This is a genomic window from Streptosporangium sp. G12, from assembly GCF_052983175.1.
Genome location: NZ_JBRIQO010000027.1, coordinates 1 through 57671, shown reverse-complemented (window position 1 = coordinate 57671; position 57671 = coordinate 1). Strand labels below are relative to the sequence as shown.

The 57671-nt window shown below is 72.6% G+C and carries 37 protein-coding genes and 1 pseudogene (1 of these 38 running past the window's edge); 24 read left to right on the top strand and 14 right to left on the bottom strand.

Going from position 1 to position 57671, the window contains the following annotated elements; genetic code table 11:
* The 7 genes from ACVCAG_RS34905 to ACVCAG_RS34875 form a co-directional block, all read left to right on the top strand.
* Window positions 1-3707, top strand: the 3' portion of a protein-coding gene (locus ACVCAG_RS34905; protein ID WP_447191136.1) for a caspase, EACC1-associated type. It extends 739 nt beyond the left edge of the window; the window shows 3707 of its 4446 coding nt (coding positions 740-4446); the start codon falls outside the window, past its left edge; its stop codon occupies window positions 3705-3707.
* A 328-nt stretch (window positions 3708-4035) separates the two neighbouring features.
* Complete coding sequence (locus ACVCAG_RS34900; protein WP_440085801.1) at window positions 4036-4911, top strand: NAD-dependent epimerase/dehydratase family protein; 876 nt, start codon at window positions 4036-4038, stop codon at window positions 4909-4911.
* A gap of 34 nt (window positions 4912-4945) precedes the next feature.
* A complete protein-coding gene (locus ACVCAG_RS34895) occupies window positions 4946-6211 on the top strand; it encodes an enolase C-terminal domain-like protein (protein ID WP_440085803.1) in 1266 nt (421 codons plus the stop codon).
* Between the two features lie 46 nt (window positions 6212-6257).
* Window positions 6258-8201 carry a substrate-binding domain-containing protein gene (locus tag ACVCAG_RS34890; protein ID WP_447191135.1) on the top strand — a complete coding sequence of 648 codons (1944 nt, stop codon included), beginning with the start codon at window positions 6258-6260 and terminating at the stop codon, window positions 8199-8201.
* 274 nt (window positions 8202-8475) lie between these two features.
* Complete coding sequence (locus ACVCAG_RS34885) at window positions 8476-9882, top strand: extracellular solute-binding protein (protein WP_440085806.1); 1407 nt, start codon at window positions 8476-8478, stop codon at window positions 9880-9882.
* A gap of 259 nt (window positions 9883-10141) precedes the next feature.
* The gene (locus tag ACVCAG_RS34880) at window positions 10142-11107 is read left to right on the top strand and encodes an ABC transporter permease subunit (RefSeq protein WP_440085807.1); all 966 of its coding nucleotides are present in this window, start codon (window positions 10142-10144) and stop codon (window positions 11105-11107) included.
* Window positions 11104-11928, top strand: coding sequence for an ABC transporter permease subunit (locus ACVCAG_RS34875; protein ID WP_440085808.1), 825 nt, complete (start codon window positions 11104-11106; stop codon window positions 11926-11928). The genes ACVCAG_RS34880 and ACVCAG_RS34875 overlap by 4 nt, the downstream gene beginning before the upstream one ends.
* Window positions 11929-11937: 9 nt before the next feature.
* Here ACVCAG_RS34875 and ACVCAG_RS34870 read toward each other — a convergent pair whose 3' ends face one another.
* The 7 genes from ACVCAG_RS34870 to ACVCAG_RS34840 all read right to left on the bottom strand — a co-directional run bounded on the left by ACVCAG_RS34870 (window position 11938) and on the right by ACVCAG_RS34840 (window position 21468).
* Entirely contained in the window at window positions 11938-12879 is a 942-nt protein-coding gene (locus ACVCAG_RS34870) for a UbiA prenyltransferase family protein (protein WP_440085810.1), read from the bottom strand.
* Window positions 12876-14240, bottom strand: a complete 1365-nt coding sequence (locus ACVCAG_RS34865) for a cytochrome P450 (RefSeq protein WP_440085811.1) — start codon at window positions 14238-14240, stop codon at window positions 12876-12878. The genes ACVCAG_RS34870 and ACVCAG_RS34865 overlap by 4 nt, the downstream gene beginning before the upstream one ends.
* 151 nt (window positions 14241-14391) lie before the next feature.
* Window positions 14392-16002, bottom strand: a complete 1611-nt coding sequence (locus ACVCAG_RS34860) for a prenyltransferase/squalene oxidase repeat-containing protein (protein WP_447191134.1) — start codon at window positions 16000-16002, stop codon at window positions 14392-14394.
* A complete protein-coding gene (ispG, locus tag ACVCAG_RS34855; protein WP_440085845.1) occupies window positions 15999-17183 on the bottom strand; it encodes a flavodoxin-dependent (E)-4-hydroxy-3-methylbut-2-enyl-diphosphate synthase in 1185 nt (394 codons plus the stop codon). Before ispG ends, ACVCAG_RS34860 begins: the two co-directional genes overlap by 4 nt.
* A gap of 20 nt (window positions 17184-17203) precedes the next feature.
* Complete coding sequence (gene dxs / locus ACVCAG_RS34850) at window positions 17204-19375, bottom strand: 1-deoxy-D-xylulose-5-phosphate synthase (protein WP_447191133.1); 2172 nt, start codon at window positions 19373-19375, stop codon at window positions 17204-17206.
* On the bottom strand, window positions 19372-20373 hold the full coding sequence (ispH, locus tag ACVCAG_RS34845) for a 4-hydroxy-3-methylbut-2-enyl diphosphate reductase (RefSeq protein WP_440085814.1): 1002 nt from the start codon (window positions 20371-20373) through the stop codon (window positions 19372-19374). The genes dxs and ispH overlap by 4 nt, the downstream gene beginning before the upstream one ends.
* 51 nt (window positions 20374-20424) lie before the next feature.
* Window positions 20425-21468: a polyprenyl synthetase family protein gene (locus tag ACVCAG_RS34840; RefSeq protein ID WP_440085815.1), complete on the bottom strand. Its 1044-nt coding sequence runs from the start codon at window positions 21466-21468 to the stop codon at window positions 20425-20427.
* 339 nt (window positions 21469-21807) lie between these two features.
* On the opposite strand from ACVCAG_RS34840, the gene ACVCAG_RS34835 reads away from it, so the two are divergent.
* Both ACVCAG_RS34835 and ACVCAG_RS34830 read left to right on the top strand, forming a co-directional pair.
* Window positions 21808-23145 (top strand): hypothetical protein, encoded by a 1338-nt coding sequence (locus ACVCAG_RS34835; RefSeq protein ID WP_447191132.1) that lies wholly within the window; start codon window positions 21808-21810, stop codon window positions 23143-23145.
* Between the two features lie 242 nt (window positions 23146-23387).
* Window positions 23388-24788, top strand: coding sequence for a hypothetical protein (locus ACVCAG_RS34830; protein ID WP_447191131.1), 1401 nt, complete (start codon window positions 23388-23390; stop codon window positions 24786-24788).
* Window positions 24789-24907: 119 nt separating this feature from the next.
* On the opposite strand, the gene ACVCAG_RS34825 is transcribed toward ACVCAG_RS34830, so the two are convergent.
* Window positions 24908-25852: an ornithine cyclodeaminase family protein gene (locus ACVCAG_RS34825; protein ID WP_440085818.1), complete on the bottom strand. Its 945-nt coding sequence runs from the start codon at window positions 25850-25852 to the stop codon at window positions 24908-24910.
* A 551-nt stretch (window positions 25853-26403) separates the two neighbouring features.
* Here ACVCAG_RS34825 and ACVCAG_RS34820 point away from each other — a divergent pair.
* Window positions 26404-27117, top strand: coding sequence for a LuxR C-terminal-related transcriptional regulator (locus ACVCAG_RS34820; protein ID WP_440085819.1), 714 nt, complete (start codon window positions 26404-26406; stop codon window positions 27115-27117).
* 56 nt (window positions 27118-27173) lie between these two features.
* Here the strand turns inward: ACVCAG_RS34820 and pabB are convergent, their stop codons facing one another.
* The 4 genes from pabB to ACVCAG_RS34800 are packed head-to-tail and all read right to left on the bottom strand — an operon-like array spanning window position 27174 to window position 32213.
* Window positions 27174-29249 carry an aminodeoxychorismate synthase component I gene (pabB, locus tag ACVCAG_RS34815; RefSeq protein ID WP_447191130.1) on the bottom strand — a complete coding sequence of 692 codons (2076 nt, stop codon included), beginning with the start codon at window positions 29247-29249 and terminating at the stop codon, window positions 27174-27176.
* A gap of 6 nt (window positions 29250-29255) precedes the next feature.
* Entirely contained in the window at window positions 29256-30899 is a 1644-nt protein-coding gene (locus tag ACVCAG_RS34810) for an AMP-binding protein (protein ID WP_440085821.1), read from the bottom strand.
* Window positions 30889-31506 carry a hypothetical protein gene (locus ACVCAG_RS34805; RefSeq protein ID WP_440085822.1) on the bottom strand — a complete coding sequence of 206 codons (618 nt, stop codon included), beginning with the start codon at window positions 31504-31506 and terminating at the stop codon, window positions 30889-30891. Before ACVCAG_RS34805 ends, ACVCAG_RS34810 begins: the two co-directional genes overlap by 11 nt.
* Window positions 31485-32213, bottom strand: a complete 729-nt coding sequence (locus ACVCAG_RS34800) for a Phenylacetic acid catabolic protein (protein ID WP_440085823.1) — start codon at window positions 32211-32213, stop codon at window positions 31485-31487. The genes ACVCAG_RS34805 and ACVCAG_RS34800 overlap by 22 nt, the downstream gene beginning before the upstream one ends.
* Window positions 32214-32507: 294 nt before the next feature.
* Between ACVCAG_RS34800 and ACVCAG_RS34795 the strand changes: the two genes are divergently transcribed.
* The 9 genes from ACVCAG_RS34795 (at window position 32508) to ACVCAG_RS34755 (ending at window position 51224) form a co-directional block, all read left to right on the top strand.
* Window positions 32508-39470, top strand: a complete 6963-nt coding sequence (locus ACVCAG_RS34795) for an amino acid adenylation domain-containing protein (RefSeq protein ID WP_447191129.1) — start codon at window positions 32508-32510, stop codon at window positions 39468-39470.
* A complete protein-coding gene (locus ACVCAG_RS34790; protein WP_440085825.1) occupies window positions 39467-45061 on the top strand; it encodes an amino acid adenylation domain-containing protein in 5595 nt (1864 codons plus the stop codon). Before ACVCAG_RS34795 ends, ACVCAG_RS34790 begins: the two co-directional genes overlap by 4 nt.
* A complete protein-coding gene (locus tag ACVCAG_RS34785; RefSeq protein WP_440085826.1) occupies window positions 45058-46170 on the top strand; it encodes a saccharopine dehydrogenase NADP-binding domain-containing protein in 1113 nt (370 codons plus the stop codon). Before ACVCAG_RS34790 ends, ACVCAG_RS34785 begins: the two co-directional genes overlap by 4 nt.
* Complete coding sequence (locus ACVCAG_RS34780; protein ID WP_440085827.1) at window positions 46167-47294, top strand: Gfo/Idh/MocA family oxidoreductase; 1128 nt, start codon at window positions 46167-46169, stop codon at window positions 47292-47294. Before ACVCAG_RS34785 ends, ACVCAG_RS34780 begins: the two co-directional genes overlap by 4 nt.
* Window positions 47291-48070, top strand: coding sequence for an alpha/beta fold hydrolase (locus ACVCAG_RS34775; RefSeq protein ID WP_440085828.1), 780 nt, complete (start codon window positions 47291-47293; stop codon window positions 48068-48070). Before ACVCAG_RS34780 ends, ACVCAG_RS34775 begins: the two co-directional genes overlap by 4 nt.
* A 42-nt stretch (window positions 48071-48112) precedes the next feature.
* Window positions 48113-48511: a nuclear transport factor 2 family protein gene (locus ACVCAG_RS34770; RefSeq protein ID WP_440085829.1), complete on the top strand. Its 399-nt coding sequence runs from the start codon at window positions 48113-48115 to the stop codon at window positions 48509-48511.
* 66 nt (window positions 48512-48577) lie between these two features.
* Window positions 48578-49687, top strand: coding sequence for an ATP-binding cassette domain-containing protein (locus ACVCAG_RS34765; RefSeq protein ID WP_447191128.1), 1110 nt, complete (start codon window positions 48578-48580; stop codon window positions 49685-49687).
* On the top strand, window positions 49684-50472 hold the full coding sequence (locus tag ACVCAG_RS34760; RefSeq protein WP_440085831.1) for an ABC transporter permease: 789 nt from the start codon (window positions 49684-49686) through the stop codon (window positions 50470-50472). Before ACVCAG_RS34765 ends, ACVCAG_RS34760 begins: the two co-directional genes overlap by 4 nt.
* Complete coding sequence (locus ACVCAG_RS34755) at window positions 50469-51224, top strand: ABC transporter permease (protein ID WP_362690915.1); 756 nt, start codon at window positions 50469-50471, stop codon at window positions 51222-51224. The genes ACVCAG_RS34760 and ACVCAG_RS34755 overlap by 4 nt, the downstream gene beginning before the upstream one ends.
* Window positions 51225-51322: 98 nt before the next feature.
* On the opposite strand, the gene ACVCAG_RS34750 is transcribed toward ACVCAG_RS34755, so the two are convergent.
* Entirely contained in the window at window positions 51323-52006 is a 684-nt protein-coding gene (locus tag ACVCAG_RS34750; RefSeq protein ID WP_440085832.1) for a methyltransferase domain-containing protein, read from the bottom strand.
* Window positions 52007-52117: 111 nt separating this feature from the next.
* On the opposite strand from ACVCAG_RS34750, the gene pdxH reads away from it, so the two are divergent.
* The 5 genes and pseudogenes from pdxH to ACVCAG_RS34725 form a co-directional block, all read left to right on the top strand.
* On the top strand, window positions 52118-52762 hold the full coding sequence (gene pdxH, locus ACVCAG_RS34745; protein WP_440085833.1) for a pyridoxamine 5'-phosphate oxidase: 645 nt from the start codon (window positions 52118-52120) through the stop codon (window positions 52760-52762).
* An 89-nt stretch (window positions 52763-52851) separates the two neighbouring features.
* Window positions 52852-54552 (top strand): (2,3-dihydroxybenzoyl)adenylate synthase, encoded by a 1701-nt coding sequence (locus tag ACVCAG_RS34740; RefSeq protein WP_447191127.1) that lies wholly within the window; start codon window positions 52852-52854, stop codon window positions 54550-54552.
* Window positions 54549-55733: a 3-deoxy-7-phosphoheptulonate synthase gene (locus ACVCAG_RS34735; RefSeq protein ID WP_447191126.1), complete on the top strand. Its 1185-nt coding sequence runs from the start codon at window positions 54549-54551 to the stop codon at window positions 55731-55733. The genes ACVCAG_RS34740 and ACVCAG_RS34735 overlap by 4 nt, the downstream gene beginning before the upstream one ends.
* A 35-nt stretch (window positions 55734-55768) precedes the next feature.
* Entirely contained in the window at window positions 55769-56404 is a 636-nt protein-coding gene (locus ACVCAG_RS34730; RefSeq protein WP_447191167.1) for a DUF2461 domain-containing protein, read from the top strand.
* A 270-nt stretch (window positions 56405-56674) separates the two neighbouring features.
* Window positions 56675-56896, top strand: a pseudogene (locus tag ACVCAG_RS34725) (hypothetical protein); the annotation flags it as partial.
* Window positions 56897-56981: 85 nt separating this feature from the next.
* Here ACVCAG_RS34725 and ACVCAG_RS34720 read toward each other — a convergent pair.
* Window positions 56982-57671, bottom strand: a 690-nt coding sequence (locus ACVCAG_RS34720; RefSeq protein ID WP_447191125.1) for an Ig-like domain-containing protein, incomplete at its 5' end; no start/stop codon positions are given.

Sequence of the window (57671 nt, the reverse complement as noted above, 5' to 3'; positions counted from 1 at the left end):
TCGTGGACAACGCCTCCTACGCCTTTCCGCCGCCCCCTGAAGCCCCTCCTTCGATCGACGACGGCCAGCACAGCCCGTACCAGGGCTTGTCCTCCTTCGGGCCTGATGACACGGCGTACTTCTTCGGGCGCGAGCAGCTGACATTCTCACTGGCCCAACGGATAAGAGAACATACGTTCCCCGGTCGGCCATGGCTGGTGACCGGGCCTTCCGGCTCGGGTAAATCGTCCCTCCTGCGCGCCGGGTTGATTCCGGCTCTGTCCTCAGAGCCGGGGCCGTCGGACGGAGAGCGCTGGTCGTGCGTCTACCTGACTCCTGGAAACGACCCCTTCGAGCAGCTCGTACGGAAGATGTCCGCCGCCATGGGAATCGCCGGCGATGTCCTGCGCGCCCGGCTGGAGCACGCGGCCTCGCTCCGTAAAGACCTGGGTCGGCCCGGAGAGGGAGCGGCGGATCCAGCGGCCGCACCATCTCGCGTGGTGCTGGTGGTCGACCAGTTCGAGCAGATATTCACCGAGTGCGATGACATCGCCCAGCGGCTCCTCTTCATCAGGGCGCTGGGAAGCGTGTGCGAGTCCCGGACCATGACGGTGGTGATGGGTCTGCGATCCGACTTCTTCGGTCACTGCGCCGATCACCCGGAGCTGCTGCCTGCTCTCCGGCACGCCGATGTGGTTCCTCCCATGACCGCGGCGGAGCTCCGAGAGGTCATCGAGAAACCGGCCGAACTGGCCGGGCTGACCTTGGAGACGGGCCTGGCCGATCTGCTGCTGGAGGAGTGCGGCAGTGACAGCGAGATAGCGGCCAGGGGACCTGGAGGTGTTCTCCCCCTCTTGTCGCACGCCCTTCTGCAGACCTGGCAGCGCAGGCAGAACGGTGTCCTCACCCTGGCGGGATACCGCGCCACGGGAGGCATCGCGAAATCCCTGTCCCAGACCGCTGATGTCACCCTCGACGGCTTCCCCCCGACGGCCGAGTCGCTCGCCCGGCGCATGTTCATTCGCATGGTGCGTCTGGAGGACGGCCTGGAGGACACCAGGCGCCGCGTACCGCTCACCGACCTGCAAGCGCACCTGGAACGGGAACAGCGGGCCGAGGCGGGCGACCTCCTCGGCAAGTTCGTCGACGCCCGGCTCGTTTCCGTCGACGGGGGCTTCGCCGAGCTCACCCATGAGGCGCTGATCCGGCACTGGCCGAGGTTACGGTCCTGGATCGACGAGGACCGGAGCGGCGTACTGGTGCGCCAGCGCATCGAGGACGCCGCCTTGACATGGGACGCGAACGGAAGACACACGAGCTTCCTTGACCGCGGCCCGCGCCTGAACGAGGCCATGGCGTGGGCAGAGACCCGCACGGAGGAATTGGGCCCGCTCGCGTCGGAGTTCCTGCGGGCCGGTGTTCGCGCCCATTCGCTTGAGAAGGAGGCGGAAAGGCGCCGCGCCAAGCTCCGCCGTCAGGCGATCGTCTCGCTCGTGGCCTTGCTGGTCTTGGCGGTGACCGGCGGGGGGGTCGCCGTCAAGGCACGCTCGGACGCGGACAGGGACCGCGTCTTCGCCCTCTCCAGGCAGGTCGCCGCCCGTGCGGACGCGCTGCGCAGCCTCGACCCGTCCCTGGCCATGGGGCTCAGTCTCGTCGCTTATCACATCTCTCCCACCGAGGAGGCGGGCAACAGCCTGCTGTCCGTTCCAGGAACTCCGGCCGCGACACGACTGCTCGGTCACGACGGACCGGTGAGGAACGTGGCCTTCCGGCCGGATGCCCAGGTTCTCGCAAGCGTCGGAGCCGATGACACCGTCCGCCTGTGGGACGTGTCTTTGCGACGGCAGGTCACCGTGCTGCCGGGGGCGCGGCTCCCGAAGGGGGGGCCGGGCCAGGTCCTCTGGTCGCCCGACGGGGCGATGATGCTCGTGGGATCCATGGGAGAGGCCCCCTGGCAGCTCTGGGACGTCAAGAATCCCGGCGATCCCCGCCTGATCGGCCCGCTGACGCTGACGGCGCGGGCATGGACGGCCGCCGTCAGACCCGACGGAAGGGTGCTCGCGACCTCCGGCACCGAAGGCCCCACCATCTTGTGGACCGACATCTTCAAGGGGCGCCCGGTGGCCGTCCTGAAAGGGAATCTGGGAGGTGCCGCCGATCTGCTCGCTTTCGCACCCAATGGGCGGACCCTGCTGGAGGCGCCGATCATCTCGTACGCGGGACTGTGGGACGTGGCCGACCCTCGGAAGCCGGAGTTGACAGTCATAGTCCCGGACTCCTACGCCGCTCACGCCGCGGCCTTCTCGAGAGACAGCCGCCGGCTGGCGATCTCGGGCTTTCCCCAGCAGCTCAGCGTCTTCGACATCAAGAACACCGAGAAGACGCGGAAGATCGCGAATCTGAAACTCGCCCAGGACACCAACCTCGCCGTGAGCCTCTCCTTCAACGCGGACGGATCCCTTCTCGGGGCCGCCAATCTGTCCGACAACATGGTCAGGATCTGGGACGTGGCCACGAAGCGGGTCGTCTTCTCCCTGCCCCACGTCGGCAATGTCCTGGCCGTTGACTTCGCCCCCGTGGGGAACTCGATCGTCACCGGGGGGAACGATGGGATCGTCAGGATCTGGCCACTCGACGCGTGGCCCATCGGAGTCCACACGAACATGGTGAACGCCGTCTCCTTCTCCCCGGACGGGAAACTTCTGGCGTCCTCGGGCATAGACGCCGTGCGGGTATGGAACGTCCCCGGAGGGACCGCGTTGCGGAAAGCATCAGAGGGTGAGGGGCAGTCGACCAACCCCTGGGCGACGCTCACCTTCGGCCCGGACGGTAGAACGCTGTTCACCTCCGACCAGATGCAGGACGGAACGCCCTACCGCCTCGACCGGCGTCTCGTGCCCGCCGAGGTTCCCCTCGCCAAGGGAAGCCGCGGCTGGGTGGGAGAGTCCACCTCGGGGATGGCGCTTCGCGGCGACGCGCGCCTGCTCGCGGTGACCATAGGGCCGCAGCGCAACACCGGAGAGGCGGTCGTCGATGATCCCCGGATCGAACTGTGGTCGCTTGACGGCCAAGGGCGCCGGAAGGCTGTGATGTCCGCTTGGTCGCTGGCGCGCGGCGACGAGCGTTCGACGCCGCTCTGCCTGGCGTTCGACCCCGCAGGGCAAACCCTGGTCGCGGGGACCAATGATGGGGCGATCCGCGTATGGGACGTGCGGGATCCGGCGCACCCTCGGGACGTCGCGTACGTCAGGACGGGAGAGACACAGATAAACAGCATCGCCTTCGCTCGCGGCGGCGAGGTGCTCGCCACCGCGTCCTCCAACGGGACGGTCCGGCTCTGGGACGTCTCCGGTGGTGTCCGGCTCACGCTGTCGTCCTCGCTGAACGACGCCAACGGGAATGTCTCTCGTCTGGCCTTCGACCGTACCGGTACCACGCTGGCCACTGTCGGTGATGACCGGCTGGTCCGGCTGTACCGGACGACGGATCCGCGCAGCCCCCTGCTTCTCGCCACCCTCCAGGGACACACCGCGGCCATCCGAAGTGTCGCCTTCAACCCGGCTGACGACTCCATCGCGACCGCGGCGGAGGACAACACCGTGCGGCTCTGGGACACGAACAAGGACAGGATCGCCTCCAGGATCTGCGCGACCAGCGGAAGCGGGATCACCCCGGAGGAATGGCGGACGTACGTTCCCGGTGTGCCCTACAGTCCTCCCTGCCCATAAGCCTCACGTGGACGGTGCCGGCATGCGCCGGGCGGCGTCCGTTCGCAGAACGCGCCGCGGGTCAGCCTCGATCTCTCGGGACGGTCCGTTGGTCGATCCGGTTTTCAGCTTGCCGGGCGACGGCGGACAGGTCGGAGCCCGGCTGTCGCACCGGGTGGACGTCGTGACCGACGGACACCAGGAGCGGGTGACGTCGGCCCGGGCGTGCTTCGGACGCGCCCGGGGCGCACCGCTATTGACACGGCAATGGCGGGGTAGCAAGCTGACTCCATATGTACAAATCGATTTGCGAAACCAGCGCGTCTTTCCCGACCGCAGGTGGTGACGCATGAGTGAGGTTCCCGGGCGGGTCCTGGTGACCGGGGCCGCGGGCAGGCTGGGGCGGCTCATGCTCGACCTGCTCGCGCACCGGGGCGTGGCCGTCACCGCCCTCGACCTCCGCGAACCGGGCGGGCCGGTGGCGGGCCGGGTGGTCGTCGGGGACGTGGGAGACCCGGCGACGGTGCGCGACGCGCTCGACGGCGTGGACGCCGTCGCGCACTTCGCCGCGATCCCGGCCCCGGTCCTCGGCACGCCCGAGGAGGTCTTCTGCGGCAACACCCGGGCGACCTTCGTGGTCCTGGAGGAGGCGGGCCGGGCGGGGGTGCGGCGGGCCGCCATCGCGAGCAGTTACTCCGTGCTCGGCCTCCCCTGGGCCTCGCGCCCGCTGCACCCGGCCTACCTTCCGATCGACGAGGCGCTGCCCCTGCAGGTCGAGGACCCGTACGGGCTGTCGAAGCAGGCCGACGAGGCGACCGCGGCGATGATGGCGCGCCGCTACGGCATGACGGTCGTCGCGCTGCGCTTCCCCCTGCTCGGCGGGCCGGGCGACAAGCTCGACAAGCGTGCGCGGGAGTACGCGGAGGACCCCGGCTCCGGCGCCGCCGAGCTGTGGACCTACCTCGACGGCAGGGACGCCGCCCTCGCCACCTGGCAGGCGCTCACCCGGCCGATCGAGGGCTACCGCGCGATCTTCGTGACGGCCGAGGACACGCTGGCCCCGCAGCCCACCGAGGAACTGCTCGACCGCTTTCACCCCGGGGTCGAGCGGCGGGCCCCGCTGCCGGGCAGGGCCGTCCCCGTCGACCTGGGGGAGGCCCGGCGCCTGCTCGGCCTCACCGTCCGGTACCCCTTCCCGGTGCCGGACACGGCGGAGACCGCGTGACCGCCCTTCCCGTACCGAACGCCGCGGAGGCCGCGTGACATCCCTTCCCATGCCCGAGACCCAGGCACCCTGGCCCGCCAGGGACGCCCTCCGCGTCACGGGGGTGCGGCCGATCGTCACCGCCCCCGAGGGCGTGCCCCTCGTGGTGGTCCGGGTCGACACCAGCGACCCCGGCCTGTACGGCCTGGGCTGCGCGACCTTCACCCAGCGCTTCCACGCCGTGGCCGCCGCGGTGGAGCACCACGTCGGCCCCCTTCTGGTCGGCCGCCACCCCGCCGACATCGAGGACATCACCAGGATGGTGCACTTCTCCTCCTACTGGAGGGGCGGCCCGGTCCTGAACAGCGCCCTGTCAGGGGTGGACCAGGCGCTCTGGGACATCGCGGGCAAGCGCGCGGGCATGCCCGTGTACGAGCTCCTCGGCGGCCGGGTGCGCGCCGCGGCCGACACCTACCTGCACGCGGGCGCGGCCACCGTGGAGGAGACGATCGAGGAGGCCCAGGCGATCCTGGCGTCCGGGTACCGCCACGTGCGGCTCCAGGCGGGCGCGCCCGGGCTCGGCCACTACGGCTCGCCGGGCTCGCCGGGCGGCTACCCCGGCTCCCCGTACCCCGACGGGTGGGACGTGCAGCGCTACCTGCGCGACACCCCGAAGCTGTTCGAGCGCGCCCGCCGGGAGCTGGGGGAGGAGCCGGGCCTGATGCACGACGTGCACTCCCGGCTCACTCCCAAGCAGGCGATCGCCCTCGCGCGGGCGCTCGAACCGTACCGGCTCTTCTTCCTGGAGGATCCGATAGCGCCGGAGTTCTACGACCGCCTGCCCGAGGTCCGCGAGGCCGCCCCGATGCCCATCGCGGCGGGCGAGCAGCTCAGCTCCGTCGCCGACGCGGCCAGGATCGTCCGCGAGGGCGGCGTCGACCTGCTGCGGCTGCACGTCTCGTCGGTGGGCGGGCTCACCCCCGCGCGCAAGCTGGTCGCGCTCTGCGAGCTGACCGGCGTGGGCACCGCCTGGCACTCGCCCGCGGACGTCTCGCCGGTGGGCGCCGCCGCCAACGTGGCGCTCGACGTGACCACCCCCGCCTTCCAGATCCAGGAGGGGCACCTCTATCCCGAGGCCGTCCACGAGGTCTTCCCCGGCACGATCGGCCCCGTCAACGGATACCTCTACCCGAACGACGCGCCCGGCTGGGGGATCGACCTGGACGAGGCACTGGCGGCGAAGTATCCGCCGCTGGAGCACCTCCACGAGCGCTGGTCGGCCCGGGTGCGCCGGCCCGACGGCGGCATCGAGCCGCCCTGAGAAACTTATAGTGGGTGTAAGGAGTGTGTCGATGTAAGATCTGCCCATGGTCCCGGCACCCTCCGAGGAGCGACCCCCCACGCGGCGTGAGCGGAGGAAAGGGGAGACGCGGCGCGCCATCGCGGGCACGGCGCGCCGCCTGTTCGCCGAGCGCGGCTTCGAGACCGTGACGGTGGCCGAGATAGCGGCGGTGGCCGACGTCTCGACCAAGACGGTCTTCAACCACTTCCCGGTCAAGGAGCAGATCTTCTTCGAGGCGGATCCGCTCGGGTGGCCCGCTCCCGAGCTGGCCCTGCGGGAGCGCGCGGCGGGGGAGCGGCCCGTCGACGCGATCCGCCGCGTCATGGCCAGGACCTCGGCGGCCGGTGCCGGGGAGGACGCGACCGGCGCGGATGACGCCGGGACGGTCGCCGTCCACGCGCGGATCTACCGGGACAGCCCGGCGCTGCGGTCGTACTCCCGGGAGATGTTCGCGGGACAGGAGCACGCGCTGCGCGAGGCGATCGAGTCCGGCACGGGAGGCCCCGGCGCGGGAGGAGGCCTCGGGGCCGGGGTCGTGGCCGCGCTCGTCCTGGCCGCCGTCCGCGAGGTCTGGGAGTCCACCCTGCTCAGGATCGCCGCCGGTGCCGCCTTCGAGGACGCCGCCGACCTCGGGCGCCGCGAGCTGGACGCGGCACTCGACCTCCTCTCCCGCGACCCGTCCGGCCGCGACCTGCTCGGTCGTGACCTGTCGGGCCGTGACCTGCCGGACCAGGGCCCGCTCGACCCTGACTCGCCGGACCGTGACCCGCGGGACCCCGCGCGTGGCGGCCCGCGGGAGGTCCCGCCCGCCGGGGCCGCGCGGCCCCCGGCGGACGAGCCCGCGCAGGGAGCGCGGCAGGCACGGGAGGCGCGGGAAGGTCAGGGGGCGGAGGGACGTGCTCGGGCCGGAGGCGGGGAGGCCGGCGGGGAGGCCGGCGCCGCGGGCCGGGACGTCCGCGGGCCGGTCCGCGGTGACCGTCCCAGCATCACCAGGGTGGCGCAGCTCGCGGGGGTGAGCGCGACCACGGTGTCGCACGCGCTGAACGGGCGCCGCCCGGTGGCCGACGAGACGCGGCGGCGCGTGCTGGCCGCGATCGACCAGCTGGGATACCGGCCCAACGTCCTCGCCCGCGGGCTGCGCACGAGCAGGAGCCAGACGATCGGGCTGATCATCCCGGACATCACCAACCCCTTCTACCCGGCGCTGGCGCGCGGGCTCCAGGACGTGCTGAGACCGGCGGGCTACGACGAGATCATCAGCAACACCGACGGCGACCGGGAGCTGGAGCGCGCCGCCATCGAGCAGATGATCGCCCGTCAGGTGGACGGCCTCGCCTTCGCTGTCTTCCACACGCACGCCGAGGACCTGCTGCCCGTCATCGGGGCGGGCATCCCCGTCGTGCGGCTCGGGGGCCGCCTGGTCCAGGCCGGTGTCGACGTCGTGCACAGCGACGACGAGGGCGGGGCCGCCGAGGCCACCCGCTACCTGCTGGAACGCGGCTACCGCAGGATCGGCTTCGTCTGCGGCCCGCACGCGGAGGGACCCGCGGCCGAGCGCGTCGCGGGCTACCGTTCCGCGCTGCTGGCCGCCGGCGCGGACGCCGACCCCCGCCTCGTGGCGCACACGCACTTCAGCCGGGCGGGCGGGTCCTCGGGCACCGCCCGCCTGCTCGACCTGCCCGAACCTCCGGACGCCGTGCTGTGCGCCAACGACATCATGGCCATCGGCGCGCTCGACACGGCCGAGGAGCGGGGGCTGCGCGTTCCCGCGGACCTGGCCGTCATGGGGTTCGACGACATCGAGGCGGCGAGCCTCGTCTCGCCGGGACTGACCACCATGGCCAACCCGGCCAGGGAGATCGGCCAGGCGTGTGCCCGCCGCCTGCTGGAACGGCTGCGGGGCGGGACCGCACAGCCCTCCGCCGAGACGGTCATCCCGGCCAGGCTGGTCCGCCGCCGGTCGGCGTGACCCTTGACACGCGCTGTGTTGCGTGTAAGTTTCGGAACCAATCTTAACGATTTGCGCGGATGTCGCCCCGTGATCCGGATCCCCCCGGGGCACGGGCGAGAGCCCGGACTCATCCTCCGCGACCCCCCGAGGAAGTGACGATGCCGATGCCAACCGGCCCACACCGATCACCTGACCGCGCCCGCCGGGTGCCGGAGCCCGCCAGACGCGGGAGCACCGGACCGTCATGTGCGGACCGTGCCGCACGCACCGCAGCAGTGGGGAAGGAAGCGACATGAAGGCAGGCAAGCGGGTTCTCGCCGCCGGTCTGGCGCTCGCGGTGGGTCTCACCGCGGCCGCCTGCGCGGGCGGGGGGCAGAGCGGTGGCCAGAGTGGTGACCAGGGCGGCGGGCAGGCGGCCGCCGGCCAGACGCTGAAGATGTGGACGTTCAAGCGGACCCACGCCGACGCCCTGGCCAAGGCCGCCGAGCAGTTCAAGACCGAGACGGGCATCGCCGTCACCATCGAGGCGATCACCCCCGACGACGTGTTCGTCAGCAAGGTGCAGAGCTCCGCGCAGACCGGCGACCTGCCGGACGTGCTGGAGATGCACGCGGGCGGCGAGGACCTTGAGATGGGCTCCTCGGGCCTCCTGGTCGACCTGACCGCCGACGTCTCCGACACCTGGAAGCAGCGGCTTCTGCCGACCACCCGCGAGGCCGGGCTGATGACCCAGAAGAGGATCGACCTCGCGGCCAACGACTCGCCGTTCAAGCAGGTCAAGGCGGGCACCCTGTTCAGCGTGCCGTTCACGGCCGGCGCGTTCGGCATCGTCTACGCCAACAAGGAGAAGCTGAAGGCCGCCGGACTCGACCCGGACACGCCGCCGAAGACGTGGGAGGACTTCCTCGCCGCGCTCAAGGCGACCACGGACGAGGACCCCAAGCAGGGCGGCCTCTCCCTGGGGCTGAAGGTCACCCAGACCGGCTTCAACTGGGCCTACCAGCCGCTGGCCCACTCCTACCTGGGCAAGGAGAGGTTCCAGGCGCTGTTCGCCAAGGGCACCACGCAGGGCTTCGGCTCGCCCGACGGGATCAAGACGCTGGAGCTGTACGGCAAGCTCACCCCGTACTGGATGCCCGGGACGACGTCGCTCGGCATCGACGAGGCGGACGTCGCCTTCGCGCAGGGCAAGTCCGCCTTCAACATCGGCGGCACCTTCACCCTGGCGTTCCTCGCGCAGAACGGGATGACCCCCGACAAGGTGCTCGCCTTCCCGATCCCGCCGTCCTCGGAAGGGCTCAACAAGGAGATCGTGATGGCGCCCCTGGCGCTCACCTCCCTCGGCGTCACCGCCACCAGCAAGAACCGGGAGGCGGCGGTCAAGTGGCTGGACTTCGTGACCTCGCCCAAGGGAGCGGGCATCGTCGCCAAGACCTCGCTCGACCTGCCGGCGACCGACCTCGGCACGGAGGCCGAGACCCTGCTCGGGCCCGACCTCGCGTCGCTGCAGAAGTACTTCACCGGCGCCCCGGAGGCCACCTACGAGGCCGGCGACACCACCTTCTTCCCCTCCGACTACGACCAGGTCAAGCCCGGGAACCTGATGGTCAGGCTGACGCCGCTCAAGGAGGTCACCCCGCAGCAGGCAGGGCCGGAGATGGACAAGATCATGGGCTCCATGTGGAAGTCCACCAATTGACGTCCTCCCCGGCTCGAAAGCCGAGGATTCCAGCACCCGGTCTTCCAGCCAGGTCTGTCGGTTCGCGGTTCAGCGGCCCGGGCAACCCCGAAGCCTCCCCGCGCAGACACGGCACGCCCTGCCGCGTTTGGAGAAACATGTCCCACTTGGCTATCGCGGAACGTCCCGACCCTACCGAGCCGCGCCCACGCGATGAGAGGAAAAACGGGAAGCTCTCCGTTCCCGCACTGAAGAACAGGGCATTCGCCCTGGATGTCTGGTGAGCACCCTCATTGAGGATCGTGCCGGGCGGCTCCCCGTGGAGTCGCCCGGCCGCGGGCGCGCCCGGAGCCGCTGGGGGCGGTGGCTGACCGGGTGGGCCTTCGTCCTGCCCGCGGTGGCGCTGTTCCTGCTGATGGGCGTCTACACGATCGGCACCGGCTTCGCGCTGAGCTTCGCCAAGTGGAACGGGTTCACCCCCGAGTGGAAGTGGGTCGGCCTCCAGAACTACCTCGACCTGCTGTACGCCGACCCGGCGCTCGCCCCCGAGCTGCGCCGGGCGGCCTGGAACACCTTCCAGGTCATGGTGGCCGTCCCGGCGCTCACGGTGGCCGTCTCGCTCCCGCTCGCGGTCGCGCTGAACTCCGTCCGGCGGCTGCGCGGGGTGCTCCGCTCGGTGTACTTCCTGCCCTACGTCACCACCGGCATCGCGGTCTACTACGCCTGGCGCTACGTGCTGGAGCCCGACGGGGCGATCAACGTGCTCCTGCGGTCGGCCGGCCTGGGCGGCCTGTCGCAGCCGCAGGGCTTCCTCGGCAATCCGGACACCGCGCTTCCCACGCTGATCCTGGTGCTGGTCTGGTCGAGCGTTCCCGTCGCCACCCTGCTCTACCTCAGCGGGCTGCAGGCCATCGACCCCAACGTGATCGAGGCGGCCCAGATCGACGGGGCCGCGCCGCGCCAGGTGATGCGCCGGATCGTCTGGCCGCTGCTGACGCCCCTCACCGCGGCCATCGTGCTGCTCGGCGTGCGGGACGCGCTGCACGGCTTCCAGATCTTCCTGATCGTCACGAACGGCGGGCCCGGCGGGCACACCGACGTGCTCGGCCTGCAGGTCTACCGGCTCTCGTTCATGAAGGGCCTCGCCCAGACCCTGGGGATGGCCAGCGCGCTGGGCTGGCTGCTCTTCGCCGGTGCCCTGCTGCTGACCCTGGTCAACGCGCGGCTGCTCAGGAGGATCCGATGATCGGGTCGCGCATCGTGCGGACCGTCGCCCGCACCGCCCTGGTGGCGTACGCGCTCATCAGTTTGTACCCGTTCCTGTGGATGCTGTCGGGAGCCTTCAAGACCAGGGAGGAGATCCTGCGGGGCGGCAACCTCATCCCCGCGAACCCCACCCTGGACACCCTGGTGGACACGTGGAGCCGCCTGAACTTCTTCGACTACTTCCTCAACAGCCTCCAGGTCACCGCGATGACCGTCGCCGGCGTGCTGGTGGTCTACAGCCTCGCCTCCTACGCCTTCGCGGTGCTGGACTTCCCCGGCAGGAAGGTGCTGTTCTGGTTCTTCGTCTCGCTGCTGTTCGTGCCGGGCATCACGGTGCTGCTCCCCGTGGTGATCCTGGAGAAGAACCTCGGCATCCTGGGCTCGCACCTGGGCCTGGTCCTGCCGTTCGTCAACGGCACCGCCCCGCTGACGGTGCTGCTGCTCACCAACGGCTTCAGCGGGATACCCAAGGAGCTGCGCGAGGCCGCCCGCGCGGACGGGGCGCGGGAGTTCCGGATCTTCTGGTCGGTCTACCTGCCGCTCGCCCGTCCCACCCTCATCACGGTCGCCGTGCTGACCGCGGTGCCGACCTGGAACGAGTACGTCCTCACGCGGGTGTCCCTCAACGACCCCTCCCTCTACACCCTGCCGCTCGGCCTGGAGACCCTGCTGTCGGGCGACGTGCCGCACTACAACGAGGTGATGGCCGCGTCGCTGATCATCGTCATCCCGGTCATCGCGCTCTTCCTCCTTCTGCAGCGCTACTTCGTCAACGGGCTCGTGGGCGCGGTCAAGGGGTGAGGGAGGTGCTCATCGGGCGACGACGAGGATGACGGGGATCACCACCAGCAGCAGGTCGGCCGCGAGGACCAGCGACAGGCTGCGCCTTCGCATCGACGTCTCGTTGGGAAGGTTCTCGTCGGAGATGCCACGCAGCAGGCCCAGCTTGTCGACGAGGAAGGCGCCGCAGGCGGCGACGCCCAGCAGCGCCCAGGCGGGTCCGTAGAGCCAGAGCAGTCCCCAGCCGATCAGTGCCAGCGCCGTCGCCGTACCCGCGCAGGCCACCAGCAGCGCGACGCGGGCGCCGTGCCGCACGGCCGGCGGGCGGTCGCCCGCGATGGCGTCCCCGGTCCGGTCGGGGATCGACCACCACAGCGAGCGCCCGAAGAGCAGCACCGCCAGACCGGCGAACACCAGCCAGACCGGCACCGGGATGTCCGGGCGGATCGCCGAGTACGTCGACACGCAGGGCAGCAGGGCGAAGGTCAGGCCGAAGTAGGCCGGGTTGGCGTAGCCCCTGCTCTTCAACCGGACGGGCTCGAGGTTGTAGAGCAGGTGCAGGACGATCGCCAGCGCCACGCCGATCACCACGGCGGGGCGGGCGAGCCACACCGAGACCGCCGCCGACAGCCCCAGCGCGAGGGCCATCTCCGCGGCGGCCCACCGGAAGGCGGCGCGCGGGCCGAGCAGTCGCGTCGCGTCGGCGATGCCGCCCTTGCCCTCCGTGCTGGTGTCCGCGCGGACGTCCAGCGCCGCGTTCAGCGGGTTCTGCGAGATGATGCCGAGCAGGTTGGCCAGCAGCGTGACCAGCACCGGAACGGCGAGCAGCTGCCCGGGGGAGGTCATCGCGAAGCAGGCGCCCCACAGCACGTGGCAGGCGTACACGGCGGGGAAGGGATATTCGAGCCGGTGGATGCGGAGCGCCGCCCGTCCCCGGGTCATCGGCCGGACCGGCGTGGTCGTCCCGGTCATGCCCGCACCTCGCCCTCACCGGCCGGTGGCGCGGGGCGCGGCCGTCCCGCCCGCATGGGGCAGCCGCCGACCGCCATCCTGAGCGGTCCCGGTCCCATGGCGGGCCCGCGCAGGTGCGGCACGGCGGCTTCGGGATTGAGGCAGCGCAGGTCGTGCCGGCGCAGCACCGCCGCGACGACCATCCGCATCTCCAGCATGGCCAGGTTCGCGCCGAGGCAGCGGCGGGTCCCGCCGCCGAAGGGAAGGTACTCCTGGGCGTGCCGGGGGGCGCCCAGGAACCGCCCGGGGTCGAAGCGCCCCGGATCCGGGTAGATCTCGGGGCTGCGGTGGGCGAGGGCGATGCACGGCGTGAGGCGGGTGCCCGCGGGCTCGGGCCGGTCGAGCAGCCGCCAGTCCGAGGTGAGCATCCGGTTGCCGGCGACCGTGGCGGGAGGGGAGATCCGCAGCGCCTCCTGGCACACCGCGTTCAGCAGGGGCACGGCCTCGGTGGTGGAGCCGTCGTCGGTCGTCGCCTCCAGCTCCGCCAGCACGTCGTGGCGGACGCGCTCGTCGCGGTGCAGCCAGAACAGGGTCCAGGCGATCGCGGACGCGGTCGTCTCGTGGCCCGCGAACAGCAGGGAGATCAGCTGGTCGGAGAGTTCCTCGTCGCCCATCGGGCCGAGGGGTTCCTCCCCCGAGGTCAGCAGGCCGGCGATCGTCGGCGGTTCGCCGGTCCTTTCCGCGGCCTTCCCACCGGGCTCGCGCCCCTGCCGGGATCCCCCGGCCCGCGAGGCCCGCAGGAGGTCGCCGACGATCTCGGCCCTGTCCCGCTGGAAGGTCCGCCACGGCGAGGGCAGGGGGCCGAGGCCGCGCAGGTGCCGGTAGGCCAGGGTGCGGGCCCGTGATCCGAGCGTGTACTCCACCCACTTCGTGAACGGGCCGAGCGTCTCGTCCTCGGCGTGGCCGAGGACGATCCTGCCGATGATCCGGAGGGTCAGCGCGCGGGTCCACTCGGGCAGGGAGAACGTCGTGCCCGGGGCCAGCGAGCCGAGGGCGGCGTCGGTCGCCTCGGCGATGACGCCGCGGTAGGCGGCCAGCCGGCGCCCGCGCAGCGCCGTGCCGACCACCTTGCGGTACGCCGCGTGCCGCTGCCCGTTGGCGAACAGCATGGAGTGCTCCCCGACCAGCGGTCCCAGCGTGTCGCTGCCCTCCAGGACCATCCGCTGCTCGGAGCGGAAGATCTCCCCGACCGCCTCCGGGTTCCATACCAGCAGCTGCCGGTCCGGTGCCGGGCTGAGCTCGACCATGCCGGTGCGGTCCGCGGCGTGGGCGTCCAGGAACGACCGGGTGCGCAGGGCGAAACGGTACTTGTTCAGGCTCACGGCGCCACCTCCGGACCGGCCGGCGAGGTGCCGGGACCGCCGATCCCGGCGGGGCCCGTCGCCGTTCCCCGAAGGGCCGCCGCGGGGCTCACCGCCGTTTTCCGGCAAGTCGTTCTCCGGGAAGCCGTTCTCCGGGAAACGGGCACGGCGCTCATCGCCACTCCCCGGGGAAGCGGGTGCGGGCCAGGGCCCGCGCGGCCATCGCCTCGGCCCGCACGACCGCGACGGGGGCGTAGAGGTCCTTGTCGTGCCACAGGGGCGGGTGCTCCCGGTGGTCGCCGCGCCCGGCCAGAAAGGCGTCGCCGCGCAGCACCGCGCGGCTCACCGCGTCGTCGTGGCGCGAGGCCCTCAGCAGGGTCTGCATGGCGTACGCCGTCTCCTCGCACGTCCCGGACCACAGCCCCCACGACCCGTCGGGCCGCTGGGTGTCGAGCACCCATCCCACGGCCGCGCGCAGCGCCGGGGCGCACATGGCGTCGCCGTGCCGCGCGAGTGCCGAGACGCAGCACACGGTGGCGTAGTAGGGGGAGGCGTGCCACTTGTCGATCCAGCTGCCGTCGGGACGTTGCTCCCCGCACAGCCAGTGGGAGATCTTGGTGATCGCCTGCCGGATGCGGGCCTGTTTCGGTGGGGTGGCGCCGTCGCCGGCCTGGTCTCCGAAGGCCGTCAGGATGTGGGCGTTGGTGCTGGTGGAGGGGGTGCGCTCGCCCGCGAAGCAGCGGAAGTAGGTGTCGCTCTCGTAGGTCCACAGGCATTCGGTGGAGCGCGGGCGGCCGATGAGCCTCAGGGCGTGGAGCACCCCGGCGGTGTCGTCGGAGTCGGGGGGCAGCCCCGCGCCCGCGGGCGCCCCGAGGTCGCCGAGGACGGCCTCCAGGCTGTCGCCCAGCTCGGGCGGCGGCGTCAGGGAGGGGAAGGCCTCGGCCAGCGCCGCGAGCACCCAGGCCCGCTCGAAGACGTCGATCGGCGTCACGCCGGGGACGGGGCCGCCGTGCCTGGCCTGCACGGCGCGCAGGTAGAGGACCGCGGAACGCCGGTCCGAGACCGGCTCGCCGTCGTCCTTGGATCCCAGCCAGGCCGCGGTGGCGGCCGGTGAGCACCCCACGGCCCCGCCGACGACCCGCACCTGCGAGGCCCGGACGGCGGCCGGTCCCAGCGCCTCCAGCGAGTGCCAGACCTTCGCGGGCAGCGCCTCGCCCCGCTCGGCGACATGGCGCAGCAGATCGAGGGGCGCCGAGCTCCACCCGTCGGGCGTGACCAGGCGGCCCGATCCCCGCCAGGCGTCCAGCCCGGTGAGGGGATGTTCCGCCGGCGCGTCCAGATGCCGGTTGACCTCGCCGACCAGCCAGGGGATGAGGAACTCCGCGCCGATGGTGTCGGGCAGGGCGCTCTCCCCGGCCCCGGGGCCGAGCCGGGCGAACAGCGCGTCCAGGCCGCGCCGCGTCGCGGTCACGACGCCGCCGTCGAGCCGGGCGGGCGGCCCGCCGGGCGGATCCGCGCCCATCACGGTGAGCAGGGCCTCCACCGCGCTGAGGGTGGGGACGAGCACGTACGCGCCGGGCCCTCCCCAGGTTCCGTCCGGGTTCTGGCCACGGACGAGGAACTCGATCCGCTGCCGGTGGCCCGCCAGCCACGGCGCCGAGGCCACCAGCCGGGCGGTCTCGTAGACCGACGCGGTGACCTGGCCCATCGGATCCATGGCCGTCTCGGCGAGCAGGGCGCGAGGGGCGGCGTCGACGGTGGGTATCGTGCCGGTGGTGCTCATCCGTTCCTCCCGGGGGTGGTGTGCTCCGGGCCGTCGCCCGTCTCGTCCTGTCCGGCCTCCTCGGCCAGGCGCATCGCCTCCTCCAGGAGGGCCTCCACGATCCGCGACTCGGGGACGGTGGCGACGACGGCGCCGCGTACGAAGATCTGGCCCTTGCCGTTGCCGCTCGCCACGCCGAGGTCGGCCTCACGGGCCTCGCCGGGGCCGTTGACCACGCAGCCCATGACGGCCACCCGCAGGGGGAGGGGGAAGCCGTCGAAGGCGGCGGCGACCCGTTCGGTGAGCCGGTACACGTCGACCTGGGCGCGGCCGCAGGACGGGCAGGAGACGATCTCCAGCCGCCGGGGCCGCAGGCCGAGGGACTGCAGGATCTGGATCCCCGCCTTGACCTCTTCCACCGGAGGGGCCGACAGGGAGACGCGGACGGTGTCCCCGATGCCCTCGGCGAGCAGGACGCCGAAGGCGACGGCGGACTTGACGGTGCCCTGGAGGGCGGGACCCGCCTCGGTGACGCCGAGGTGCAGCGGATAGTCGCAGGAAGCGGCCAGCAGCCGGTACGCGGCGACCATCGTGAGCGGGTCGTGGTGCTTGACAGAGATCTTGATGTCGCCGAAGCCGTGCTCCTCGAACAGCGAGCACTCCCACAGGGCGGACTCGACGAGCGCCTCGGGGGTGGCCCTGCCGTACTTGGCCAGCAGCCGCCCGTCGAGCGACCCGGCGTTCACCCCGATCCTGATCGGGATGCCCGCATCGGAGGCGGCGCGGGCGATCTCACGGACCTTGTCGTCGAACGCCCTGATGTTGCCGGGGTTGACCCGCACCGCGGCGCATCCCGCGTCGATGGCGCTGAAGACGTACTTGGGCTGGAAGTGGATGTCGGCGACCACCGGGATGGTGGACTGCCTGGCGATGGCCGGCAGCGCGTCGGCGTCGTCCTGGGAGGGGACGGCGACGCGGACGATCTGGCAGCCCGCGGCGGTCAGCTCGGCGATCTGCTGGAGCGTCGCGCCGACGTCGGCGGTGACGGTGGTGGTCATCGACTGCACCGACACCGGGGCGTCCCCGCCCACCTCGACGTCGCCCACCCGCAGGCGGCGGGTGGCCCGGCGCGGCGCCAGGACGGCGGGCTCCGCCGGGGCGGGCGCCGGCGGAGCCTCGGCGGGGGCGCCGACGCCGGGCATGCCCACGAGTACGGGAGCGCTCATCGGCGGCCTCCGATCGGCTGTGACCTCCGCTGGGACTTCGGCTTCGACGCAGGCTGTGACGCGGGCTGTGGCATGGCCTGTGGCATGGCCTGTGACCTTGACGGTGACTTCGGCTGGGAGGCCGCGCCGTCACCGCCGCCCACCACGCCCGGCCCGGCGGCGGCGGGGCGGGTGGGGGCGTGGACGGCGCGGAGCACCGAGGCGGTGATGGAGCCGTGGTCCAGGCCGGCGGCGGCCAGCAGGTGGGCGCGGTCGCCGTGCCCGATGAACTCCCTCGGCAGGCCGAGGGCGCGGACCGGCGTGTCCAGGTCGGCGTCGGCGCACGCGGTGGCGACCGCCGCGCCGACGCCGCCGGTGCGCAGGCCGTCCTCGACGGTGACCACGAGGTCGTGCGAGGCGGCCAGCTCCACCAGCGCCGGATGGACCGGGTCCACCCACCGCGGGTCCACGACGGTGGCGCCGACGCCGTGGTGGCGCAGCTGCGCGGCGGCCGCCACGCACGGGCCCGCCAGCGAGCCGACGGCCACGAGCAGCACGCGGTCGCCGTTCTCCGCCAGCACGTCGATCCCGCCGGCCCCGCCGAGCCGCCGCAGCGCCACGATGTCGGGGCCGACACTGGCCTTCGGATAGCGGATCGCGGTCGGCCCGCCGTCGAAGCCGACGGCCTCGTGGAGCGCCTCGCGCAACCGGGTCGCGTCGCGGGGCGCGGCGATCCGCAGCCCCGGGATCATCCCGAGCAGCACCAGGTCCCACATGCCGTGGTGGCTCGGCCCGTCGGGGCCGGTTATCCCCGCCCGGTCCAGGACCAGCGTGACGGGCAGCCGGTGCAGGGCGACGTCCATCAGCGCCTGGTCGAAGGCCCGGTTGCAGAAGGTCGCGTACATCGCCACGACGGGGTGCATGCCGTTCATGGCGAGCCCGGCGGCGCAGGTGACCGCGTGCTGCTCGGCGATGCCGACGTCCACGAAGCGGTCGGGGAACCTGGCCGCGAACGCCGCCAGCCCGGTCGGGCCGGGCATCGCCGCCGTGATCGCGATCACGGCCGGTCGCTCGGCGCCTATCGCGGTGATCTCCTTGGCGAACACCGACGTCCACGAGGGCGGCGTCGCGGCGGCCGTGGCCGGCGGGCGGCCGGTGGCCGGGTCCAGCACCCCGATGCCGTGCATCCGGTCGGCCTCGTCGTCCTCCGCGGGACCGTACCCCTTCCCCTTGACCGTGACCGCGTGCACCACCACGGGACGGCCCAGGGCGCGGGCCCGCAGCAGTGCTCCCTCCAGGGCCTCGATGTCGTGGCCGTCGACGGGGCCGAGGTAGGAGAATCCCAGGGCCTCGAAGACGTTGGTCCCGGCCGGCCGCGGGGCGTCCCGGTCCTCCCCGATGTCCCCGGTCTCCCCGGTGTCCCCGGCCTTCCGGGGGGTACGGCGGGATTCCTCGCCGCCGCGCGACTCCGGGTCCGGGAGGCCGGGGCGGGAGCGGCGCAGGGCGGCGAGGTGGGCGGCGAGCCCGCCGACGGTCCTGGCGTAGGAGCGGCCGTTGTCGTTGATCACGACGATGACCGGCAGCCCCGGCGCGGCGCCCAGGTTGTTGACCGCCTCGAGCGCGAGCCCTCCGGTCAGCGCGCCGTCCCCGATCACCGCCACCACGTGCCGGTCGGCGCGGCCGCTGAGCCGGACGGCCTTCGCCAGCCCGTCGGCGTAGGACAGGGCGGTCGAGGCGTGCGAGTTCTCGACGACGTCGTGGACCGACTCGGCCCGGCTCGGATACCCCGACAGGCCCTCCGGCTGGCGCAGCCCGTCGAAGTCGTCCCGGCGGCCGGTGAGGATCTTGTGAACGTAGGCCTGGTGGCCGGTGTCGAACACGATCGTGTCCTGGGGGGAGGCGAAGACCCGGTGCAGCGCGATGCTCAGCTCCACCGCCCCCAGGTTGGAGCCCAGGTGGCCGCCCGTCGCGCTGACCTTGTCCACCAGGAAACGGCGGATCTCACCGGCCAGCGCGGGCAGCCGGGCGGACGGCAGGCGCCGCAGGTCACCGGGATCCTCGATCCGTTCCAGCAGGCCGTCCACGGCCGCCGTGCCACCGGGAGCGGCACCGGCCCGCGGGGGCACGGGGGGGTCGGGGACGGTGACCGCGGCGGCGTGGAAGCCGGTTGCGGCGGTGTCAGCGCTCATGGCGTGCGTACTTCCTTCGGAGCGGCGAAACGGACGGTCTCGATGGTGTGGCGGTGCTCGGTGACCTGGATCGGCCCCAGCTCGCGCAGGAAGGCGACGACCTCCTCCACCAGGTGGTGCGGGGCCGAGGCGCCCGCGCTCACGCCGATGGCGCGGGCGTCGCGGAGCCATTCGGGCCTGATGTCGCCGACGTCGTCGATCAGGTGCGCCGCGACGCCCCGGCGGCGGGCGAGTTCGACCAGCCGCACCGAGTTCGAGGAGTTGGCGGAGCCGATGACGAGTACCAGGTCGGCGCCGGCGGCGACCTCGGAGACCGCCCGCTGCCTGTTGGTCGTGGCGTAGCAGATGTCGTCGCTGCCCGGTCCGGACAGCGCGGGGAAGCGGGCGCGTAGCGCCTCGACCACCTCGTCGGTCTCGTCGACGGCCAGGGTGGTCTGGGTCAGGTAGGACACCCGGCCGGGGTCCTCGACCTCCAGCGCGGCGGCCTCGGCCGGGGTCTGGACCAGCACGGTCCGCTCCGGCGCCTCGCCCATGGTGCCCTCCACCTCCTCGTGCCCGGCGTGCCCGATCAGCACGACGGTGTCGCCGCGGGCGGCGAAGCGGCGCGCCTCGACGTGCACCTTGGTGACCAGCGGGCAGGTCGCGTCGATCACCCGCAGCCCCCTGGCGGCGGCCTGCTCCCGTACGGCCGGTGAGACGCCGTGGGCGGAGAACACCACCGTCGCCCCCGGCGGGACCTCGTCGAGTTCCTCGACGAAGACCGCGCCGCGCCGCCGCAGGTCGTCGACCACGTGGACGTTGTGCACGATCTGCTTGCGCACGTAGACAGGGGCGCCTCGGTCGGCCAGCACACGTTCCACGGTCTCGATCGCCCGCTCGACACCCGCGCACAGCGACCGGGGGGAGGCCAGCAGCACCTTTCGCGCCTCCTCGCCGCCGGGTTCGCCCGCCGGTGAGGGCGGGCCCGCGGACAGGTCGCCTGTGGTCCGTGTCGTCATCGAATACCTCCAGCGTGGAGAACCCGGGTCCGAGCCCGGGAGATGGGCGCGTCAGTGGTCCCGCTGAGTGATCATGTGGGCCAGGAGGCGAAGGTCCTCGGCCGGGCCGGGGGCGGGGCCGGCCTCGCGCAGGCAGTCCAGCGCGGCACCGAGGTTGGCCTCGGCCTCCCGCCGGGCCCAGGCGCGGGCGCCGGCGGCCTCGACCAGGTCGGCGGCGCGGGCCAGGTCCCGCTCGTCCAGTTCGCTGTCGCGGTGGTAGAGCGAGGCCAGCCGCTCGCCCGCGGCGGTGCCCGACGTGAGGGCGGCGACCACCGGCAGGGACTTCTTGCGGTTGGCCAGGTCGGAGAAGACGGGCTTGCCGGTGACCTCGGGATCTCCCCAGATCCCCAGGAGGTCGTCCGCCAGCTGGAAGGCCAGGCCGAGGTGGCGCCCGAACTGCCCGAACAGCCGGGCGCGGGCGTGATCGGCGCCGCCGGCCAGCGCGCCGAGCTCGCAGGCGCAGCCCAGCAGCGCCCCGGTCTTGCCCATCGCCATCTGAACGCACTGGGAAAGGGTGACGTCGGTCCGCGTCTCGAACGCCAGGTCGGCGCTCTGCCCCGAGCACAGCCGCAGCAGCGAGCCGGTCATCACCCGCAGGCCGGGGCTGGTGGCGAGCAGGTCCAGGGAGAGCGCCAGCAGTACGTCCCCGACCAGGATGGCCTCGCCGGTCCCGAAGACGGTCCACGCGGCCGGCCGGTGCCTTCGGGTGAGGTCGCCGTCCATGATGTCGTCGTGCAGCAGCGAGAAGTCGTGGACCAGCTCCACCGCGACCGCCGCGGGGATCGCCATCTCGGAGACCCGCGGGTTCTCGCCGCCGATGGCCCACGCCGACGCGAGCACCAGCGCCGGCCTGACCGACTTGCCGCCGCTGTCGCAGGGGCGGCCGTCGGCGTCCCACCAGCCCACGTGGTAGCCGGCGACGTGGCGGATCTCCTGCGGCAGCCGGTCCACCGCGGCACGGTGGGCCGGCTCGACCAGCTCCCGTGCGGCGGTCAGGACCCGGCCCGCCGATCGCGCGGTGCCGGCGAGGGAGCCGAGCACCGGTGCTGTCGTCACCACACTTCACCTCTCTTCCGGTTCTCCTTGGTGCCGGGCGGCCGCGAAAGGGGTCGCGCCGCCGTGCGCCGGGAAGAAAGCGGTCCGCTTCCCCCACTTCCAGTACGACCGCCGCCGCCATATCCCGGAACCCCCTGGCGCCGGGCGATCGGTTTCATTTGCGGAAGGTGTTTCATGGAGCCGTCCGTGACACGATCACCGCCTTCGTGATAAAGGCGAGGACCGCCGATAGGTGAAATTTAAATTTGAAAAAACAGGGGAAGGAGGAATATCGCCGACGAGTCCGGTGAGAGAAAACGGATGGGCACAGGACACCGACCCAACGTCCGATTACGGGCGTTGCTGACAGAGGCCCGGTGGACCGGGCAGCAGCTGGCCGACGAGGTCAACGGGCTCGGCGCCGAGGCGGGAGTGGCGCTGCGCTACGGGCGGGCGGCGGTCGCCCACTGGCTGGCGGGCATGCGCCCGCGCCCGCCCGTGCCGCATCTGGTGGCCGAGGCGCTGTCGCGCCGTCTCGGACGCCCGCTGGAGGTCGCCGCGGTCGGCCTGGCGGACCCGGGCCGGGCCCCCCGCGACGCCCCGGGGGCCGCGGGAGAGGACTGGCGGAACGAGGATCCCGTGGCCCGGCTGGTGGAGCTGCACACCGGGTTGTGCCTGGGCAGGCGGCGGATGCTGGAGGACTGCGTCTACAGCCTGGCCGCGCTGTCCGTGCCCGGCTGGGCCGAAGCCGCCGCGGCGGCGGCCACCGCGGGCTCGGGCCGCAGGCGGGCGCCGGAGGTGGGAACACCGCAGGTGGAGGCGGCGGAGGCGATGGCCCAGGTGTTCTCGCAGACGGACACGGCCTTCGGCGGCGGACAGGCGCGGCGGGCGCTGTCGGGATACCTCGCCGTGGACGTCGTGCCGTGGCTGCGGGCCCGGATGAGCCCCGGGACGCGCCGCAGGATGCTGTCGGTCGCCACCGAACTGACGTACCTGTGCGGCTTCATGTGCTTCGATGAACAACTCCACGGGGTCGCCCAGAGCTACTACCGGGCGGCGCTGAAACTCGCCGCCGAGAACGGCGACGCGGCCGGGTACGCGGTCACCCTGCGGGCGCTGTCGGTGCAGGCCCACACCCTGGGACACCACGGCCAGGCTCTCGACCTGGCCGAGGCGGCCCTGACCAGCGCCCCCGCGGCGATCGAGCCGGGCACCCACGCCTTCCTGCGGGGACAGGCCGCCGTCGCCGCGGCGGCGGCGGAGGGCGGCCGGCGCGCCGCCCTCCGCCACCTCCGGGCGGCCGAGCACCACCTCGACCGCGCCGTCGCCACGACGGGCGCCCCCGCCGACACGGTGGGCGCCTACCACCAGGCGTCCCTCGCCCACCAGCACGCCGCGGTGCTGACCGCGCTGGACGACAGGCCCGCCGCCGCCGAGGCCCTGGCCGCCTCCATACGGCACCGGCCGGCCACCGAGCGCCGCGCCCGCGCGCTCACCTCCGCGACCCTGGCCGCGCTGCACCTCGACCAGGGGCACCTGGAACAGGCCGCGCTCACCTGGCACGCCTTCCTCGACGACTATCCCCACCTTCGCAGCGGGCGGACCCGCGCCGCCCTGTCCACGCTCAAGGCGCGGCTGCGCCCCTACCAGCGCAACGCCCTCGCCAGGGCGGTGCTGCAGCGGGCCATGGCCATTTGAGAGAACCATCCGACGGGCCGGGCCCGGCTCGCGGTGACGAAGGGATGTCCGCCGGATCGGCGGCCCTAATCACCTATAAAGTATTGTCATAAAAAAGGTGCGGCCGGCGATTGCCCCGATATTTTCGTGTGCCGGGCCGTGTATCCATTTGCGGGCAGGGAAACGAGATCTGGCGGGTCTCGGAAACCCGCTCCGAATCCGCCGCCGTGGGATCGGTTTCCTTGACGATCGGGGACGAAGATATGAACAGGAGTAAGATCCAGGAGCGTTTCGCCTGCCAGGGCGTCGCCGGCGGGGAAGTGGTCATCGCTCCCGTCTTCGACCATCCCGACAGGGGATCCGTCGAGTGTCCCGCCGCGCCGGTCCTGGGGGCGGCACTCACCCGCAGGGGGCTGCGCGTGCGCTACGCGCCGCTGACCGCCCGTCCGGAGACCCGCCAGGGCGGCCGGCGGGACATCTTTCCGGACATCCTTGCGGGCACTGACCCGGAGCCCCGTTCGGGCACCCGGCGGGACGGCCCGCGGTACGCGCCGGTGACCGGGCGGGCCGACGACACCTTCCCCGGCGGCCACCTGTTCGCCGTCTCCTGTATCGACCGTCACGGCCGCGCCACCGGGCTCGCGGCCGCCGCCCACCCCGATGACCGCGCCGCGGTGGAGGCGGCCGGTCAGGAGATACGGCGATGGGGTGACGTCATGCGCAGCCGCCGCGTGCTGCTGGCCGGCACCCGGCCGGTCTGCCCCGGCGCCCGAGGTGCCCTGGAGACCGCCCTGGGCGTCACCCGGGGCGGGGGCGGGCCCGTGTTCGCCTACGGTCCCGTCACCGACGTCCCCCACCACGCGGGGGAACTGGCCCGCGCGGGCGTCGGTACGGTCACCGGCCTCGACACGCTCCCCGAGCACGCCGTCGTCGTCCTCCCCGCCCACGGTGTGCCGCGGGCCTTGCGGGCCGAGGCCGCGGCCAGGGGGCTGGCCGTCGTCGACGCCACCTGCCCCCTGGTGTCCGCCGCCCACGCCGAGGTGGCGCGGTTCACCGAGCGCGGTGACCTCACCGTCGTGATCGGCAGGCCCGGGGACGCCGTCGTCCCGGGCATCCTCGGCCAGGCCCCGGAGACGACCGTTCTGGTGGAGACGGCGGCCGACGTGGCGCGGCTGCGGCCCGCCGACCCCATGGCGGTCTCCTACCTCATCCAGCCCGGCATCCCCGTCGAGCGCGCCCGCCCCGTCGTCGCGGCCCTGCGCGCCCGTTTCCCCGGCCTGCGCGGCCCCGACCCCGACGACTTCTGCTACCACGCCTCCGACCGGGCGACCGCCGTCGCCGCCGTCGCCGCCGCCGGGGACCTCCTGCTGGTCGCCGCGGGACCCGACTGTCCCGACGCCCGTCACGTCATCGGGCTCGCCGGTGACTCCGGCGTCCTCTCGCGGGTCGTCACCGGCGTCGCCGACCTCTGCCCGAACCTGCTGCGGGAGGCCGGTACCGTCGCCCTCACCGGCGCGAGGTCCGCTCCCCCCGGGCTGGTGGACGAGATCCTCACGGTCCTGTCAGGCCTCGGCCCCCTGAACGTCGTCGACCGCCGGGTCACCAGCGAGGTCGTCACCGGCGAGGTCGTCACCGGCGGGGAGCGGGAGCGCGAGACGGTGTGACCCCGGCGCGGGGCGGGCCGGAGGGCGTGGGGCGGACACGGGAGGGGATCCCCGCCCGGGGCGGGGTGACGCGGGCGCGCGGCCGGACGGCACCTCGGGCGCGCGAGAGGCCGGCGTCCTCAACGCCACAGGTCGATCACCTGCCCCAGCTCGCGCGCCGTGGCCTTCTGGGCGAGGTGGTGGCCGAGCGCGATGTCGGTGACGGCGAGCCCGCTGTTGTACGCGAAGATCCGCTCGCCGGCGTCGAGCCGCGCCCCGGCGGATCCGGCGAGCACCTCGGGTAGTTCGACGTCCACCGGGCGGAGCCTGCCACGCGCGTCGGCGAGGTCGGTGCCGGTGACCGCCATCCGGGCGGCGCTGGTGGCGAGCACCCGGTCGGCCCGGTGCAGGGTCGAGGAGGCCAGCCCGTACCCGACCAGCACGCACAGCGCCCCAGGCCGCAGCCAGCCGGCCTCGATCGCCGCGGGGGTCTTGGGCCCGGCGGCGGCGAGCACCACGTCGGCCTCGCCGGCCGCGGCCCGCAGATCCTCGACGATCTCCACCTCCTCGCCGGGCACGGCCTCCCGCACCGCGCGCAGCCCGTCGGGGTGGGTGCCGTAGACCATGAGCCGTTCCAGGCCGGGCATGGTGGCCATCAGGTAGGGCAGGGCCTGCCGCCCCTGGACGCCCGTACCGATCACCAGGGCGCTGCGGCTGCCGGGGGCGGCGCACTCGCGGGCGATGAGCGCGGACACCGCCGGGGCCCGCATGGTCCCGATCCTGGCGCAGTCCATCAGCGCGACGGGGAGCCCGCTCTCGTCGTCGTACAGCGACAGGGTCGTGTACTGGCGCTCGCGCCGCGGGTAGAACCGGTAGGAGGTCTCGAAGGCGACGACCTCGCGAGTGCCGTCGCGCCCCACGAGGGTGTGGCCCACCGAGTGCCCGTCGGGTGGCCTGGCCGTCAGCCTGCTCGGATTGACCGACAGCCCGGAGGCCAGGGCCCGGTACGACTCCTCCACGACCGAGACCACCTCGGAGGGGACGAGCTCGATTCTGGCCAGGTCGCTCCGGGTCAGGATTCTCACGTGGTTCGCCGCCTCCGCGTCACGGTGATCATCAGGGCTGTGCGGTTCCGGAGTCCGGTTCCGACGGTAGACCAGGAAATCTGATTAGGCAAGGGTAACCTAAGTTGTGAAACATGACGCGCCGAAATGGCCCCGTGATCTGCGAAGACGCACATAAACGGACATTTCCGACGTTGAAGAAATGGGGAAAGCGAGGTAGTCAGGTAATAGGGGATCCGCGCGATCCGAGCGGTCTGAGTAATTTGCGGAGCGGCAGGAAAGCGATAAACGGTCCGGTGGAAGGAGCCGGCGGGGAGCCGGTACGGAGGCGGCCCCCGGGGGCGGCACCGAAGGCGCGGGCACGTTGCCCGCGGGCGATCGCGAGTCACCTGACCGGCCGCGACCGGGAGGGGGTCCGCTCGGCGGCCGGCCGGAAATTCCTCCGTCAGGATGGCTGTGGATCTTCTATAACGAACTTTCTTGAAATACAGGTGGATACCCCGTTTTTCGGGGTATTGGAGCCCTCTTGAAGTAGTGGAACTGTGGTTGTCCGACGCGATGGCGGGATGAACATGAGCTCACAACGACTCGATCCTTTAGGCCGGGCCGTTCTGGTCGCCATGGGCAGTGAGGTGCTCCGCTGCGGGCTGTGCACCATGCTCGCGACCGTTGACACGGTGGAGAGAACGTACGAGGCGGGCGACCTCGACCGCGCTCTCGAGCTGCTGCAGTCAGAGAGGCCGGACGTCCTGCTGCTCGCCCCGTCCGGCAAGGCGCACGCGACCGAGAAGCTGGCCACGGTCGCGGCCGAGCACGACGCGCACGTCCTGCTGGTCCTGCGCGGCGTGTGCGACGCCTCGCTCGCGGAGGCCGCGGCCCTGCCGGTCGACGGCCTGCTGCTGGAGACGGATCTGACCCACACCTCGCTCAGGAGTGCCCTGTCGGACCTCGGCAGCGGCCTCATGCCGATGCCCGGCCCGCTGGCCCGGCGGCTCCTGTCCCGCATCCGCGACGAGGAGGACCTCGAGGGGACGCCCGTCCCCGACGACGATCCCTGCCCGGAGAGCGACCCCGTCGACTCGCCGCTGAGCTCGCGCGAACAGCAGGCCCTCGCCCTGATGGCGGAGGGGCTCAGCAACAAGCAGATCGCCCGCCGCCTCGGCATCTCCGAGCACGGGGCCAAGCGGCACGTCGCCAACATCCTCGCCAAGCTCAACTGCTCCAACCGGACGCTCGCCACCGCGGTGGCGCTCAACCGCGGGCTGCTCCCCGAACCCGGCCGTTAGACGCCGTTAGACGCCGTTGGACCGAGCCGGGCCGCCGGCTCGGTCTCGGGGCCGTCTCAGGCGAGACGTCGGGGGGCGGGCGCGCCGGACAGCCCGCCGAGGCCCCGCAGCGGGGCGCGGGCCTTGAGCAGCATCTCCTCGTACTCCTCGACCGGGTCGGAGTCGAGGACGATCGCCCCGCCCGCGCCGACCGTCAGCCCGCCCGGCCTGGCGACCGCGGTCCGGATCACGATGTTGAGGTCCGCGGTGCCGCTGAGACCGAAGAATCCGATCGTGCCGGAGTAGACGCCGCGCGCGCGGCCCTCGAGCCTGTCGATGATCTCCATCGTGCGCAGCTTGGGCGCGCCGGTCATCGACCCGCCGGGAAAGCAACTGCGCGCGGCCCGCACGGCGCTCACACCGTCCTGCAGGTGCCCGCGGACGGTGGAGACGAGCTGGTGGACGGTGGCGTAGGACTCCACGGCCATGAAGCGCGGCACGTCGATCGTGCCGACGTCGCAGATCCGGCCGAGGTCGTTGCGGAGCAGATCGACGATCATGAGGTTCTCCGCGCGGGTCTTGCCGGACGACGCGAGCTCCCTCCTCAGCTCGTCGTCGTGGCGCGGCTCGGGGTCGCGCGGCGCGGTGCCCTTGATCGGTTTGGACTCCGCGATCCCGTCCCTGCCGACCTTGAGGAAGCGCTCGGGGGAGGAGCACAGGACGTGGTCCTCCTCCAGCCGCAGATAGGCCGCGTACGGCGCCGGGTTCAGCCGCCGCTGGCGCAGGTAGAGATCCTCGGCCGACCCGTGGAAGGGGATCTCGACGGTGTTGGTGAGGCAGATCTCGTAACTCTCCCCGGCGCGCAGCAGCCGCAGGCACTCCTCGATGTCGGCCAGGTAGCGCTCGCGGGGCCGCACCAGCCAGGGCTCGGGATTGAACTCCTCCCCCTCCACCTCCACCACCGGGACGTCACGCCCGGAGACCATCCCCCGGCACGCCGCGGCCGTCTCCTCGACCCAGCGCCTGGCCTGCTTGCGGCTGCCGGAGCCGCCGTCGGTGAGCGCCACCGCCCACGTCTGGCGCGTCTCGTGGTCGATCGCGACGAACCGCGTCGCCGACATCCAGACCGCGTCGGGCATCGACGACAGGTGTTCGGCCCGCGCCCCGCACTCGCGCTTGAGCTCGTAGCCGAAGTAGCCGACGTAGCCGCCGTCCAGGTCGAAAGGGAGCGCCGGGTCCGGTTCCATCGCGCGGGCGGCCACCCGCTCGTCGAGCAGGTCGAAGATCGGGACATGGATCGCCATGCCCGCACCCGAGGCGTCCTGGATCCGCACGCTGCCCGCGCCGGGACGGCAGGAGAGCACCTCACCGTGCGGGCCGCCCGCGTCGCCGAGGAAGGAGAAACGCGCCCCGCCGGGCTCGACGCGGCTGCTGTCCAGCCAGTAGGCGTACCGCTGGGAACGGAAGAGGCCGGTGAACACCGCCTCGGCGTCGGCGGCGCCGTCGATCCGCTCCGTCTCCAGCGACCACGAGGGGACGTGCGCGACGGGCGGCACCGCACCGGGCACCGGCCCCGCCGCCAGGGCGAGGTCGCGGAAGTTGCGCAGCAGCGCGGGGCCGTGCTCGGTGGAGATCGACTCGGGATGGAACTGCACACCCCACCACGGCATCGTGCGGTGCCGCAGGCCCATCACGACCGAGTCGCCCGTCCACGCCGTGATCTCCAGCTCGTCGGGTGGCGGGGTGGCCACGCAGAGCGAGTGGTAGCGGACCGCATGGAAGTTCTGCGGCAGACCACGGAAGAGGTCCCGCCCGCAGTGCCGGATCCGCTCGACGTGCCCGTGGATCGGCGCGGGCGCCGGCACCACGTCGGCGCCGGACAGCCAGCCCAGCGCCTGGTGTCCCAGGCACACGCCCAGTACGGGCAGGCCGGAGGCGCGGATGAGGTCGAGGGAGACACCGACGTCCCGCTCCACCTGGGGCCGGCCGGGACCGGGGGAGATGATCAGCGCGTCGAACCGGTGCAGGGGCAGGTCGTGCCAGGCCTCGTCGTCATTGCTCATCACGACCGGTTCCACGCCGTAGGTCTCCGCGACCAGCTGGAACAGGTTGTAGGTGTAGGAGTCGTAGTTGTCGACGAGCAGCGTGCGCACCAGCGATCACCAGTCCCCGTCGCGGACGGCGAAGCGGCGCAGCTTGCCGGTGTGCGTCCGCGGCAGGGTCTGGCACAGCTTCACGCTACGCGGGACCTTGAACGGTGCCAGCCGCCCGCGGGCCAGCTCGATCAGCTCCTTCTCGATTCGCGCCGGATTCTGGCCGGGCGTGGCGGGCACCACGAACGCCCGCAGCTTGCGCGCTCCGCGCTCGTCGGCGATGACGGCGACGGCCACCTCGGCCACGGCCGGGTGCTCCGACAGGACCTTCTCGACCTCGACCGGCGACATCGTGATGCCACCCACCATCTCCATGTCGTCACAGCGGCCGCGGTGGACGTAGGCGCCGCCGGGCAGGCGCTCGACGCGGTCGCCGGTGCGCAGCCACCCGTCCACCAGGGCGTACGCCGTCTGGTCGGGCTGGTTGAGGTACTCCAGGAGCAGCGACTCGCCCCGCACCCAGAGCTCTCCCTCGGTGGCCGGTTCCCCACGCTCGTCACGCACCTGCAGCTCGTAGCCGGGCAGGGCGCGGCCGATCGTGCCCGGCTCGTCACGGGCCAGGGTGCTGGAGCAGAAGGCGTGGCCGGCCTCGGTCGAACCCAGCTGGTCGAGGACGGGAGCCCCGAGCAGTTCCCGGGTACGGGCGCCCAGGGTCTCGTTGAGCGTCTCGCCCGCCGACACGGCGACCCGCACGGAGGAGAAGGCGGCCGGCTCGCACTCGGCGACGAGGTTGGCGTAGGCGGAGGGCACCGCGTACAGCACGGTGACGCCGTGGCGGGCGACCGCCTCGGCGATCAGCGCCGGGGTCGGCCGGTCCGCGAGCAGGACGGCGGACGAGCCGGAGAACAGCGGGAACACCAGCGTGTTGCCCAGGCCGTAGGCGAAGAACATCTTCGAGACCGACAGGGTCACGTCGTCCTCGCGGATGCCGACCACGCCCTCGCCGGCCGCGCGGTGGTAGAGCGCGAGGTCGCCGTGGCGGTGCAGCGCGCCCTTGGGCCGCCCGGTCGTGCCCGAGGTGTACTGCGCGTAGAGGGGGGCCGAGGCGCCGACCTGGGCGACGGGCCCCGGCGGGACGCGGCCGGCCAGGCAGAGCAACTGCTCGCCGGTCAGGTGCGGTACGCCGTCGAAGCGGGGTGCGATCTCCCGGGTGGCGACCACGAGCCTGGCGTCGCAGTCGGCGAGGACGAAGGCGTGGTCGGCCTCCGTCAGCTCGGGGTTGACGGGCACCGCCGTGACGCCGAGCCGGGCGGCTCCGAGGAAGGCCGCGACCCACGCGACGCAGTCCTCGAGCGCGATCATGATGCGCTCGCCCGGCCGCACGCCCAGGTCGACCAGGACCATCGTGACCCGCGCCGCCAGGTCGTGCACCTCCCCGTGGGTCCAGACGCGGTCGCCCTCGTAGAAGGCGGGCGCCGCGTTCCAGCCGCGGTCTCCGGCGAGGCGGGCGAGCTCGCCGGCGACGTTCCCCGTCCCCGGGTTCTCCGTGCCGGGTGAGGGGGCGGGGGCCTGGCCCACGCCGGTGATCGGGAGCGCTCCGGCGCCGCCGGTCCTGGGAATCCGTGCTCTCTGAGCCGGGACGCCGGGCGCCACCGGCGCGGGAGGCGCCGTGGTGGTTCCTTGGCGCGTGCCGAAAGAGTCATCGGGCATGCGGTTCACCTCCGTCGGCCGCGTAGGGGGAGATCAGGAAGGCGCCGTCCACGGGGCCGATGGGCCACCAGCCGGAGGCCAGCAGCTCGGCGAGCCCGGACAGCGGATCGTCTTCGTCTTCGTCTTTGTCTTTGTCATCGTCTTCGTCGTGGCCTGGGCCGTCGCCGTTCGCGGCGGGGGCGCCGCCGGGGTCCGCGAGCGCGTCCGCGACGACCGTGCCGATCAGCCACAGCAGGGCGCCGGACACGGCGCGCGCGTCGGGGTCGGTCTGGTCGGCGGGGTCGAGGCGGGGCGTCGCGACGAGCATGGCCACATGCTCGGCCGTGTCCAGCTGCTTCTCGCGGCCGGTCGCCACGAGCCGCTCGCGGGCCGCGCCGCGCCGCCGGTCGAGCGCCTCCAGCCAGCCGGGGTCGACCCGGTCCATCGCCGCGGCCGCGACGGCCGGGTCGCGCACGACGGTGAGAGAGGGACTCGGGGCGCGCCGCCGAGCTGGGGCCCGGCCGGCGGCGCAGATGCCGCGCAGGAGACGCTCCACCCTGTCGCCGCCGGGCCCCAGCTCGGCGGCCAGCCCCTCGGGCGGTTCGGTCAGCTCGAAGTGCCGTACCATCGCACATCCACTTCCGGGTAGTCGAGACCGAGGTCGGACTCGAAGAGCTCCCGCGTGCGCCGGACGAACTCCGCGCGGCACTCGTCGTTGGTCATCCGCTTGATGGCCAGGCGGCGAAACACCTCGTTGTTCTTCGAGTCGCTGCGGCCGAAGAACGGCATCGTCATCGCGAGCAGCTCGTGCCCGGCCCGCCGCACCTTGTCGCGCTGGGCGGGGTCGGCCACCAGCCGGCGCGCGCTCGTCGCGCCGAACCCCACGTGGAAGCGCTCCTCGGGCATCAACGACCGGCAGAGCTTACGCAGGGGCAGGTAGGAGCAGTCGCAGAGGTCCTCCATCAGCACGACCTCGGCGAGGTCGACGATCGCCTTGGTCATCACGTACTCGGTCCAGCTCCGCACCTCGTACTCGAATATCGAAAGAGGTCCCCTGGCATTCGCGTCCTCAAGGCCGAGTTCGGCGGCGAGTTTGTTGAATTTTAAATGGTGGCCGTATTCCTCCATCGCCATTCTGCAGGCCAGCCACTTATCGCGTGGAGTGGGCGCGAGCGCGATGGAGGGCTCGTCGAAGACGGCCGCCCCGACGGCCTCGTTGCGGACGTGACTGTTGAGGATTTTGCCCACCGCCGTGACGTACTCGTCTCCGAGCGCGCGGGCCTCCTCCGGCCCCGTTATCACACGGTCCGGCGAAACCTCCAGTGTGCTGGCCACTTGCGGTCTCCTCTCCCATGGACCCTGCCGACGCTAGGTCGGGTCACAGGGGGCGGCAAGTAGCCGATCGGGCACCTCGAAATAGGTGCCTGAATATTTTCCGGAATGTCCGGACGGGCAATTGGTAAGTGCCTCCGGCGTGTCTTCGCAGGAGCACGGCCGCCCTGATGGGTAGTTAGGTAAGGCATACTTAATCGCTGTCCGGCTACATCGTCGAGCATTCCGCCGGCAGAAGGCGATTTCGTGAATTGCCGCATTTCGTGGCCCGTGACAACGTGAATCGCTATGTGGGACATGTCGATTCGCGGTCGCATCCGCCGCCCCGAGCCGCTGGAGAGCACCGTGGCCGAGGTCACGGGGCAGGAGTGCCGCGCGTTCCAGACGCCCTTCGACGGCGGCCTGCTGCTGCTGGCCGAGATCTCCGGGGAGCTCTCGGAGAACGGGCCGGCCGAGCTCGTCCGGCGGATGCGCGCCGCCGTGATCCGGGAGCACGGGCTGGTGGCCGACGTCGTCACGCTCGTGGCCCCCGGCGAGCTCCGGCGGCTCGGTGACGACCGGCTCGCGGTCCTCAACGGGTACCGCCGCGGCGAACTCGACGTGCGCCACAGCCACTCCCTGTCTCCGGGTCCGGCCTCCCCGTCGCCGGACCCGGCCTCACCCTCCCTCCCGTCCTCGGTGGACGCGGCCGACGGAGGCGCGCGGCCCGCCGAGCCGCTGACGTACGAGGCGGTCCGGCAGGCCACCGCGACCGTGCTCGGCCTGGACGCGTCCCGGCTGAACGGCGGGGACGACCTGATCCGCCACGGCCTCGACTCCATGCGGGTCATGCAGCTGGCCAACGAGTGGCGGCGCGGCGGTGTGGAGGTCAAGTTCGCCGACCTGTTCGAGGCTCCCACGCTCGACGACTGGTGGGAGCTGCTCTCCGCCGGCCAGGACACGGCCGGCGCGACGGCGGCCGGGCCTCGGGCGCCGGAGGTGGACGAGAGCGCGCCCTTCCCGCTCACCCCCGTCCAGCACGCCTACTGGATCGGCCGGCAGGACCGGCAGGTGCTCGGCGGCGTCGGCTGCCACTTCTACGCCGAGTTCGACGGCGCGGGCGTCGACGCGGAGGCCCTCGAAGGCGCCGTGCGCGCCCTGTTCGAGCGGCACGCGCTGCTGCGCGCCAGGTTCCTCGACGACGGCACCCAGCAGATCCTGGACCGCAGCCCCTGGCCGGGCCTCGTGGTACACGACCTGCGCCTGGACGACGGCGGACGTCTCGACGAGCTGCGCGAGACGTTCTCGCACCGGCGCCTGGAGGTCGAGCGCGGGGAGGTGTTCGACATCCGGCTCTCGCTGTTGCCCGGTGGCGCCCACCGGCTGCACGTCAACTTCGACCTGCTCGTGGCCGACGTGCGCAGCATCCAGATCATCCTGGAGGACCTGGCCGCGCTCTACTCCGGGCGGGGCGATTCGCTGCCGCCCCTGCGGTACGGCTTCCCCACCTACCTCGCCGAGCACGAGCTGCGCGGACGCGAGGCGCGCGAGAAGGACCGGGCCTACTGGCGGGAGCGGCTCGCCGACCTGCCCGAGGGGCCCCAGCTCCCGCTCGCGGTCGAGCCCGAGCGCGTCGAGCGGCCTCGCGTCGTCCGCCGCGGCCACTGGCTGCCGCCCGAGGGGCGCCACCTGCTCGCCGACCACGCCCGCACGCGCGGGGTGACCCTGCCCATGGTGCTGGCGGCGGCCTTCGCCGAGGTCATCGGTGCCTGGAGCGCCCAGCCGCGCTTCCTGCTCAACCTCCCGCTGTTCGACCGGCAGACGCTCCACCCCGACGTGCCCCTGATGGTCGCCGACTTCACGAACCTGATCCTCCTCGATGTCGACCTGACGCGGGAGGAGACCTTCCAGGACCGGGTCACGGCCCTGCAGAACCGCTTCATCGCGGACGTCGCCCACTCGGCCTACTCGGGCGTCGAGGTTCTCCGCGACCTCAACCGGGGCCGCCGCGGCGGGCAGGTCACGGCCCCGGTGGTGCTCACCAGCGCCGCCGGAATGGGCGACCTCGTGGGCCAGGACGTCCAGCGGAGCCTCGGGGCGCTCGGCTGGATGCTCTCCCAGACGCCGCAGGTGTGGCTGGACCACCAGGTGGTCGAGGTGGACGGAGGGCTGCTGTTCAACTGGGACGCGGTCGACGAGCTCTTCCCCGCCGGGATGCTGGACGCGATGTCCGGCGCCTTCGCCGGCCTGCTCGACTGGCTCGCCGAGGGCGACTGGGACCGCCGGCTCCCCACGCTCACCCCCTCCGGCCAGTTGCTGGTGCGGGCGGGGGTGAACGCGACGGCGGGTGCGGTGCCGGAGGGGTTGCTGCATTCGGGGTTCTTCGGGTGGGCGGCTCGGGAGCCGGGTCGTACGGCGGTGGTGTGGGACGGTGGTGAGCTTTCCTACGGGGAGCTGGCGGGGCGGGCGCTGGGGGTGGCCGGGTGGTTGCGCGGGCACGGCGTCACGCCGGGCGACGCGGTCGCCGTCTCCCTGCCCAAGGGGCCGGACCAGGCCGTGGCCGTGCTCGGCGTGCTGGCCGCCGGGGGCGTGTACGTCCCGGTGGGGGTGGACCAGCCGGAGACCCGCAAGGAGCGGATCTATCGCCGGGCCGGGGTGCGGCTGGTGCTGACCGGCGACGACGACTCGTCCGCCGGTTCTGATGGCGGTTCGGAGGGTGGTGTCGAGCGGGTCGGTGTGGGGGTGGCGGTGGGTGCGGTGCCGTTGGAGGCGCCGGTGGTGGTGGACGCGGGGTCGTCGGCGTATGTGATCTTCACGTCGGGGTCGACGGGGGAGCCGAAGGGTGTGGAGGTGTCGCATCGGGCGGCGTTGAACACGGTGGTGGACGTCAACGGGCGGTTCGGGGTGGGGGAGTCGGATCGGGTGCTGGCGTTGTCGGCGCTGGACTTCGACCTGTCGGTCTGGGACCTGTTCGGCCTGCTCGGAGTGGGCGGCGCGCTGGTCCTCGTCGAGGAGGACTCCCGGCGCGAGGCCCACCACTGGCTGAAGCTCATGGAGGCGCACGGGGTGACGGTGTGGAACACCGTCCCGGCGTTGCTGGACATGCTGCTGGTGGCCGAGCCGGAGCGGTTGCCGGGTGGGTTGCGGCTGGCGTTGTTGTCGGGTGACTGGGTGGGGCTGGATCTGCCGGGCCGGTTGCGGGCGGCGGCGCCGGGGTGCCGGTTGGTGGCGTTGGGGGGTGCGACGGAGGCGGCGATCTGGTCGAACTTCTTCGAGGTGCCGGCGTCGGTGCCGTCGTCGTGGCGGTCGGTGCCCTACGGGACGCCGTTGGCGAACCAGTGTTTCCGGGTGGTGGACGGGCGGGGGCGTGATTGCCCGGACTGGGTGCCGGGGGAGTTGTGGATCGGTGGTGCGGGGGTGGCGAAGGGGTATCGGGGTGATGCCGAGACCACGGCGGCGAAGTTCGTCGAGGTGGGTGGGGTGCGCTGGTATCGCACCGGTGACATGGGCCGGTACTGGCCTGACGGCACGTTGGAGTTCCTGGGCCGTGTGGATCATCAGGTCAAGGTCCGCGGGCACCGCATCGAACTCGGCGAGATCGAGACCGCCCTGCGTGCCCACCCCGCCGTGGAGAGCGCCGTCGCCGTCACGGTCGGGGAGCCGACCCGGCGCCTGGCCGCGCTGGCCGTCACCCGCGACGGGACCGGCGAGACGGCCCTGCACGACTGGCTGGCCGGGCGCCTGCCCGCCTACATGGTTCCCGAGCAGCTCACCGTCGCGGAGAGCCTGCCGCTGAGCGCCAACGGCAAGGTCGACAGGGGCGCGGTGCGGACCCTTCTCGCAGACCGGCTCGCCGGTCGCGTCGAGCGGCTCGACCCGCCCGAGGAGGGCATGGAGACGGCCGTGGCGGAGATCTGGTCCGAGCTGCTCGGGCTGCCCGCCGTCGGCCGCGACCAGAGCTTCTTCACGCTCGGCGGCGACAGCCTCCTCGCGACCCGCCTGGTGACCCGGCTGCGCGCCGCCGGGATCGCCGGGGCCGAGCTCGGCACTCTCTTCGAGACGCCGGTCCTCGCCGAGTTCGCGGCGACCCTCGAACCCGGCGACCCCGAGCGCCCCCTGCCCGCCCTGGTCCCCGACCTCGAACACCGCCACGACCCCTTCCCGCCGACCGACGTGCAGCGCGCCTACTGGGTCGGGCGGACCGACGACTTCGCGCTCGGCGGCGTGGGCTGCCACTTCTACACCGAGTACGACACGGTCGGCACCGACATCCCCCGGCTGGAGGAGGCGTGGAACGCGCTCATCCGCCGGCACGAGATGCTGCGCGCGGAGTTCCTCCCCGACGGCAGGCAGCGCATCCTGCCCGAGGTGCCGCGCTTCACGATCCCCGTCGTCGACGCCGGCGCCGACGGCGAGGACGACGCGGACACCGCGCTGGCCCGGCTGCGCGAGGACATGTCGCACCAGCTCATCGACGCGACCCGCTGGCCGCTGTTCGACGTGCGCGCCGTGCGCTACGGCGCCGGCCGCACGCGCGTCGGCGTCAGCTTCGACAACATCGTCCTGGACGCGCTCAGCTCGATGATCGTCCTGCGGGAACTGGAGACCCTCTACGCCGACCCCGGCGCGGAGCTGCCCCCGGTGGAGCTGTCCTTCCGTGACTACGTCCTCGGCGTCCACCCGGAACCCGCCGCGCTGGAGCGCTCGCAGCGGTACTGGTCGGAGCGGGTCGCCGATCTGCCCCCGGGGCCGCAGCTGCCGCTCGCCGCCGACCCCTCGCAGATCGGCCGCCCCCGCTTCACGCGCAGGGAGGGCCGCCTGTCCCCCGAGCAGTGGCGAGCCGTCAAGGCCACGGCCAAGGAGCACGGGCTCACCCCCTCCACGGTGCTGGCCACCGCCTTCGCCGAGGTCCTCGGCGCCTGGAGCGCCCGGCAGGACCTCACGATCAACCTCACCCTCTTCGACCGCAGGGAGGTCCACCCCGACATCAACCGCGTCCTGGGCGACTTCACCTCGCTGCTGCTCGTCGCCTACGAGCCCGCCGCGGGGGAGACCTGGCTCGACGGCGCCCGGCGCCTGCAACGGCAGGTGGTACGCGACCTGGAGCACAGCGACGTCTCCGCCATCTGGGTGATGCGCGAGCTGGCCAGGCGCACCGGCTCCGCCGAGGTCTCCATGCCGGTGGTGTTCACCAGCACGCTCGGCGTGACCGGCGACGGTGACCTCTGGGACGCGGACTCCCAGATCTTCGCCGAACCCGTCTGGGGCGTGTCCCAGACGCCGCAGGTGTGGCTGGACCACCAGGTGATGGAGATCGGCGGCGGCCTGTTCTTCAACTGGGACGCGGTCGAGGAGCTCTTCCCGCCCGGCGTGCTCGACGCCATGTTCGGCGCCTTCGCCGGGATGCTCGAATGGCTGTCGGCCGGAAGCTGGGACTCCACGGCGCCGTGCCCGGTGCCCGCGGACCAGTTGCTGGTGCGGGCGGGGGTGAACGCGACGGCGGGTGCGGTGCCGGAGGGGTTGCTGCATTCGGGGTTCTTCGGGTGGGCGGCTCGGGAGCCGGGTCGTACGGCGGTGGTGTGGGACGGTGGTGAGCTTTCCTACGGGGAGCTGGCGGGGCGGGCGCTGGGGGTGGCCGGGTGGTTGCGCGGGCACGGCGTCACGCCGGGCGACGCGGTCGCCGTCTCCCTGCCCAAGGGGCCGGACCAGGCCGTGGCCGTGCTCGGCGTGCTGGCCGCCGGGGGCGTGTACGTCCCGGTGGGGGTGGACCAGCCGGAGACCCGCAAGGAGCGGATCTATCGCCGGGCCGGGGTGCGGCTGGTGCTGACCGGCGACGACGACTCGTCCGCCGGTTCTGATGGCGGTTCGGAGGGTGGTGTCGAGCGGGTCGGTGTGGGGGTGGCGGTGGGTGCGGTGCCGTTGGAGGCGCCGGTGGTGGTGGACGCGGGGTCGTCGGCGTATGTGATCTTCACGTCGGGGTCGACGGGGGAGCCGAAGGGTGTGGAGGTGTCGCATCGGGCGGCGTTGAACACGGTGGTGGACGTCAACGGGCGGTTCGGGGTGGGGGAGTCGGATCGGGTGCTGGCGTTGTCGGCGCTGGACTTCGACCTGTCGGTCTGGGACCTGTTCGGCCTGCTCGGAGTGGGCGGCGCGCTGGTCCTCGTCGAGGAGGACTCCCGGCGCGAGGCCCACCACTGGCTGAAGCTCATGGAGGCGCACGGGGTGACGGTGTGGAACACCGTCCCGGCGTTGCTGGACATGCTGCTGGTGGCCGAGCCGGAGCGGTTGCCGGGTGGGTTGCGGCTGGCGTTGTTGTCGGGTGACTGGGTGGGGCTGGATCTGCCGGGCCGGTTGCGGGCGGCGGCGCCGGGGTGCCGGTTGGTGGCGTTGGGGGGTGCGACGGAGGCGGCGATCTGGTCGAACTTCTTCGAGGTGCCGGCGTCGGTGCCGTCGTCGTGGCGGTCGGTGCCCTACGGGACGCCGTTGGCGAACCAGTGTTTCCGGGTGGTGGACGGGCGGGGGCGTGATTGCCCGGACTGGGTGCCGGGGGAGTTGTGGATCGGTGGTGCGGGGGTGGCGAAGGGGTATCGGGGTGATGCCGAGACCACGGCGGCGAAGTTCGTCGAGGTGGGTGGGGTGCGCTGGTATCGCACCGGTGACATGGGCCGGTACTGGCCTGACGGCACGTTGGAGTTCCTGGGCCGTGTGGATCATCAGGTCAAGGTCCGCGGGCACCGCATCGAACTCGGCGAGATCGAGACCGCCCTGCACGCCCACCCCGCCGTACGCCACGCCGTGGTCACCACCGTCGGCCGGCCGGCCCGCCGCCTGGCCGCCCTCGTCGTCGCCGACGCGGATCCCCGGGCGCTCACCGAATGGCTGGCCGAGCGCGTGCCCGCCTACGCCGTACCGGCCACCGTCACCCTGCTGGAGCGGTTCCCGCTCAGCGCCAACGGCAAGGTCGACCGCGCCGCGCTGGCCAGGCTCGCCGAGCGGGACGTCCCCGCGGCGGCCGAGGACGAGCCGCCGTCCGGCCCCGTCGAGGAGAGGCTCGGCCGCATCTGGTGCGAGCTGCTCGGCATGGAGCGGGTCGGCCGCCACCAGAACTTCGTGACCCTGGGCGGCGACAGCATCCTGGCCGCCCGCCTCGCCGAGGAGATCCGCCGCGCCTTCGGCGCGGATCTCGCCCTGAGGCAGATATTCGCCGGTCCGACCGTCGCCGAACACGCGGTCCTGATCGAACAGCAGGAGACAGGAGCCTTCGAGGAGGGCGTCGTATGACAGCCGGTCAGCTCATCGCGGAACTAGAGAACCTGGGCGTACGCCTGTGGGAGGAATCAGGGCGGCTGCGCTTCCGGGCACCGCAGGGCGTGATGACCGAGGAGCGGAGGGCACAGCTCTCCGCGTACCGGGACGACCTGCTGGAGTGCCTGCGCGAGCCCGCCGGGGCACTGACCCCGGAACCGGCGGACCGGCACGAGCCGTTCCCGCTGACCGACGTCCAGGCCGCCTACATGCTGGGACGCAGGGAGGCCTTCGACTTCGGCGGCACCGCCTGCCAGGTCTACGCCGAGCTGGCCTTCGCCGAGCTCGACCCGCCCCGCCTGGAGGCCGCCTGGCAGCGGCTGGTCGGCCACCACGACATGCTCCGCGCGGTCGTCCACGTCGACGGCTACCAGCGGATCCAGCCCGACGTCCCCGCCTACCGGGTGCGCGTGACCGACCTGCGCGGGCGCCCGGCCCGGGAGGTGGACGCCCACCTGGAGGCCGTCAGGGCCGAGATGGACCACCGGGTCTACGACACCGGCACCTGGCCGCTGTTCGAGCTGCGCGTCACCCAGGCCGGCGACCGGGCCGTGCTGCACGTGTCCATCGACTTCCTGATCGCCGACTACCTCAGCATCCAGCTGCTGCTGACCCAGCTCAAGCGGCTCTACCTCGATCCGGGCCACGAGCTGCCCCCCCTGGAGATCGGCTTCCGCGACTACCTGCTCGCCGCCCGGCGGCAGCGCGACGGAGCCGCCTACGAGCGCGACCGCGACTACTGGGAGGGACGCGCCGACGACCTGCCGGGCCCGCCCGAGCTGCCCGTACGGGAGAACGCCGCCACCGAGGCCGGCCGTCGCTTCACCCGCCACCAGGTCACCTTCGACCCGCCGCGGTGGGCGCGCCTCCGCGCCCGGGCGGGCGCGCACGGCGTGACCCCGTCCACGGCGGTGCTGGCCGCCTTCGCCGAGGTCGTCGGACGCTGGAGCCGCCGCCCCCGCTTCTCGCTGAACCTGACACTGCTCAACCGGCAGCCGCTGCACCCGCAGGTGGGGGAGCTGGTCGGTGACTTCACCACCGTCAGCCTGCTCGCCGTCGAGGGCGGGCGGGGCACCGCGTTCCGCGACCGGGCCCGCGCGATCCAGGACCGGCTCTGGGAGGACCTCGATCACCGCCTCTACTCCGGGGTGGAGCTCATGCGGGAGATCGCCCGCCGCCGGGGCCGGGGTGCCGCGCTGATGCCCGTGGTGTTCACCAGCACGATCGGGCTCAGCGACGAGGCCGCCGGGCACGAGGGGATGAGCGGTCTCGCCGAGGTCGTGTACGGCGCGAGCCAGACGCCGCAGGTGTGGATCGACTGCCAGGCGGTGGTCGAGGGCGGCGCGCTGGAGGTCAGGTGGGACGTCCGTGACGGCGTGTTCCCCGAGGGGGTCGTGGAGGGCGCCTTCGAGGCCCTGTCCGGCCTGCTCGGCGAGCTGGCCGACACGGACGAGGCGTGGGACGCCACCTGCCCGGTCGAGCTGCCCGCCGCGCAGGCGCGCGAGCGCGAGAAGGTCAACGACACCGCCGCGCCGATGCCCTCGGGACTGCTGCACGAGCCGGTGGTCGCCCAGGCGCGCCGCACGCCCGAGCGGCCGGCCGTCGTCTCCGGCGGCCGGACCCTCACCTACGGCGAGTTGCTCGGCAGAGCGGAGGACGTGGCGCGGGTTCTGGCCTCGCGCGGCTTCGGCCGGGGCGACCTGGCCGCGGTCATGATGGAGAAGGGGTGGGAACAGGTCGTCGCGGTGCTCGGCACGCTGCTGGCCGGCGGCGCGTACCTGCCGGTGGACACCGGGCAGCCACCCGCCAGACGGGACAGGATCCTCACCGACGCGGGCGTCCGCCACGTGCTCGCCCAGTCGCGGATCGGCGACCGTCCGGAGGGCGCGATCGACGTCGACCTCCTGCCCGGCGCGTCCGGTCCGAGCGGCGCCGGACCCGGCGCGTCCGGTCAGAACGGCATCGCGTCCGGTCCGAATGGTGCCGGATTCTCCGTGCCCGGTCCGAGCGATGCCGCTTCCGCCCCGTCCGGCCCGAACGGCGTCGCGTCCGCCGTGGACCCGGGGGACCTCGCGTACGTGATCTACACGTCGGGCTCCACCGGTGCCCCCAAGGGTGTGATGATCTCCCACCGGGCCGCGCTCAACACCGTCGCCGACGTCAACCGGCGCTTCGCGGTGACGGCCGAGGACCGGGTCCTGGGCCTGGCGGGCCTGGGTTTCGACCTGTCGGTCTACGACATCTTCGGCCCGCTCGCCCTCGGCGGGACCCTCGTGCTTCCCGACGCGGGCAGCCGCGGGGACCCCGCGCACTGGGCCCGGCTGATCGACGAGCACGGTGTCACGCTCTGGAACTCCGTCCCCGCGCAGCTCCAGATGCTCGACCACTACCTCAGCTCCCAGCCGGAGCCCGGCCTGACATCGCTGCGGCTGGCGCTGCTCAGCGGCGACTGGATCCCGGTCAACCTCCCCGGCCGGGTGCGGGGCCGCCTGCCGGGGCTGGAGCTGGTCAGCCTCGGCGGGGCCACCGAGGCCGCCATCTGGTCGATCCACCACCCCATCGGCGAGGTCCCCGAGGGCTGGCGGAGCATCCCGTACGGCACGCCCCTGGCCAACCAGACCTTCCACGTCCTCGACGAGGACATGCGCCCGTGCCCCGACCACGTCCCCGGCGAGCTGTACATCGGCGGGGCGGGGCTGGCCCTGGGCTACCTCGGCGACGAGGAGAAGACCGCCCACAGGTTCGTCACGCACCCGGTCACCGGTGAGCGCCTCTACCGCACCGGCGACCTGGGCCGCTACCACCCCGGCGGCACCATCGAGTTCCTCGGCCGCGAGGACCGGCAGGTCAAGATCCGCGGGCACCGGATCGAGCTCGCCGAGGTCGAGGCGGCCGTCCAGGCCCACCCGGCGGTCGCCGCGGCGGACGTGCTCGTCGAGGGCACCGGCCTGGACCGGCGGCTGGCCGCGTTCGTGGAACCGGTCCGCCTCGAACGGACGCCGGACGCCGACGACCCGGTGCCGGAGATGACCGCCGCGGGATCGGCGGCGGGCGACGTGCACACCCGGCACATCGACCGCGCCGAGCTCCTGGAGTTCTTCGGCCGCCTGGACCGGGCCGCGGTGCTCGGCATGATGTGGGCGCTGCGCCGCCGGGGACTGTTCGAGACGGCCGGGCAGGAGGCGACCCTGGAGGAGATCCTGGCCGCGACCGGGGCCGCGCCTCGCCACCACCGCCTGGTCCGCAGGTGGCTGCGGGTCCTGGTCGACGAGGGGCTGCTGGAGCGCGAGTCCGGCCGCTTCCGCGCGCTGCGCACGGCCGGTGCCGACGACCTGGAACAGGCCTGGCGGCAGGTCGGCGAGCTGCAGCGCGAGGACAGCTACAAGGCCGAGCTCATCGACTACTTCAGGACCAGCACCGAGCACCTGCCCGAGCTCGTCCGTGACGAGATGGACCCGCTGCCGCTGCTGTTCCCCGAGGGCCGCCTGGAGATATCCGAGGCCGCCTACCGCGAGAACATCATCAGCCGCTACGTCAACCACGCCGCCATCGCGATCCTCACCGACATCGCCGGGCGCCACGAGGGACGCCTGAACGTCCTCGAGGTCGGGGCGGGTGTGGGCGGCACCAGCGCGCAGATGATCCCCGCGCTGGCCGGTTTCGACGTCGACTACCTGTTCAGCGACGTCTCGCCCTTCTTCCTCAACGAGGCCAGGGAGCGCTTCGGCGACCGTCCCTGGGTGCGCTACGGCCTGTTCGACATCAACCAGGACTACCGCGAGCAGGGCTACACCGCCTGCTCCTTCGACGTCATCCTCTGCGCCAACGTGCTGCACAACGCGCGGCACGCGGGCCGGGTGCTGGCCAGGCTCAGGGAGATGCTGGCGCCCGGCGGCTGGCTGGTCTTCATCGACACCACCAAGGACAGCTACCAGATCATGACCTCGATGGAGTTCATGATGCCGGAGAAGGACCCGCGCAAGTGGGACTACGAGGACCTCCGCAAGGGCCGCGACCAGACGTTCCTGGGGCGCGAGCAGTGGCTGGAACTCCTCACCGAGGCCGGCGCCGACGCCACCCTCTGCCTGCCGGGACCCGGCGACGCCACCGTCACCCTCGGCCAGAGCGTCTTCGCGGCCCGCTTCAAGAACGACCGCGCGCGGCTGGACGCGCCCGGCCTCACCCGGCACCTGGCCGAGCGGCTCCCCGAGTACATGATCCCCGGACACATCCAGGTCGTGGACGCCCTCCCGCTCACCGGCAACGGGAAGATCGACCACGACACGCTGCGCTCCTGGCTGCCCCGCGCCGTCGCCGGGCGGGCCGCGGCCGGAGGTCCCCCCGCCGACGACCTCGAACGCGCGCTCGCCACGGTGTGGGCCGAGGTCCTCGGCCTGCCCGAGGTCACCAGGGACGGCGACTTCTTCGAGCTGGGCGGCGACTCCCTCGTCATCGCCAAGCTCGCCGCGCGCCTGCGCGAGGAGGTCCCCGCCACCCGCGACGTGTTCTGGGACGACCTCGTCCGGCAGATCCTGCACCGGCCCACCGTGGCCGCGCTGGCCGAGCACCTGCGCCGCTCGCACGACGAAGGGGAGCAGGGCACCCGGCAGGCCGCCTCCCCGCTCGTGCGCCTCGGCGACGACGGGAGCGAAAGCGGCGGCGAGAGCGGCGAGGCCCTGCGCGTGCTGGTCCACGAGGGCGGCGGCACACTGGCCCCGTACCGCGCGCTCGCCCGGCGCCTGGCGGACAAGGGAGGCCCGCTGGCGGGCCTGGCCGTCACGGAGGTGGAGCCCTATCTCGCCGAGGATCCGGAGGGGCTCATCGAGCGTCGCGCCGCCCGCTACGCCAGGACGCTGCTCGACAGCGGCTCCACCCGCTTCCACATCGTCGGCTACTGCATGGGCGGGCTGCTGGCCACCGAGGTCGCCAGGCACCTCACCGAGGCGGGCGCCGACGTGGAGACCCTCACCGTGATCAGCAGCTACACCCTGCCTCGCGTCATCGAGGACGAGCTGGTCGCGGAGTACGTCTTCGCCCGCGTCATGGGCGTCGACCCCGCCGACGCCGGCTACCCCGGCGACGAGGACGTGATGTCCAGGGTGTTCGAGCTCCTGCTCGGCGAGAACCCCGAGCGGGTGCCCAGGGGCCGGGTGGCGGAACTCACCGGCGACCCGGCCGTGGAGGCCGCCGCCGCCGACTTCCGGCGGCTCGCCGCCGTCGCCCCCGAGGAGAGGCTGGCCGCCATCGGCCGCGCCGCCACCGCCGCCCACTCCGACCGGGAGGTCGAGCGGCACGTGAACTCCCTCTTCCGGGTGGTCAAGCACAGCCTGGACGCCGTCGGCAGGCACGTCCCCCAGCCGTACGCGGGGGACATCACCTTCCTGCGGCAGCTCGGCGACACCAGGTTCCTGCCGTGGCTGCGCGACGACATGACCGGCTTCTGGCGCGACCTGTGCCTGGGGGACCTGGACGTGGTCGACATCCCCGGCGACCATTTCTCCTGCCTGCAGCCGCCCAACGTCGACCAGGTGGCGGACGTGCTGGACCGGATACAGGGGGAGCGATGAGAGCCGTCGGGATCCTCGGCTGCTACGGGGCGGTCGGCCGCTCCGCCGTGCGCAGGCTCCGCGAGGCGGGCATCGGCCCGCTCCGGCTGGGCGGCAGGGATCCCGGCAGGGTCGGGGAGCTGGCGGAGCGGGACGCCTCCGGCCCCGCCGACGAGGCCGTGGCCGTGGACATCGCCGACGCCGCCTCGCTCGCCGCGTTCTGCGACGGCTGCCGCCTGGTGCTCAACTGCGCCGGGCCGTCATGCGTGATTCTCGACACGGCCGCCCGCGCGGCCCTGGCCGCGGGCGCCCACTACGTCGACGTCGCCGGGGACGCCGCCGCGTTCGACGGCGTCTCCCGCGCGGCCCGCGACAGCCCGGGACTGGTCGCGCTCCTGTCGGCCGGCATGATGCCCGGCCTGTCGGCGCTGCTGCCCCGCCACCTCGCCGCCGGATTCGACCGGCCCGAGCGGCTGCGGGCGTACACCGGGGGCCTGGACCTGTTCACGCCGGCGGCCGCGCTCGACTACGTGGCCTCGCTGTCGGGCGGGTACGCCACGCCGCTGGCCGCCTGGCGCGGCCACCAGGTGATCCCGCGCGCGCTGCGTCCCGGCATGGGCGTGCGGGTGCCGCACTTCCCCGGCAGGGTCGACACCTACCCCTACCTCGCCGCCGAGACCGAGCGGCTCGCCAGGGAACTCGGCCTCGCCGAGGTCGAGTGGGCGAGCGTGTTCGACGGCGACCTCACGGCCGCCGCGCTCGGCAGGCTCCAGGACATGGACGCCGAGGAGGCCGCCGCGGAACTGGTGCGGGTCTCCCGGCTGGAGGCGTTCGGGCGTTCCCCGTACTTCCAGCTGGTCTTCGAGATGTCCGGGGAGTCCGGTGGCGCGACCGTGACCCGCACGCTCCTCGCGCGTGCGGCCGACGGCTACGAGCTGACCGCGGCGGTCGCCGCCGCGGCGGTGGAGGCGGTGGAGGCCGGGCGGGTCCCGCCGGGACCGGGCGAGGCGGCGGACGTGCTCGACCCGGCCCGGGTCTTCGCCGCGCTTCTCGACGACCCGCGGGTCACCCGCCTGGAGATCGTCGAAGGGGCGGCGCACACCGCGCCGGTGGAGGAGGGGGTCCTGTGAGCGACCGGCCACGCGTCATCGTCTGCGGCACCGGTTTCGGGCGGGTGCACCTGGCGGCGCTGGAACGGCCGGGCACGCCGTTCGAGCTCGCCGGAGTGCTGGCCAGGGGAGGCGAGCGTTCGCGCCTGTGCGCCGAGCGCGCGGGGGTGCCGCTGTTCACCGACGTGGACGAGATACCCGCCGATGTCGACCTGGCCTGCGTGGTGCTCCTCGCCGACGTCAACGGCGGCCCCGGCAGCCAGGTGGCGGCCAGGCTGATGGAACGCGGCGTCCACGTGCTGCAGGAGGCGCCGCTGCTGCACGACGAGCTCGCCGCCTCGCTGCGCGCCGCCCGCCGCAACCGGGTCGTCTTCCGGGTCAACACGCACTACGTCCACCTCGATCCGGTACGGCGGTTCGTGGCCGCCGCCAGGACGCTGCTCGCCCGCGGGCCCGCGCTTTTCGTCGACGCCGCCTGCGGCGTCCAGGTCTCCTACACCATGTTCGACATCCTGGGCCAGGCCCTCGGCGGGCTGCGGCCGTGGGGCTTCGCGGAACCGGGCCGGCTGCCCGAGACGGTACGGCGGCTGTCGGAGAGCGCGCCGCCCTTCCGTACCGTCGACGGCGTGCTGGCGGGCGTCCCGCTCACCCTGCGGGTGCAGAACCAGCTGCACCCCGCCGACCCCGACAACCACGCCCACCTCCTGCACCGGATCACCCTCGGCACCGAGGGCGGCACGCTCACGCTGGTCAACACCCACGGCCCCGTGCTGTGGTCGCCCCGGCCGCACCTGCCGGCCCGCGCCAGGGAGCTCACCGCGCTGGACGGCGCCGAGGACGAGCACCTCGACTTCCCCAGCTGCGTGCCCGTCGGCCCGGCGCGCGCCCCCAGCTACCGGGAGATCCTCGGCGAGATGTGGCCGGCCGGGGCCGGGCGGGCGATCGACGCCGCGTGGGAGGCGGTCCGCAGTAACCGGGATCCCTTGAAGGAGGGGCAATATCATCTCTCCGTGAGCAAGGCGTGGCAGGATGTTGCGGCGGTCCTGGGCTATCCGGAACGACTCGCGGGGCCGTCTCCCCGTCCGCTGTCGGCCGGTGATCTGATGTCCGCGATGACCGCAGAACACCAGGAGGTGCCCCTATGACCATCACCGGCGACGACCTGCTGGCGCGATGGCTGCGCCGCTACCGGGACGTGCCCGTGCCCGGCCTGAGGCTGGTCTGCTTCCCGCACGCGGGGGGCGCGGCCGGCTTCTTCAGGACGTGGGCCGCGCGGCTGCCGTACGGTGTGGAGCTCTACTCCGTCCAGTATCCCGGCCGTCAGGACCGCATCCAGGACGACTTCGCCTCCGACATGGACGCGCTCGCCGGTCCCGTCGCCGCGGCGCTTCGCCCCCTGTGCGACCGCCCGCTCGCGCTGTTCGGCCACAGCATGGGCGCGGCCGTCGCCCACGAGGTGGCGATGCGGCTCGAGGAGGGCGGAAGCGGGCCGCTCGCCGGGCTGTGCGTCTCCGGGCGCCCGGCGCCCGACCGCACCCGGCACGCCGAGGTGCACCTCGGCGGCGACGAGGCGCTCCTGGCCGACCTGCGCAAGCTCGGCGGCACCGACGAGGAGGTCCTCGCCGACCCCGACCTGCGCGAGCTCGTGCTCCCCGCGCTGCGCGCCGACTACCGCCTGATCGAGACGTACGAGGCGCCGCCCGCGCCGCCGGTGAAGACCCCCGTCCACGTCTTCTTCGGGGACGCCGACCCGGAGGTCGACGGGGACGAGGCCGCCGCGTGGTCGCGTCACACCTCCGGCGCGTTCACCCTGCGGACCTTCCCCGGCGACCACTTCTATCTGCTGCCCAACGAGGCCGGCGTGGTCGAGGAGGTGATGCGCGCCTGCGGCCCGGTCGATCCGTGGCCTTCGACCCCCTAACACTCCCGAGATTCCACGACAGAGTCAAAGAGAGGAACCATCATGGGTAACGGTGCCATCGAGAAGGAACTGCTCCTCCTGGAGGAGCAGGGCTGGAGCGCGATCTCGAAGGGCGACGGGGAGTTCTACCGGCGGCTGGTCACGGAGGAGACGCTGTGCGTCGAGCCCGACGGCCTGCAGACCGGCGCGGAGCTCGCCGCCGACATCGACGCCAACCCCTCACCGTTCGACGACTACAAACTGGAGGACGTCAAGGTCCTGCCGCTCACCGGCGACAGCGCGATCATCACCTACCGCGCCGTCGTGCGGCTCAGCCAGACCGATTTCACCTTCCAGCTCTACATGACCAGCGCCTACGTGCGGCACGACGGCGGCTGGAAGCTGATCTTTCACCAGCAGACGCCCGTGAAGGAGGAAAACCAGGAGGCCCAGGCGAGCTGACCCGGGTTCCCGCTCTCCTCCCGGGCATATGGATGGGACCACTTCTCACACTAGGGAGGCACCACCATGAACGGAGGCGGCATCGACGTCGACCACCTCCGCAAGACCTTCGGCAAGAAGGTGGCCCTGGACGACGTGTCATTCGTGGTCGAGCCCGGCAGCATGGTCGGCCTGCTCGGCAGGAACGGCGCCGGCAAGACCACAGTGATCAACTGTCTCAGCACGCTGCTCCCGCCGGACGGCGGGCGCGCCACGGTCGCCGGCCACGACGTGGTGAGCGATCCGGTCGGAGTGCGGGCGTCCATCGCCCTCACCGGGCAGTTCGCCGCGGTCGACGAGGTCCTCACCGGGCGCCAGAACCTGGTGCTCTTCGGCCGCCTGCTGAAGCTGAGCAAGAAGGCGGCCCACGCGCGTGCCGAGGAGCTCCTGTCGGGATTCGGGCTGACCGAGGCGGCCGGCGATCCGGTGGGCTCCTACTCGGGAGGGATGCGCCGCAGGCTGGACCTGGCGGCCAGCCTCGTGGTGGAACGGCCTGTGATCTTCCTGGACGAGCCCACGACGGGGCTCGACCCCGCCGGGCGGCGCGAGGTGTGGGACGTCGTCTCCGGTCTGCGCAGCGGCGGCACCACCATCCTGCTGACCACCCAGTACCTGGAGGAGGCCGACCGCCTCGCCGATCGCATCGTCGTCGTCGAGGGCGGCGTGGTCATCGCCGAGGGCACCCCGCGGGAGCTGAAGGACCAGGTCGGTGGCACCGTCTGCGCCGTCCACATCGAGTCGGCGACCGAACGCGAGAAGGCGCTCGGCGCCCTGCGCGGCGCGATGGACGGCACCGCCGAGCACGACGGCGTCATCACCGTGCCCGGCGCCACCGTCCGTACGATCGCGGAGGTGGCGCGGATCCTCGGTGACGCGGGCATCGAGCCCGACGACGTGGCACTGCGCCGCCCGACGCTCGACGACGTCTTCTTCGCGCTGACCGGGACGGCGCCCAGCGCCGCCGGAGACGGCACCGGAGACGGCACCGGAGACGATGGCGCAGGCGACGGTGACGCGGGAAGCGGGCCGGGCGGCTCCGACGGTTCCGGGAACCGGGACGCCGGATCGCAGTCCCGCGACGGCGGTTCGGCGAGGACCCCGGAGAGCGGGCCGGCGCGGCAGGGAGCCAGGCCGTGACCGCGGTGCCGGTGCGGACCGAACGCGGGCTCGGCAACCTCGCGCGGCAGGGGATGCTGCTCGCGGGCCGCAACATCCGGCTCACCTCGGTGTCCGACACGATCAGCACCATGATCGTCTTCCCGGTGATCTTCGTGTTCGGCTTCCTCGCCCTGTTCGGCAACCTGTTGCAGGTCAAGGGCATCGAGTACGCGCAGTTCCTGCCACCGGCACTCGTCGTGCAGTGGATGTTCTCGGTCGCCATCTCCACCGCGTTCTTCTTCGCCTCGGACCGGCGCTCGGGCATCCTCGCGCGATACCGCGCGCTCGCGATCAACCGCGGCGCCGTGGTGGTCGGCCGGATGGCCGCCGACGTGCTGCGCGCGCTGCTGGCGATCGCGGTGATCGTGGCCGCCGGATACGTCGCGGGCTTCCGCTTCGAGGCCGGGCCGCTCGCGGCGCTCGGGTTCGTGGCGCTGGCGGTCGGGTTCGCGCTCACGCTCTCCGCAGGGACGAGCGCGCTCGGGCTGGCCTCCAAGGAGCCGGAGACGGTCTCCTCGACCCTGCACCTCGTCTACATGCCGCTGCTGATGATCTCCTCGGCGTTCGTGCCCGCGGACGCGTTCCCGGCCTGGCTGGAGCCGGTGGTGCGCCTCCAGCCGGTCACCGCGGTGATCGACGCGTTGCGGGCGCTGGCCGAGGGCGGGCCCACCGCGGGCCCGGTGACGCGGGCGCTCCTGTGGATGGCGGGGCTGCTGGTCCTGTTCTCCCTGGCGGCCGTGCGGGCGTTCAGGAGGGCGACATGAACACTCTCACCGAGACCGGCCTGCTGGCCGGCCGCAACCTGCGGAGGTTCTTCAAGACGCCGCAGCTGGTCGCCGACACGGTCATGTTCCCCGTCATCCTGCTGTTCCTGATGCTGCTGGTCTTCGGCGAGCTGGTCGGCGCGGCCACCCGTGGCGCCTACATCGACCGCCTGGCCCCGGTGATCATCCTGTTCAGCGCCGCCTACGGCGCGGTCGGGACCGGCATCGGCTTCCACACCGACCTGAGGACCGGCCTTGTCGACCGGTTCCGCGCGATGGACATCGGCAGGCTCTCGGTCCTGACGGGCAGGCTGGCCGGAGACCTGGTGCGGGTTCTGATCGTCGCGGTGGTCACCACCGCGGTGGCCTATCTCGCCGGCTTCCGCTTCACCCAGGGGCCGCTCGCCGCCCTGGCCTTCTTCGGGGTCGTCCTGCTGTTCGCCTCGATGTTCCTGTGGCTGGCGATGGTGGTGGCGCTGACCGCGTCCAGCGAACAGGCGGTCAGCGGCGCGCTCAACACCCCGGTGACCCTTCTGCTGTTCCTGTCGTCGGGCTTCGTGCCGCTCGAGCAGTTTCCCGGTTTCCTGCAGCCGATCGTGCGGGCCAACCCGCTCTCCCTGGGCGGCGACGCCCTCGTGGGGTTGTCGCAGGGCGGCCCGGTGGCGGCGCCGGTACTCTTCACGCTGGCGTGGACGGTGGTGGTGACCGCGATATCGGCACCACTTTCCGTTCGGCTCTACCGGAGGCGGTAATTCGCCGCGACGATCATCGGGAGCCGGTGACGATTCCGACATGAATTGTCGGGGAACGGCGCCGGATAAATGTGGAGGAAGAATTCCTCCGAGCCTTTTCAGGCTCGGAGGAATTCGATCAGCCGGTAGTTTATGCGGCCCTGCGGCGCGAGGCACTCCGCGGCTCGCAGGGTGACCTGGCGCCAGCCGTGCCCGGCGGCGATCTCGTCGATCAGCGACGCGTTCCCGAGGTCGGTGAACCCGAGCAGCAGCCTGCCGCCCGGGTGCAGGCGGGCCGCGGCGCCGGCGAGGTAGGCCTCGTGCGCGGCGTATCCGGGGTCGAAGAACGCCCGGTCGAGGTCGTCGGCCGGGGCCTCTCCCGCCGGCGCCTCGACGAAGTTGGAGTTCCAGTAGATCATGTCGAAGCGCTCGTCCTCGCCCAGCGGCTCGAACATGTCTCCGCAGCTCACGCGGACACGATCGGCCACGCCGTGCCGTTCGGCGTTGCGCCGCGTGTTGTCGGCCGCCGCCCGGCTCATGTCGATCGCGGCCACCTCGGCGCAGCCGCGCAGGGCGGCGGTCACGGCGATGTAGCCCGTGCCGCTGCCGACCTCGCAGAAGCTCCCGAACAGGGGATAGGGGATCCACTCGGCGTACAGCGCCGACGACTGGGCCAGGTGGGGCGCGTAGACGCCGGGCAGCAGGTCCCATTCGAGGCCGAGCAGGCGGAACGTCCGCGGCCCGGTTATTTCCCTGTGCCGGGCCAGCAGATTTCCCGCGGCCTCCTGCGCGCGAGTATTCATCGGCTCTCTCCGATCTCCGGTTGACATTGCGTCTCTCAATTATAGGCATTAGCGTTTAAAGCATGCCAGCCGTGGCATGGTGCCGAAAGACATTCAACAGAGGGAATAAAGATGTCGATGACAGCAGACCTCTCGCGGCTGGGCGCCTCCTACCGCAGGGAGGGGGTGGAGCCCTCGGAACTGGAGAGCGACCCGCTGGCGCAGTTCCGCCGCTGGCACGAGGAGTGGCTCGCCGCCGCCCGTCCGGCGAGCTCGTCCGCCGTCCTCGCGACCGCGGACGACGCGGGCCGTCCTTCGGCCCGCTGGGTGGACGTGGCGTACGTGGACCACGGGTTCGTGTTCTTCACCGACCACGGCAGCCGCAAGGGCGCCGACCTCGCCGTCAACCCGCGGGCGGCCCTCTGCTTCGGCTGGCTGGAGGTGGGCCGCCAGGTGCGCGTCGAGGGCGAGGCGGCCAGGATCCCCGACGTGGAGTCGGACGCCTTCTTCGCCACCCTGCCCAGGGGGATCCAGTCGCTCGCGTGGGCGACCGACCAGCGCCGGATCGTGAACGGCGGGCAGGAGCTCCGGGAGAGCCTGGCCGAGGTCGGCGAGCGTTTCTCCGGTCAGGAGGTGCCGCGCCCCGTCCACTGGGGCGGCTACCGCCTGGTGCCGGGGGAGGTGGAGTTCTGGCAGCGCCGCGCCGACGAGGTCCAGGACCGGTTCCGCTACAGCCGCGAGGGCGGCGGCTGGCGGATCGACCAGGTGGCCCCCTGAGGGCGGACGCCGAGGAACAGGTGGCCCCGCGGGAGCCGCCGGGCGACCGGCGGCTCTCCGGGAGCGGAGGCCGCCGGGAAAGGAGACCCATGCTTGCCGGATGTGTGGAATGGCCATCGGAGGTCGCGGCCTTCTATCGGAGGGAGGGCTACTGGCGCGGTGAGACGCTCGGCGACCTGCTGCGCCGCCTCGCCGCCGCCCACGGCTCCCGGACCGCGCTGGTGGCGGGGGAGACCCGCTGGACCTACCGCGAGCTCGACGAGCGGGCAGACCGGCTGGCGGCGGGCCTGAGCCGCCTCGGGATCGGTCACGGTGACCGCGTGCTGGTGCAGCTGCCGAACGTTCCGGAGCTGGTGGTGTTGTGCTTCGCGCTGTTCCGTCTCGGCGCGCCGCCGGTGCTGGCGCTGCCGCCCCACCGCGGCAGCGAGATCGGGCACCTCGCCGAGGCCACCGGCGCCGTCGCGTACGTGATCCCCGACGTCTTCCAGCGGTTCGACCACCGTGAGCTCGCCCGCCGGGTACGGGCGGAGGCGCCGTCGCTCGCGCATGTGCTCGTCGTCGGCGACCCGCAGGAGTTCACCGCCCTCGCCGACCTCGAAGCAGGCCCCGAGGCCGTCCCCGAAACCACTCCCGAGCCGGGTGACGTCGCGCTGTTCCTGCTGTCGGGCGGCACCACCGGCCGTTCCAAGCTCATTCCGCGCACGCACGACGACTACGCGTACAACATCAGGGTCAGCGCGGAGAACGCCGGTCTCGACGAGACCTCGATCTACCTGGCGGCCCTGCCGGTGGCCCACAACTACGCGCTCGGCTGCCCCGGCGTGCTGGGCACGTTGCAGGCGGGCGGCACGGTCGTGCTCTCCCCGGCACCCAGCCCCGACGAGGCGTTCCCCCTGATCGAGCGGGAGCGGGTGACCGTCACCGGCCTGGTGCCCTCCCTCGCGCTGCTGTGGGTGGAGGCGGCCGGCTGGTCGCCGCAGGACCTGTCCAGCCTCCGCCTTGTCCAGGTCGGCGGCGCGGCGGTCTCCCCGGACCTCGCCCGCCGGGTGGGCAAGGAACTGGGGCGGGTCCAGCAGTCCTTCGGCATGGCGGAGGGACTGCTCAGCCAGAGCCGCGGCGACGATCCGGACGAGCTGCTGGAGACCACGCAGGGCAAGCCGATCTCCCCGGCCGACGAGGTGCGCATCGTCGGCGAGGACGGCGAGGAGGTGGCCCCCGGCGAGGTCGGCGAGCTCCTCGCCCGCGGCCCCTACACCATCCGCGGCTACTACCGGGCCGCCGACCACAACGCCGCCGCCTTCACCCCGGACGGCTTCTTCCGCAGCGGCGACCTGGCTCGCCTCACCCCGTCGGGCCATCTCGTCATCTCCGGCCGGGTCAAGGACGTGATCAACCGGGGTGGTGACAAGGTGCCCGCCGACGAGGTGGAGGACCACCTGCTGGCCCATCCGGGCGTCCGCGCCGCGGCGGTGGTCGCCATGCCGGACGAGTTCATGGGGGAGCGCTCGTGCGCCTACCTCGTCGCCACCGCCACGAACACCGACACGAGCACCGCCACGAACACCGCCATGAACACCGCCATGAACACCGCCACGAACACCGACACGAGCACCGCCGCCGGTGTCGCCCTCGACCTGCCGTCCATCGCGGCCTTCCTGCACGAACGCGGGGTCGCCGCCTACAAGGTGCCCGACCGGATCGAGGTGGTCGCGGCCCTGCCGCTGACCCCGGTGGGGAAGGTCGACAAGGCCGATCTCCGCGCCCGGCTCAGGGACGGTGACGGATCGTGAAGACCACAACCACCACGGCCACCACGGCCACCACGGTCGCCGCCCAGCAGCCGGAGTGGAGCGACCCGGAGGCGCTCGAGGAGGTCAGGCGAGAGCTGCGCTCCCGGCCGCCGCTGGTCACCGAGGACGAGTGCGCGACGCTGGCGAAGTCGCTGGAGCGGGTCGCGCGCGGCGAGGCGTTCATGCTCCAGGGCGGCGACTGCGCCGAGCGTTTCCGCGAGGCCAACGCCGAGGAGACGGGCAGGAAGGTCGACCAGCTCCACTCCCTCTCCGGCCGCCTGCGCGCCGGTTCGGGTGCCGGCGTCGTGGCGATAGGCCGGATGGCCGGGCAGTACGGCAAGCCGCGTTCCGAGTCGTGGGAGAGCGCCCCCGACGGCGGGGTCATCCCCACCTACCGGGGCGACGCGGTCAACGGCCCGGCGGCCGAGCCCGGCGCCCGTTTCGCCGACCCCACCCGCCTGCTGCGGGCCTACGACTGCGCCGGGCGCGTGCTGGCCGCCGTACGGGCCTCCTGGGAGGGGCGCGAGGCCACCGAGCGGGTGCACGTCTCGCACGAGGCGCTGCTCCTGGACTACGAGTACCCCCTGGCCAGGGACGGTGCCACGGGCCGCTACGCCTCCTCGGCGCACTCGGTGTGGATCGGCGACAGGACCCGCTCCGTCGACGGCCCGCACGTCGCCTTCGCCTCCTCGGTCGCCAACCCCGTCGGCGTCAAGATCGGCCCGTCGATCGGCCCGGCCGAGGCGGTCCACCTCAGTACCCTGCTCAACCCCGGCGCGCTCCCCGGCCACCTCACCTTCATCGTGCGCATGGGCAGCGCGCGGATCCGGCGCCTGCTTCCCGAGCTGGTGGGCGAGGTCGCCAGGCGGGGCATGCCGGTGGTGTGGGTGTGCGACCCCATGCACGGCAACACGATGCGGATGGGTACGGGGGTCAAGACACGGCCGATGGAGGCGATCCTGGAGGAGACCACCGCGTTCGTCCGGATCCTGCGCTCCCTGCGCGAGCATCCCGGAGGGCTGCACCTGGAGATGACGCCGCAGGACGTGACGGAGTGCGTGTCCGCCCCGCGCCCGTTCTCGGCGCCGCCGCCCCTGTCGCGCTACCGGACTGCCTGCGACCCGAGGTTGAACGCCGAGCAGGCCTGCGAGGTCGTCGAGCGATTCGCGGGCATGCTGTGAGCGTACGAGCGTGAGCGCAGGAGAGGAGAGACGACATCACCGGCTTCCAGGGGATCGGCAGGAAGGCGTTCGCCTTCTACGAGGAACTCGCCGCCGACAACACTCGTGAACACTGGCACAGGAACAAGGAGACCTACGAGACCGAGGTCCGCGAGCCGCTGCTCGCCCTGCTCGAGGAGCTGGAGGACGAGTTCGGGCAGGCCAAGCTGTTCCGGCCGCAGCGCGACACCAGGTTCACCGGCGACAAGTCGCCGTACAAGACCTACCAGGGGGTGACGGTCGGCGTGGGCGGCACCGTCGGCTACTACCTCCAGCTCCAGGCCGACGGGCTGTTCCTGGGGGCGGGCTTCCACTCCTTCGACTCCGCCGACACCGCCCGCTACCGGGCCGCGGTGGACGCCGACGGGCCGGGCAAGGAACTCGTCAAGATCACCGACCGTCTGGTGCGGGACGGGTTCGAGCTCGTCGGCGAGCGCGTCAAGACCCAGCCGCGCGGCTACTCCGCGGACCATCCGCGCATCGAGCTGATCCGTCACAAATCGCTGGGAGCCGAGCGGACCGTCCCGAAGTCCAGGCTCCAGGGCCGCAAGGCGCTCACCGAGGTACGCGACGGCTGGCGCAAGGTCCGCCCCCTCGCCGACTGGCTGCTGGAACACGTGGCGACCGGCTGACCGGTCACCCCCGGCCGCGGGGTGTCCCGGGGCCGGGGGACGCGGGGCGGAGGTCCCGCAACCGTCGCCGTGTCCTGGTCGCCTGAGCAGCGCGGTGGGCCTGCCCGAGCAGCACGCCGGCGAAGGTCTCGGCGCCGAGGCGTCGCCGGTCGGCACCACGGCGGTCTGTCCGGCCTCGGCGGCGAGGTCGCCGGAGCAGTGCCCGCCTGTTGCCGCCGTGCTCCCGGCGGAGGCCGTCGAACGGGAGCCGGAGTTGCGGCACGGGCTCATCGGCTCCGCCGCGCAGTCAAGGCCCGCGGCCACTTTTCGAACGAGCAGGCCACGCTCAAGTGCGTCTACATGGCCATCATGAGCCTGGACCCGACCGGCAAGGGCCGCAAACGCTGGGTCACCCGATGGAAGGCCGCCCTTAACGCTTTCGCGATCACCTTCGACGGACGCCTGTCAGCCGACCAGAAGCAGACAACCAAAACGATCGGTTACACCGTTTGATCGACAGACCCGGTCAGGGAGCTGAGCGGTCGCGGGTCAGCGACCGATCGGTTTGCGGTGTGCGCACCCGAGGTTGCGTCCGCCTTCACGGCGTTCGTGTCGCGGCTGGGCAGGGCGGCGTCTGGAATACCACGCCGTCCAGGAAGTTGCCGAGCCCCGGATTATCCCCTGCGGCCGACACCGACTGGAAGGCGAATCGGGTGGTGGTCTGTCCCGGAGGCACGACATACACCCCGGTGTAGGAGCCCCAGGCGGTGTTGCCGTCGGAGATGTCCGGGGAGGAGGCCCCGGCGGGGGTTTGGGCCACGGGCGCGCCTGGCGCGCCGATGAGCACCCGCATCACGTCGGTCCCCATGCGGCCCCGGTGATACACCGACCAGGTCATCGGTGTTCCCGGAACGGTGGGCGCGTCTTGGTAGAGCAGGACGGCCGGGTCGGCGTTGAGCTCGGCGAACTGCTGGCCGTCGGCGGCCGGGACGGGGCTCCCGCCTCCGCCCTGGCCGCTTTGCCAGAACTCCAGCGTGCGACCGGCCGAGGTGGTGTGCCAGCCGGTGCTCGGGTTGGTGGAGGCATCGGGGATCATCCAGTCGATCGTGGCCACGGGTGGTGCCTCGAAGCTGCCGTTGACCAGGTTGACCGGTTTCCAGGGACAGGTGGCGGTGACGGTGACCGTGGCGGTGGCCGTTCCGCAGTCGGTGGTGATGGTGTAGGTGAAGGTGTCGGTGCCGACGAAGCCCGGAGCGGGGGTGTAGACCACGTTGGTGCCGGAGATGGT

What these genes read in the sequence shown, in the direction of transcription:
- ACVCAG_RS34900 (WP_440085801.1), top strand. Translation starts at nt 4,036, where the DNA reads ATGAGTGAGGTTCCCGGGCGGGTCCTGGTGACCGGGGCCGCGGGCAGG.
- ACVCAG_RS34890 (WP_447191135.1), top strand. Translation starts at nt 6,258, where the DNA reads ATGGTCCCGGCACCCTCCGAGGAGCGACCCCCCACGCGGCGTGAGCGG.
- ACVCAG_RS34885 (WP_440085806.1), top strand. Translation starts at nt 8,476, where the DNA reads ATGAAGGCAGGCAAGCGGGTTCTCGCCGCCGGTCTGGCGCTCGCGGTG.
- ACVCAG_RS34875 (WP_440085808.1), top strand. Translation starts at nt 11,104, where the DNA reads ATGATCGGGTCGCGCATCGTGCGGACCGTCGCCCGCACCGCCCTGGTG.
- ACVCAG_RS34870 (WP_440085810.1), bottom strand. Translation starts at nt 12,879, where the DNA reads ATGACCGGGACGACCACGCCGGTCCGGCCGATGACCCGGGGACGGGCG.
- ACVCAG_RS34860 (WP_447191134.1), bottom strand. Translation starts at nt 16,002, where the DNA reads ATGAGCACCACCGGCACGATACCCACCGTCGACGCCGCCCCTCGCGCC.
- ispG (WP_440085845.1), bottom strand. Translation starts at nt 17,183, where the DNA reads ATGCCCGGCGTCGGCGCCCCCGCCGAGGCTCCGCCGGCGCCCGCCCCG.
- dxs (WP_447191133.1), bottom strand. Translation starts at nt 19,375, where the DNA reads ATGAGCGCTGACACCGCCGCAACCGGCTTCCACGCCGCCGCGGTCACC.
- ispH (WP_440085814.1), bottom strand. Translation starts at nt 20,373, where the DNA reads ATGACGACACGGACCACAGGCGACCTGTCCGCGGGCCCGCCCTCACCG.
- ACVCAG_RS34830 (WP_447191131.1), top strand. Translation starts at nt 23,388, where the DNA reads ATGAACAGGAGTAAGATCCAGGAGCGTTTCGCCTGCCAGGGCGTCGCC.
- ACVCAG_RS34820 (WP_440085819.1), top strand. Translation starts at nt 26,404, where the DNA reads ATGAGCTCACAACGACTCGATCCTTTAGGCCGGGCCGTTCTGGTCGCC.
- ACVCAG_RS34810 (WP_440085821.1), bottom strand. Translation starts at nt 30,899, where the DNA reads ATGCCCGATGACTCTTTCGGCACGCGCCAAGGAACCACCACGGCGCCT.
- ACVCAG_RS34805 (WP_440085822.1), bottom strand. Translation starts at nt 31,506, where the DNA reads ATGGTACGGCACTTCGAGCTGACCGAACCGCCCGAGGGGCTGGCCGCC.
- ACVCAG_RS34795 (WP_447191129.1), top strand. Translation starts at nt 32,508, where the DNA reads ATGTCGATTCGCGGTCGCATCCGCCGCCCCGAGCCGCTGGAGAGCACC.
- ACVCAG_RS34790 (WP_440085825.1), top strand. Translation starts at nt 39,467, where the DNA reads ATGACAGCCGGTCAGCTCATCGCGGAACTAGAGAACCTGGGCGTACGC.
- ACVCAG_RS34785 (WP_440085826.1), top strand. Translation starts at nt 45,058, where the DNA reads ATGAGAGCCGTCGGGATCCTCGGCTGCTACGGGGCGGTCGGCCGCTCC.
- ACVCAG_RS34775 (WP_440085828.1), top strand. Translation starts at nt 47,291, where the DNA reads ATGACCATCACCGGCGACGACCTGCTGGCGCGATGGCTGCGCCGCTAC.
- ACVCAG_RS34770 (WP_440085829.1), top strand. Translation starts at nt 48,113, where the DNA reads ATGGGTAACGGTGCCATCGAGAAGGAACTGCTCCTCCTGGAGGAGCAG.
- ACVCAG_RS34765 (WP_447191128.1), top strand. Translation starts at nt 48,578, where the DNA reads ATGAACGGAGGCGGCATCGACGTCGACCACCTCCGCAAGACCTTCGGC.
- ACVCAG_RS34755 (WP_362690915.1), top strand. Translation starts at nt 50,469, where the DNA reads ATGAACACTCTCACCGAGACCGGCCTGCTGGCCGGCCGCAACCTGCGG.
- ACVCAG_RS34750 (WP_440085832.1), bottom strand. Translation starts at nt 52,006, where the DNA reads ATGAATACTCGCGCGCAGGAGGCCGCGGGAAATCTGCTGGCCCGGCAC.
- pdxH (WP_440085833.1), top strand. Translation starts at nt 52,118, where the DNA reads ATGTCGATGACAGCAGACCTCTCGCGGCTGGGCGCCTCCTACCGCAGG.
- ACVCAG_RS34740 (WP_447191127.1), top strand. Translation starts at nt 52,852, where the DNA reads ATGCTTGCCGGATGTGTGGAATGGCCATCGGAGGTCGCGGCCTTCTAT.